At 72.3% G+C, this 57,305-nt stretch carries 51 protein-coding genes and 2 tRNA genes (2 of these 53 running past the window's edge); 20 read left to right on the forward strand and 33 right to left on the reverse strand.

The window, feature by feature from the left end:
- From EWH70_RS29460 to folC, 10 genes are all read right to left on the reverse strand, one after another.
- A protein-coding gene (locus tag EWH70_RS29460; RefSeq protein WP_130478815.1) for an ABC transporter permease crosses the window boundary here: on the reverse strand, positions 1–384 show its beginning. Its footprint begins 411 nt before the window's first position; only the first 384 of its 795 coding nucleotides appear in the window; the start codon lies at positions 382–384; the stop codon falls past the left edge of the window.
- Between the two features lie 2 nt (positions 385–386).
- Positions 387–1,184 carry an ABC transporter permease gene (locus EWH70_RS29465; protein WP_130478816.1) on the reverse strand — a complete coding sequence of 266 codons (798 nt, stop codon included), beginning with the start codon at positions 1,182–1,184 and terminating at the stop codon, positions 387–389.
- Entirely contained in the window at positions 1,184–2,140 is a 957-nt protein-coding gene (locus tag EWH70_RS29470) for an ABC transporter ATP-binding protein (protein WP_130478817.1), read from the reverse strand. Before EWH70_RS29470 ends, EWH70_RS29465 begins: the two co-directional genes overlap by 1 nt.
- Positions 2,141–2,163: 23 nt before the next feature.
- Positions 2,164–5,544, reverse strand: coding sequence for a phosphodiester glycosidase family protein (locus tag EWH70_RS29475; RefSeq protein WP_240687303.1), 3,381 nt, complete (start codon positions 5,542–5,544; stop codon positions 2,164–2,166).
- A 656-nt stretch (positions 5,545–6,200) separates the two neighbouring features.
- Positions 6,201–7,028, reverse strand: coding sequence for an NAD(P)H-binding protein (locus EWH70_RS29480; protein ID WP_130478818.1), 828 nt, complete (start codon positions 7,026–7,028; stop codon positions 6,201–6,203).
- The gene (locus EWH70_RS29485; protein WP_165436464.1) at positions 7,025–7,624 is read right to left on the reverse strand and encodes a TetR/AcrR family transcriptional regulator; all 600 of its coding nucleotides are present in this window, start codon (positions 7,622–7,624) and stop codon (positions 7,025–7,027) included. The genes EWH70_RS29480 and EWH70_RS29485 overlap by 4 nt, the downstream gene beginning before the upstream one ends.
- Positions 7,625–7,716: 92 nt before the next feature.
- A complete protein-coding gene (gene ndk, locus EWH70_RS29490) occupies positions 7,717–8,127 on the reverse strand; it encodes a nucleoside-diphosphate kinase (RefSeq protein ID WP_130478820.1) in 411 nt (136 codons plus the stop codon).
- A gap of 59 nt (positions 8,128–8,186) precedes the next feature.
- A complete protein-coding gene (locus EWH70_RS29495; protein ID WP_130478821.1) occupies positions 8,187–9,734 on the reverse strand; it encodes an alkaline phosphatase D family protein in 1,548 nt (515 codons plus the stop codon).
- A gap of 54 nt (positions 9,735–9,788) precedes the next feature.
- The gene (locus tag EWH70_RS29500) at positions 9,789–10,139 is read right to left on the reverse strand and encodes a DUF4233 domain-containing protein (RefSeq protein ID WP_130478871.1); all 351 of its coding nucleotides are present in this window, start codon (positions 10,137–10,139) and stop codon (positions 9,789–9,791) included.
- A gap of 29 nt (positions 10,140–10,168) precedes the next feature.
- Complete coding sequence (folC, locus tag EWH70_RS29505; protein ID WP_165436465.1) at positions 10,169–11,761, reverse strand: bifunctional tetrahydrofolate synthase/dihydrofolate synthase; 1,593 nt, start codon at positions 11,759–11,761, stop codon at positions 10,169–10,171.
- Between the two features lie 67 nt (positions 11,762–11,828).
- On the opposite strand from folC, the gene EWH70_RS29510 reads away from it, so the two are divergent.
- On the forward strand, positions 11,829–12,437 hold the full coding sequence (locus EWH70_RS29510; protein WP_130478823.1) for a class I SAM-dependent methyltransferase: 609 nt from the start codon (positions 11,829–11,831) through the stop codon (positions 12,435–12,437).
- 283 nt (positions 12,438–12,720) lie between these two features.
- Complete coding sequence (locus EWH70_RS29515; RefSeq protein WP_130478824.1) at positions 12,721–13,962, forward strand: cytochrome P450; 1,242 nt, start codon at positions 12,721–12,723, stop codon at positions 13,960–13,962.
- An 18-nt stretch (positions 13,963–13,980) separates the two neighbouring features.
- Here EWH70_RS29515 and EWH70_RS29520 read toward each other — a convergent pair whose 3' ends face one another.
- On the reverse strand, positions 13,981–14,349 hold the full coding sequence (locus tag EWH70_RS29520; RefSeq protein WP_130478825.1) for a hypothetical protein: 369 nt from the start codon (positions 14,347–14,349) through the stop codon (positions 13,981–13,983).
- Positions 14,350–14,400: 51 nt separating this feature from the next.
- Between EWH70_RS29520 and EWH70_RS29525 the strand changes: the two genes are divergently transcribed.
- Positions 14,401–15,639 (forward strand): cytochrome P450, encoded by a 1,239-nt coding sequence (locus tag EWH70_RS29525; RefSeq protein ID WP_130478826.1) that lies wholly within the window; start codon positions 14,401–14,403, stop codon positions 15,637–15,639.
- Between the two features lie 4 nt (positions 15,640–15,643).
- On the opposite strand, the gene EWH70_RS29530 is transcribed toward EWH70_RS29525, so the two are convergent.
- Positions 15,644–18,265 (reverse strand): valine--tRNA ligase, encoded by a 2,622-nt coding sequence (locus EWH70_RS29530; protein ID WP_130478827.1) that lies wholly within the window; start codon positions 18,263–18,265, stop codon positions 15,644–15,646.
- Between the two features lie 66 nt (positions 18,266–18,331).
- Entirely contained in the window at positions 18,332–18,976 is a 645-nt protein-coding gene (locus tag EWH70_RS29535) for a GOLPH3/VPS74 family protein (protein WP_130478828.1), read from the reverse strand.
- Between the two features lie 56 nt (positions 18,977–19,032).
- On the opposite strand from EWH70_RS29535, the gene EWH70_RS29540 reads away from it, so the two are divergent.
- Positions 19,033–21,345, forward strand: coding sequence for an FdhF/YdeP family oxidoreductase (locus EWH70_RS29540; RefSeq protein WP_130478829.1), 2,313 nt, complete (start codon positions 19,033–19,035; stop codon positions 21,343–21,345).
- Here EWH70_RS29540 and EWH70_RS29545 read toward each other — a convergent pair.
- Positions 21,334–21,729 carry an NUDIX hydrolase gene (locus EWH70_RS29545; RefSeq protein WP_130478830.1) on the reverse strand — a complete coding sequence of 132 codons (396 nt, stop codon included), beginning with the start codon at positions 21,727–21,729 and terminating at the stop codon, positions 21,334–21,336. The two genes, EWH70_RS29540 and EWH70_RS29545, sit on opposite strands and share 12 nt — an antisense overlap.
- Positions 21,730–22,504: 775 nt before the next feature.
- Between EWH70_RS29545 and EWH70_RS29550 the strand changes: the two genes are divergently transcribed.
- On the forward strand, positions 22,505–23,101 hold the full coding sequence (locus EWH70_RS29550; RefSeq protein ID WP_130478831.1) for a GNAT family N-acetyltransferase: 597 nt from the start codon (positions 22,505–22,507) through the stop codon (positions 23,099–23,101).
- Here EWH70_RS29550 and EWH70_RS29555 read toward each other — a convergent pair.
- Both EWH70_RS29555 and EWH70_RS29560 read right to left on the reverse strand, forming a co-directional pair.
- Positions 23,098–23,856, reverse strand: coding sequence for an SDR family NAD(P)-dependent oxidoreductase (locus tag EWH70_RS29555; RefSeq protein WP_130478832.1), 759 nt, complete (start codon positions 23,854–23,856; stop codon positions 23,098–23,100). The genes EWH70_RS29550 and EWH70_RS29555 overlap by 4 nt on opposite strands.
- A complete protein-coding gene (locus EWH70_RS29560; protein WP_130478833.1) occupies positions 23,853–26,366 on the reverse strand; it encodes a M14 family zinc carboxypeptidase in 2,514 nt (837 codons plus the stop codon). Before EWH70_RS29560 ends, EWH70_RS29555 begins: the two co-directional genes overlap by 4 nt.
- A gap of 150 nt (positions 26,367–26,516) precedes the next feature.
- Here EWH70_RS29560 and EWH70_RS29565 point away from each other — a divergent pair, with 150 nt between their 5' ends.
- Positions 26,517–26,936 (forward strand): hypothetical protein, encoded by a 420-nt coding sequence (locus EWH70_RS29565; RefSeq protein ID WP_130478834.1) that lies wholly within the window; start codon positions 26,517–26,519, stop codon positions 26,934–26,936.
- Between the two features lie 7 nt (positions 26,937–26,943).
- On the opposite strand, the gene EWH70_RS36530 is transcribed toward EWH70_RS29565, so the two are convergent.
- Complete coding sequence (locus tag EWH70_RS36530; protein WP_276320586.1) at positions 26,944–27,069, reverse strand: MFS transporter small subunit; 126 nt, start codon at positions 27,067–27,069, stop codon at positions 26,944–26,946.
- The gene (locus tag EWH70_RS29570; protein WP_130478872.1) at positions 27,066–28,427 is read right to left on the reverse strand and encodes an L-lactate MFS transporter; all 1,362 of its coding nucleotides are present in this window, start codon (positions 28,425–28,427) and stop codon (positions 27,066–27,068) included. The genes EWH70_RS36530 and EWH70_RS29570 overlap by 4 nt, the downstream gene beginning before the upstream one ends.
- Before the next feature lie 99 nt (positions 28,428–28,526).
- Here EWH70_RS29570 and fdhD point away from each other — a divergent pair, with 99 nt between their 5' ends.
- Positions 28,527–29,378 carry a formate dehydrogenase accessory sulfurtransferase FdhD gene (fdhD, locus tag EWH70_RS29575; protein ID WP_130478835.1) on the forward strand — a complete coding sequence of 284 codons (852 nt, stop codon included), beginning with the start codon at positions 28,527–28,529 and terminating at the stop codon, positions 29,376–29,378.
- A 69-nt stretch (positions 29,379–29,447) separates the two neighbouring features.
- A complete protein-coding gene (locus EWH70_RS29580; protein WP_130478836.1) occupies positions 29,448–30,119 on the forward strand; it encodes a TetR/AcrR family transcriptional regulator in 672 nt (223 codons plus the stop codon).
- On the opposite strand, the gene EWH70_RS29585 is transcribed toward EWH70_RS29580, so the two are convergent.
- From EWH70_RS29585 to tig, 6 genes are all read right to left on the reverse strand, one after another.
- Positions 30,104–31,042 (reverse strand): anti-sigma factor RsbA family regulatory protein, encoded by a 939-nt coding sequence (locus tag EWH70_RS29585; protein WP_420809105.1) that lies wholly within the window; start codon positions 31,040–31,042, stop codon positions 30,104–30,106. The genes EWH70_RS29580 and EWH70_RS29585 overlap by 16 nt on opposite strands.
- Before the next feature lie 52 nt (positions 31,043–31,094).
- Positions 31,095–31,442 carry a hypothetical protein gene (locus EWH70_RS29590; RefSeq protein ID WP_205669308.1) on the reverse strand — a complete coding sequence of 116 codons (348 nt, stop codon included), beginning with the start codon at positions 31,440–31,442 and terminating at the stop codon, positions 31,095–31,097.
- Positions 31,423–32,718 carry an ATP-dependent Clp protease ATP-binding subunit ClpX gene (gene clpX, locus EWH70_RS29595; protein WP_130478838.1) on the reverse strand — a complete coding sequence of 432 codons (1,296 nt, stop codon included), beginning with the start codon at positions 32,716–32,718 and terminating at the stop codon, positions 31,423–31,425. The genes EWH70_RS29590 and clpX overlap by 20 nt, the downstream gene beginning before the upstream one ends.
- A gap of 163 nt (positions 32,719–32,881) precedes the next feature.
- Positions 32,882–33,511: an ATP-dependent Clp protease proteolytic subunit gene (locus EWH70_RS29600; RefSeq protein ID WP_130478839.1), complete on the reverse strand. Its 630-nt coding sequence runs from the start codon at positions 33,509–33,511 to the stop codon at positions 32,882–32,884.
- 25 nt (positions 33,512–33,536) lie between these two features.
- Complete coding sequence (locus EWH70_RS29605) at positions 33,537–34,139, reverse strand: ClpP family protease (RefSeq protein WP_130478840.1); 603 nt, start codon at positions 34,137–34,139, stop codon at positions 33,537–33,539.
- Between the two features lie 149 nt (positions 34,140–34,288).
- Positions 34,289–35,668 (reverse strand): trigger factor, encoded by a 1,380-nt coding sequence (gene tig, locus EWH70_RS29610; RefSeq protein WP_130478841.1) that lies wholly within the window; start codon positions 35,666–35,668, stop codon positions 34,289–34,291.
- Between the two features lie 173 nt (positions 35,669–35,841).
- On the opposite strand from tig, the gene EWH70_RS29615 reads away from it, so the two are divergent.
- The 3 genes from EWH70_RS29615 (at position 35,842) to EWH70_RS29625 (ending at position 40,148) form a co-directional block, all read left to right on the forward strand.
- Positions 35,842–37,005 carry a hypothetical protein gene (locus tag EWH70_RS29615; protein WP_130478842.1) on the forward strand — a complete coding sequence of 388 codons (1,164 nt, stop codon included), beginning with the start codon at positions 35,842–35,844 and terminating at the stop codon, positions 37,003–37,005.
- A gap of 32 nt (positions 37,006–37,037) precedes the next feature.
- Positions 37,038–38,399: an FAD-binding protein gene (locus tag EWH70_RS29620; protein ID WP_130478843.1), complete on the forward strand. Its 1,362-nt coding sequence runs from the start codon at positions 37,038–37,040 to the stop codon at positions 38,397–38,399.
- A gap of 903 nt (positions 38,400–39,302) precedes the next feature.
- Positions 39,303–40,148, forward strand: a complete 846-nt coding sequence (locus EWH70_RS29625; RefSeq protein ID WP_130478844.1) for an SMP-30/gluconolactonase/LRE family protein — start codon at positions 39,303–39,305, stop codon at positions 40,146–40,148.
- A gap of 4 nt (positions 40,149–40,152) precedes the next feature.
- Here the strand turns inward: EWH70_RS29625 and EWH70_RS29630 are convergent, their stop codons facing one another.
- On the reverse strand, positions 40,153–41,100 hold the full coding sequence (locus EWH70_RS29630; RefSeq protein WP_130478845.1) for a helix-turn-helix transcriptional regulator: 948 nt from the start codon (positions 41,098–41,100) through the stop codon (positions 40,153–40,155).
- A gap of 56 nt (positions 41,101–41,156) precedes the next feature.
- Here EWH70_RS29630 and EWH70_RS29635 point away from each other — a divergent pair, with 56 nt between their 5' ends.
- Together EWH70_RS29635 and EWH70_RS29640 are read left to right on the forward strand one after the other, a co-directional pair.
- Positions 41,157–41,720 (forward strand): DinB family protein, encoded by a 564-nt coding sequence (locus tag EWH70_RS29635; protein ID WP_130478846.1) that lies wholly within the window; start codon positions 41,157–41,159, stop codon positions 41,718–41,720.
- Position 41,721: 1 nt separating this feature from the next.
- Positions 41,722–42,159, forward strand: a complete 438-nt coding sequence (locus EWH70_RS29640) for a VOC family protein (RefSeq protein WP_130478847.1) — start codon at positions 41,722–41,724, stop codon at positions 42,157–42,159.
- Position 42,160: 1 nt separating this feature from the next.
- Here EWH70_RS29640 and EWH70_RS29645 read toward each other — a convergent pair whose 3' ends face one another.
- Together EWH70_RS29645 and EWH70_RS29650 are read right to left on the reverse strand one after the other, a co-directional pair.
- Entirely contained in the window at positions 42,161–44,665 is a 2,505-nt protein-coding gene (locus tag EWH70_RS29645; RefSeq protein ID WP_240687297.1) for a helix-turn-helix domain-containing protein, read from the reverse strand.
- Positions 44,662–45,945: an Hsp70 family protein gene (locus tag EWH70_RS29650; RefSeq protein ID WP_130478848.1), complete on the reverse strand. Its 1,284-nt coding sequence runs from the start codon at positions 45,943–45,945 to the stop codon at positions 44,662–44,664. The genes EWH70_RS29645 and EWH70_RS29650 overlap by 4 nt, the downstream gene beginning before the upstream one ends.
- A gap of 361 nt (positions 45,946–46,306) precedes the next feature.
- Between EWH70_RS29650 and EWH70_RS29655 the strand changes: the two genes are divergently transcribed.
- The 3 genes from EWH70_RS29655 (at position 46,307) to EWH70_RS29665 (ending at position 50,438) form a co-directional block, all read left to right on the forward strand.
- Positions 46,307–47,056 (forward strand): IniB N-terminal domain-containing protein, encoded by a 750-nt coding sequence (locus EWH70_RS29655; protein ID WP_130478849.1) that lies wholly within the window; start codon positions 46,307–46,309, stop codon positions 47,054–47,056.
- A 170-nt stretch (positions 47,057–47,226) separates the two neighbouring features.
- The gene (locus EWH70_RS29660; RefSeq protein ID WP_240687298.1) at positions 47,227–49,038 is read left to right on the forward strand and encodes a dynamin family protein; all 1,812 of its coding nucleotides are present in this window, start codon (positions 47,227–47,229) and stop codon (positions 49,036–49,038) included.
- Positions 49,035–50,438, forward strand: coding sequence for a P-loop NTPase family protein (locus tag EWH70_RS29665; RefSeq protein WP_130478851.1), 1,404 nt, complete (start codon positions 49,035–49,037; stop codon positions 50,436–50,438). The genes EWH70_RS29660 and EWH70_RS29665 overlap by 4 nt, the downstream gene beginning before the upstream one ends.
- A gap of 5 nt (positions 50,439–50,443) precedes the next feature.
- Here the strand turns inward: EWH70_RS29665 and EWH70_RS29670 are convergent, their stop codons facing one another.
- Positions 50,444–51,457 (reverse strand): autoinducer 2 ABC transporter substrate-binding protein, encoded by a 1,014-nt coding sequence (locus EWH70_RS29670; RefSeq protein WP_130478852.1) that lies wholly within the window; start codon positions 51,455–51,457, stop codon positions 50,444–50,446.
- Positions 51,458–51,634: 177 nt separating this feature from the next.
- On the opposite strand from EWH70_RS29670, the gene EWH70_RS29675 reads away from it, so the two are divergent.
- Positions 51,635–52,273, forward strand: a complete 639-nt coding sequence (locus EWH70_RS29675) for a glycoside hydrolase family 25 protein (protein ID WP_130478853.1) — start codon at positions 51,635–51,637, stop codon at positions 52,271–52,273.
- Between the two features lie 5 nt (positions 52,274–52,278).
- Positions 52,279–53,142, forward strand: coding sequence for a peptidoglycan recognition protein family protein (locus EWH70_RS29680; RefSeq protein ID WP_130478854.1), 864 nt, complete (start codon positions 52,279–52,281; stop codon positions 53,140–53,142).
- Positions 53,143–53,184: 42 nt separating this feature from the next.
- Here the strand turns inward: EWH70_RS29680 and EWH70_RS29685 are convergent.
- Positions 53,185–53,258: transfer RNA gene (locus EWH70_RS29685), tRNA-Pro, on the reverse strand.
- An 82-nt stretch (positions 53,259–53,340) separates the two neighbouring features.
- Between EWH70_RS29685 and EWH70_RS29690 the strand changes: the two genes are divergently transcribed.
- Positions 53,341–53,414, forward strand: a tRNA-Gly gene (locus EWH70_RS29690).
- 4 nt (positions 53,415–53,418) lie between these two features.
- Here the strand turns inward: EWH70_RS29690 and EWH70_RS29695 are convergent.
- Together EWH70_RS29695 and EWH70_RS29700 are read right to left on the reverse strand one after the other, a co-directional pair.
- The gene (locus EWH70_RS29695) at positions 53,419–54,180 is read right to left on the reverse strand and encodes a GntR family transcriptional regulator (protein WP_130478855.1); all 762 of its coding nucleotides are present in this window, start codon (positions 54,178–54,180) and stop codon (positions 53,419–53,421) included.
- A 263-nt stretch (positions 54,181–54,443) separates the two neighbouring features.
- Entirely contained in the window at positions 54,444–54,809 is a 366-nt protein-coding gene (locus EWH70_RS29700; RefSeq protein ID WP_130478874.1) for a MerR family transcriptional regulator, read from the reverse strand.
- A gap of 101 nt (positions 54,810–54,910) precedes the next feature.
- On the opposite strand from EWH70_RS29700, the gene EWH70_RS29705 reads away from it, so the two are divergent.
- Positions 54,911–55,984 (forward strand): alkene reductase, encoded by a 1,074-nt coding sequence (locus tag EWH70_RS29705; protein ID WP_130478856.1) that lies wholly within the window; start codon positions 54,911–54,913, stop codon positions 55,982–55,984.
- A gap of 457 nt (positions 55,985–56,441) precedes the next feature.
- Here the strand turns inward: EWH70_RS29705 and EWH70_RS29710 are convergent, their stop codons facing one another.
- Positions 56,442–56,882, reverse strand: a complete 441-nt coding sequence (locus EWH70_RS29710) for a nuclear transport factor 2 family protein (protein WP_165436466.1) — start codon at positions 56,880–56,882, stop codon at positions 56,442–56,444.
- Positions 56,879–57,305 carry the 3' portion of a TIGR03619 family F420-dependent LLM class oxidoreductase gene (locus EWH70_RS29715; RefSeq protein WP_130478857.1) on the reverse strand. Its footprint extends 455 nt past the window's final position, so 427 of the gene's 882 nt are visible here — the last part of the coding sequence; the start codon falls outside the window, past its right edge — the gene reads right to left on this strand; it ends in the stop codon at positions 56,879–56,881. Before EWH70_RS29715 ends, EWH70_RS29710 begins: the two co-directional genes overlap by 4 nt.

Consider the following 57,305-nt stretch of genomic DNA (forward strand, 5'->3'; position numbering starts at 1 on the left):
GCCCCGCAGCACGGCCCAGCTGATCTCGCCGAGCGCGATGTCCAGTGGCCCGATCGGCGTGGCCAGCATCGCCTCGTACAGCCGCGACCAGCGGAACTTGAAGTACACCGCGAACGTGGCGTCGAAGACCGCGCCGTTCATCGCCGAGGCGACCAGCAGGGCGGGGGCGACGAACGCCACGTAGGTCATCGGCTGCCCGCCGGGCCCGATGACGTCGCCGACCAGGGCGCCGAACCCGATCTGGAAAGCCAGCAGGTACAGCAGCGGCTCGACGACACCGGACACGAACACCAGCCAGGCCCGCCGGTAGACCAGCGCGGAACGTTCGATGAGCCGGCTCACCCTGCCCGCGTACAGGCCGGGCGGCAGCATCCGCAGCAGCATGGTCACACCACCAGCCGCTTGTGGAACCAGTGCCGGGCGAGCAGGGTGCCCGCGGTGAACACCGCGGCCAGGTAGGCGAGGTGCCCGAGCGCGGGCAGCGCGTCGAGGGTGCCCAGCGTCGCTCCCCTGGCCAGTTCGTTTCCGTGCCACAGCGGGGAAATCCACGCCAGCGGCCGCAGCGGCGCGGGGATCTGCTCGATCGGGAAGAACGTGCCGGAGAACAACGTCATCGGCATCACGACGAACCGGAACACCGACGCGAACCGCTCCCCCTCGTCGTAGGTGGACGCGGCCAGCGCCATCACCGGGGTCGCGCAGGCCAGGCCGGTGCCGACGCCGACCAGCACCACCAGGATCACGCCGGCGTTGAGCCAGCCGCCGAACACCGCGGCCATCACGGCGTAGACCGACGCGGCCAGCGCCAGCCGCATTGCCGTCCACAGCAGCTGCCCGCCGAACACCTGGCCGGGCGTGATCGGTGTGGCGGTGACCGCGACGTAGTCCTTCTGCCACTTGAACCCGGACAGCACCGGGTAGCTGGACTCGCTGACCGCGTTCATGACCGCGCCGGAGCACAGCAGGGTCGGTGCGACGTAGTGCAGATAGGACAGTCCGCCGGTGGCCGCGCCCGGCTGCACCTGGGACCCGAAGCCCAGCCCCATGGCGGCGAGGAAGAACAGCGGCTGCAGGCCGGTGGAGTACAGGTTGGACGTCCAGTACCGCCGGTACCACATCCAGTGGCCCTCGACGCGCAGCCAGGCCGCGCGCCAGGAGCCGACGACGGTCGCCTGACTGCTCATCAGTCCACCAGCGTCCGGCCGGTCAGCGTGAGGAACACGTCCTCCAGCGTGCTGCGGCGCACCAGGCTGGACACCGGGCGCACGCCGCGCTGGTAGGCGGTCTCCAGCGCGGACTCGCCGTGCCGGGTGTAGAGCAGCAGCCGGTCGGGCAGCACCTCGACGCGCTCGGCGATGCCGTCGAGCGTGGTGGCGACGCCGTCCTGCTCACCGGGCGCGAACCGCAGCTCCAGCACCTCGCGGGTGGAGTAGCGGGCGATCAGCTCGGCCGGGGAGCCCTCGGCGGCGATGAGACCGCCGTCCATGACGACCAGCCGGTCGCACAGCTGCTCGGCCTCGTCCATGTAGTGGGTGGTGATGATCAGCGTGACGCCGCGGGACTTCAGCCGGAACAGCCGGTCCCACAGCAGGTGCCGGGCCTGCGGGTCCAGACCGGTGGTGGGTTCGTCGAGCAGCAGCAGCTCCGGGTCGTTGACCAGCGACCTGGCGATCGTCAGCCTGCGTTTCATGCCGCCGGACAGTGACTCGACCTCGTCGTTCTCACGGTCGCCGAGCTGGGCGAAGTCGAGCAACTCGGTGGCCTTGGCACGCACGTGCGCGCGGGACAGCCCGAAGTAGCGGCCGTAGACCTGCAGGTTCTGCCGGACGGTGAGCTCGCCGTCGAGGTTGTCCTGCTGCGGGACGACGCCGAGCCGGGCGCGGATGCGCGGGCCGTCGGTGTCCGGGTCGGCGCCGAGCACGGTCAGCTCGCCGTCCGAGCGTGGTGACACACAGCCGATCATCCGCATGGTCGACGACTTGCCCGCGCCGTTGGGCCCGAGGAAGCCGAACGCCTCGCCGCGGCGGACCTCGACGTCGACGCCGCGGACGGCCTCGGTGTCGCCGAACCGCTTGACCAGCGCCTTCGCCTGGACCATCAGCTGCGCGGACTCGTCCCCATGCTCACCCACGCCCCGCATGCTCCCACGGGGCACCGACAGAATCAGCCGGTTTTCACCGCCACGGTGCGGGCAGCGCCGTTCACCACCACCGTCAGCTCGGCGATGCCCGGCCGCAACGCGGTCAGCATCCCGGTCGCCGGATCGAACACCGCGACGTCGGCCGGTCCGGGCCTGCTCGGGCCGGACCGGGCCGGGGTGACGACGTGTGTGCCGCGGCCGCCGATCCAGTCGGCGCTGACCGGGTAGGCCACCGGCACCCGCCTGCCGCCCTGGGTGAGCACGGCCGTCACCGGCGCGGACTGCCCGGGCGCCAGCGTTGCCGGCCCGGTCGCCTCCAGCGTGTCGACGTGCGGGCGCACGTCCAGGCGCACCGGCTGCTCGCGGTCGGCGGGGTCGGCCCGCAGCAGCGTCCAGCCGGTGAACCCGCCGGCGTCCGGCGCCGCCGCCGGTGCCTTGCCGGAGTTGCCGTTGACCAGGTACGGCACACCGTCCACACGCGACACCGAGAACACCCCGGCGTGCGCGGCGACGGCACCGGCCTGCTTGCCGGACCGCTGCTCGAACTCGGTGAGCCAGCGGGTCAGCAGCTCGGCCTCCTTGCGGTCGGTCAGCTGCGAGTTGCCGGTCGGGCTGGGGTCGGCCACCGGGTGGTGCATGGCCACCAGGACACCGCGCACCAGTGGGTCGGCGGCGGCGCCGTCTAGTGCCTCGCGCAGCATCCGGACCTGGTCGAACCCGCCCGCGCGCAGCGTGCCGCGCGAGGAGTCCAGCAGCACCAGCCGGATCCCGCGCCAGTCCAGGACGCGGTGCGTGGGTCCGAACTCTGCGGTGAACTCAGCCAGGCCGCTGCCTGCCTCGGCCTCGTGGTTGCCGGGCAGGTAGAACCACGGCACCCGGCCGTCCAGCTCGTCGGTGAGCACGGCGCGGGCCAGGTCGAAGTCGGCCGCGGTGCCCCGGTCGACCAGATCGCCCGCGATCAGCACCAGGTCCGGCCGCGCGGCGACGGCCTCGCGCAGTGTCCGGCGCGCCTGCGTCACCAGCGGGCCGTTCGGGGCGTCGGCGGTGAACTGGGCGTCGCTGACCACGGCGACCCGCAGGCCCGGCGTCCCCGGCGCCGCGTTGGATCCGTCCAGCAGCACCGACGGGTCCCGCCCGGCGGGATCGGCGGGCACGTCGGCGGCAGGTGAGACGGCGACGCTGAGATCGTCGAACACCAGACGGCCGGAGTACTGCTGATCGGGGACGTTCTCCACGGCGTAGAACTTGGTCAGCCGCTGTCCCGACGGCAGCCCGGGCGGGACGGTGCCCTCGACGTAGCGCCAGCCGGTCCAGTCGACCGACAGCGCGAGGTCCACCAGCGACGGGACGTTCGCGGCGTCGCGAAGCTCGGCGCGCAGCCAGGCGCCCTTGCCGTCCCCGTTGACCCAGATGCCGACCCGCTGGGTGCCGGGCGGCAGCGGCAGCGGGGTGGCGGCGTTGACGTAGGCGGCGCGGGTCGCCGTGGTGCCGGTGAGCCGGTAGTCCAGCGCCAGGCCCAGGCTCGTGCCGCGGCCGGGGGCGTCGGAGATGGCGGCGCCGACGACGCCCGGGTACACGCTGGCGGTCCAGCCCCGTGCACCGTCCACAGGGGACAGAACGCGCAGCTCGGTGCCGATCGACGCGGCCAGGTGGGTCCGCAGGCCGCCGCCGGTGACGGTGATGCCGGTGGCGCCGGAGGGCTTGAGCGCGGTGACGGTGAACCGGTCCCCCGCCGGTTCGATCCGCACCACCGAGCGGTCGTAGTCCAGCGTGACGTCGCCGGGTTCCAGCCAGGTGCCGTAACCGTCCGCGTCGTAGCCGTAGACCTGGAACGAGCCCTTCGCCCCGGCGCCGGACAGGGCGACCTGCTCGGTGCTGGTGCCCAGCCGCGTCGCGGCGCCGAGCACGGTCAGCGTCACACTGCCGGTGGCCTGGCCGCTGGTGGCGGTGGCGCGGACGTCGGCACGGCGGGCGGGGTTCAGCCGGTCGGCGTGCCCGGTGAACACCGGGCCGTCCAGGGTGCCGCGGGTGACGTTGGAGGTCGACCACCGCGGCTGCGCGGCGACGGCGGCGCCGGTCTCATCGTGGCCGCCGGCGACGAGCCTGCGGGTGAAGCCGGACAGCACCCGCTCGCCCAGCCGCGCGGCCTGTTCGGGCCGGGGCGCGAAACCGGTCAGCCTGCCGCTGCCGGGGACCGTGGTGATGCCGAGGCCGTTGGGCACGATCCGCTCGCCGCCGTCGGACGGGCTGTTGCGCACCCCCGCCGCGGGAGCGCCCATCGGCCGGGCCAGCAGCGTCGACGAGCCGCCGCCGTCGAGGTTGATGGCGTCGTCGGCGCCCAGCGCCTTCATGTGCCTGGCCAGCTCCAGCTCGGTCATGCCACGGCTGTCGGCCTGCCGTCCGTCCACAGTGGCCAGCCACATCCGCTTGCCGTCGGCGGAGAAGCCGACCGCGGTACGCGGATGCGGCACGGTGTCGTCGACCGGTCGCACGACGCCGTCGGCCACCAGCACGCGGTTGCCGCCGACGGCGACGGCGATCTCGCCGGCGTCGCTGCGCGGGGCGTAGCTCACCGCGACCCGGTCGCCGGGTTTCAGGCCGGCGAGCCGGTCGGCCCCGGCCTCGCGGCCGGTCAGCACGAGGGTGCCCGCGGCGATCGGCCCGTCGGCGGGCTGGGTCCGGACCTGGGTGACGACACCGTCGCGCAGCTCCGCTTCGGCGACCCGGGCCGCGCCCGCGACGCTGGTGCGCCGGGATGTGGTGCCCCACAGCGGGGTGTAGACGCCGAGGCCGTCGCGGGGCAGGACGGCGCCGTTGAGGTTGGTCGCAGGCACGGGTCCGCCGGGCAGGGTCACGGTGGCGTCGAGGAACACCTCGGCCAGCCGGGCCCGGTTGTCGGCGGTGATCGACGCGGTCAGGTTGTGCCCGGTGGCCGGCGCGGTCTGCAGTTGCCGGTCGGCGATGCCGACGCCCAGGGGCGCGCCGGTGGCGTTGATGTCGAAGAAGTCGCCGTTCACCGCGGCGACCGCGCCGGTCCGGGCGGCCTGCTGGGACAGCGGCGTGCGGGCGGCGACGTTGCCGGGGCTGAGGTAGGCGGGTTTGAGCACCGGGGAGGACAGGTCGACGGTGAGCGTGTCGCCGCGGATCCAGCCCGCCGGGTCGAGCCGGTCGAACTCGGTGAGTTCCAGCCCGGGCGCGACCGGGGTGCTGGCGCTGGCGGTGACGAGGCCGTCGTCCGGGGTGTTCGTGGTGTAGCTGAGCGGGGCCTCGCGGGCCGAGGACGCGGCGGGAGCGGCTTCGGCGGGCGGTGGGCCGAGCGGGGCGGCGAGTGGATCGGCCAGCGCGGGCGCCGGGAGCGCCAGCACCACCCCCGTCACGGTCGCCAGGACGGCAGCGGGCAGCACTCTTCTCACGTGACGCTCCACGGGATCGGGGGGACCGGTTCGGGGAATTCAGCACAGCGCATCCGGCCTGCGGGCGGAAGGCCGCGGGGTGAACATCAGTCGAACCGCCCAAGGCGGCCGCACCAGCGTGGCGCACCTGCCCGGCCACGAACGAGAACGGTGGCCCGGTGCGCAGCGTGACCGGTGGCCGTCCGTCAAAGCACGTGAAGGCCACCTTCACCACGTCTGACGTCAGGGTCCCGGCAAAGTCCGGTGACCGCGGCCGCGGCGCTGTTGCGAAGGGCACCTTGGTTGCGAGATTCGCCAGGATGGTGCCGTTGGCTGCGAGTGTGGGGTCTCGTTCGTGTGACCGGCGGTGCCGTTGTGGTGGCCGGTCAGCTGGGTCGGTGTGAAGGCCGAGTTCCTGTCGTCTGACTTGATGAAGGTGGCCTTCATGCGCTTCCGGCCCGGGTCTCGCCGCCTCGGCGAGCACAACGTGCACAACAGGCACAACGGGCTCAGCAGTCCCACCGGCCACCACGAACGAGACCCTCGCGCGTCGGGCACAAGCACGTGAAGGCCACCTTCACCACATGAGACGTAATGAAGGGGGCCTTCACGAGCTTCGACCAGGACCGGCGTCGAGCCCGCTACCTCGCTCGTGGTGCCGCTGGCCGTCACCAGTCGTGGGCGGCGAACTCCGCGAACGTTCCCGGCCGCCTGCCGAGGAGGGCGGGCAGGTCCGCGGCGACCGCTTCCGCCGCACCCTCGCGGATGAACGCGAACAGCCCGCACAGCGTGTCGACGTAGTCGGCGGCCCAGCCCAGCGCCGCCGCGCCGGCCCGGAACTCCTCCTCGCCGACGGCGCGGTAGGCGCGGACCGGAAGACCGTGCGCGGCCCCGGTCGCGGCCAGGTCGGCGAACGTCAGGCTCTCCGGCCCGGTCAGCGTGTACTCCCGCCCGTCGTGCCCGCCGCGCAGGGTGACGGCGGCGGCCGCCGCGATGTCGCGGGCGTCGATGAAGCTCACCGCCGCCTGTCCCGCCGGCAGGCTCAGCGTCCCGCCGGAGGCCGCCGCCAGCACGGCCAGCGGGCCCTCGGTGACGTTCTGGTGGAACCAGTTGGGCCGCAGGATCGTCCAGCGCAGTCCACTCGCGGCCAGGTGCAGCTCGACCGCCCGCTGGTCGGTCTCCGGTGGCGCGTACTGCATGCCGAGCGCCGTCATCAGCACCACGCGCCGCACACCCGCCCGTTCGGCGGTGCCGAGGAACTCCACGACCCGCTCACCGAGTCCGGCCACCGACCGATGCCCGTCGTCGCCGCCGGGCAGCACCAGGAACACACTGTCCACATCGGACAGGGCGGCGGTCCAGCCGGCTGGCTCGAACCAGTCCAGCGGGACGGCCGACCGCCGCGAAGCCGGACGCGCCGCGACCCCGCGCTCCGCCAGCGCGGCCAGCACCCGGCTGCCCACCTTGCCGGTCGCGCCGGTCACCAGCACCGTCATCGGTCCACCTCCAGGGTCGCGGCGAGCATGTCGGTCAGCACGGCGGCGAACCCGCCGGGATCGGGCCGGTCGTGCCGCAGGACGGCCGGGAACAGCAGGCCGTCGAGCGCGGCGACGACGACGTCGGTCACCTCGTCCACCGAGCGGCGGGAACTGAACGCCCCGCTGTCCATGCCGTGCGCCAGCACGTCCAGGAACGGCGCGCGGTAGCGGGCCTGCAGCCGCAGGCTGTGCTCCCGCAGCTCCTCGTCGTGCGCGGCGGCGGCCCAGAACTCCATGAGCATCCGCCAGACCGGCACCGGCGTGGCGGCACCGCGGGCGATCAGCGCGCACAGGCGGTCCCACGGCCCGGTCAGCTCGGCGCCCACCTGCTCCATGGCGGCGACCTCGAGGTCGGTCGACCGGCGCAGGGCCTCGACCAGCATGTCGTCGCGGGTTCCGAAGTAGCCCTGCAGCGTTCCGACGGCCACGCCGCTGGCCCGCGCCACGTCGGAGAACCGGGTCGCGGCGTAGCCACGCTCGGCGAGCACCTCCGCGGCCACCGCCAGGATCTCGTCGCGCCTGCCACCACCGGCACGCCGTCGCCGCATCGTCATACGGCGAACCATATCACCGTACGTACGACGATATGCCAATGGTCGCGAAAACGCCCACGGCCGCGTGGGCCGTGGGCGTCGCCGAAAAGCGCTTAGAGCTCCGGGAACCAGAGCTTCAGCTCGCGCTCGGCGGACTCGGCCGAGTCCGAGCCGTGCACCAGGTTGAACTGCGTCTCCAGGCCGTAGTCGCCGCGGATGGTGCCCGGCGTGGCCTTCTCGACCGGGTCGGTGCCACCGGCCAGCTGCCGGAACGCCGAGATGGCGCGGACGCCCTCGACGGCGATGGCGACGACGGGGCCGGAGGTGATGAACTCCAGCAGCTCGCCGAAGAACGGCTTGTCCTTGTGCTCGGCGTAGTGCTCCTCGGCCACCGCGCGCTCGACGGTGCGCAGCTCCAGCGCGGCCAGCGTCAGGCCCTTGCGCTCGATGCGGGCGATGACCTCGCCGACCAGACCCCGCGAGACACCGTCGGGCTTGACCAGGACCAGCGTGCGCTCACTCACGGTGGTGTTTCTCCTTCATAGTTCACCCAGCTACTTGGGCGGGAGCCTAGTGGCGCCGGTCAGCGCCGCTGCGGGCGGAGGGTGGTCGACCACAGCGAGGCCCCGCGCGAGTCCCGCAGGTGCACGGTCAGCTCGCCGCTGCGGCCGTCCACGTCGACCTCGCCGAAATGCTGGAACCCGTCCAGCGGCGAGGTGTTCGCCGCCGGCGGGGCCTGCACGAACTCGGCCTTCGGGCCGAACGTCGGATCGAGCGTGTTGGGACCGAACGCGCCGGCGTGCAGCGGACCGGAGACGAACTCCCAGAACGGGTCGAAGTCGGCGAAGGCTGCCCGGTCCGGCGAGTAGTGGTGCGCGGCGGTGTAGTGGACGTCGGCGGTCAGCCAGACGACGTTGCGCACCCGCCGCCGCCGCAGTTCCCGCAGCACCCAGGCCAGCTCGTGCTCACGCCCGCCGGGCGCGCCGGGCAGGCCGTTGGCGACGCCCTCGATGCCGGCACCGTCCGGCACGGTGAGCCCGACCGGCAGGTCGGCGGCGATCAGCTTCCAGGTCGCCGTGCTGCGGTCCAGCGCCCGCACCAGCCAGCTCGCCTGCCGCTGTCCCAGCACGTGCCCCTGGCCGGTGCGGTCGGCGGTGTTGGCGTCCTTGTAGCTGCGCATGTCCAGGACGAACACCTCGACCCGGCTGCCGTAGCGGAAGCTGCGGTACACCCGGCCGTCGACGGCGGCGCGGACGTCGATCGGATGCCACTCGTGGAATGCCTGGAACGCCCGCCGCGCCAGCACGTCGACCCGCTTCTCGGTGTACTGCGGCAGGTCGAGGATCTCGCCGGGGTACCAGTTGTTGACCACCTCGTGGTCGTCCCACTGCACGACGCTGGGCACGGCGGCGGCGAACCGGCGCAGGTTGTCGTCGAGCAGGTTGTAGGCGAACTGCCCGCGGTACTCGTCCAGCGTCTCGGCGACCTTCGCCTTCTCCGGGGTGACGACGTTGCGCCAGATCCGGCCGTCGGGCAGCGTGACCCGCTCGGTGATCGGGTTGTCCGCGTAGACGGTGTCCCCGCTGTGCAGGAACAGGTGCGGCTCGCGGGCCGCCATCGCGGCGTAGATCGGCATGCCGCCGATGTCGGGGTTGATGCCCCAGCCCTGCCCCGCGACGTCGCCGCCCCACACCAGGCGGAGGTCACCCGCACCCAGCGGCGCCGTGCGCAGGCTGCCGGTGAGCGGTTCACCCGTGCCGCGGCCGTCGAGGTCCTCGGCGGTGACGCGGTAGTGCACCCGCGTGCCCGGCGGCAGCCAGTCCAGGCGCACCTTGCCGGTGCCGCCGGTGTGCGGGCCGACCACCGGACCGCGGATACGGCGGGCGCGGCGGAACGACGGGTCGCGGGACACCTCGACGAGCAGCCGGGACGGCTGGTCGGCGCGGCTCCAGACGATGGCGGAGTGCGCGGTCACGTCGCCGGACTGCACGCCGTGGGTGAGCACCGGCCGGTCGCGGCGGATCAGCGCGGCCGCGGGGAACGTGCCGAGCGTGCCGGCGGCGAGCACGCCCGCGCCGAAGGCACCGGCCCGCAGCACGGAGCGGCGTGGGTGGGAGGTCGGTTCGGTCATGCGCGGATTATTTGCGAGCCGCACGGACCGGCAAACCAACGACCGGTGAACTCCTCAGACCTGCTGGCTGGGCAGGCGGCCCTCGGCCATGCGGCGGGCGACGTCGCGCCGTAGCCAGAACAGCCACAGCCAGGTCGCCAGGAAGATCAGCCCGATGATGGCCACGGCGGGCAGCGCCACCACGAACGCGATCAGCGCGGCCTGCAACAGCAGGATCACCACGGTGATCCAGGACTGCCGCAACAGTCCACAGCAGACCAGCAGCGCGGCGGCGATGGCGATCACCGACCAGCCGGTGACGCTGCCGATTCCCGAGCCGAGCCAGGCGACCACCGGCAGCGCCAGCGCGACGACGATGGCCTCCAGCACCAGCATCCCGGCCATGACCCCGCGGAAGGACTTCATCGGATCCTTGGCCGGCGGGCGTACCTCGCTCACTCCGGCTCCTTCCCGAACAGCGTGCGGGCCTCGCCCGCGGTGACGACCGACCCGGTGATCAGCACCCCGCCGCCGGATAGCGGCTCCTCCGGGTCGTCGGAGGTCTCGACCAGCCCGACCGCGGTCTCCACGGCGGCGTCCAGCGTCGCGGCGGCGACGACGCGCTCCTCGCCGAACACCGACGTCGCCAGTTGCTCCAGCTCCAGCACCGGCAGCGCCCTCGGCGAGCGCGGCTGGGTGACGACGACCTCGGACACCACCGGCTCCAGCGCGTCGAGGATGCCACGGGCGTCCTTGTCGGTGAGCACCCCGACGACGGCGACGAGCTTGCGGAAGCTGAACTCCTCGGCCACGGTCGCGGCCAGCGCGCGGGCACCGTGCGGGTTGTGCGCGGCGTCGACCATGATCGCCGGCGCGGCCCGCAGCCGCTCCAGCCTGCCCGGGTTGTTCATCCCGGCGAACGCCTCCCGCACCGCCTCGACGACCAGCTGCCGGTCCTTGCCCGCACCGAAGAACGCCTCGACGGCGGCCAGCGCGAGCGCGGCGTTGTCGGCCTGGTGCTTGCCGTGCAGCGGCAGGAAGACGTCGTCGTAGACGCCGCCGAGGCCCTGCAGCGTGAGCAGCTGCCCGCCGACGGCGATCTCGCGGCGCAGCACGGCGAACTCGCTGCCCGCCCTGGCGACGACGGCGTCGACCTCGACGGCCCGTTCCAGCAGCACCCGCAGCGCGGCCGGGTCCTGCTCGGCCAGCACGGCGACGCTGCCGGGCTTGATGATCCCGGCCTTCTCACCGGCGATGCCGGCCAGGTCGCTGCCCAGATACTCGGTGTGGTCGACGTCGATCGGGGTGATGACGGCGACCTGCGCGTCGGCGACGTTGGTGGCGTCCCAGGTGCCGCCCAGCCCGGTCTCCAGCACGACGGCCTCGGCGGGGGCGTCAGCGAAGGCGGCGAACGCCATGCCGGTGAGCACTTCGAACTTGCTCATCGGGACCTCGCTCGCCCCGTCGACCATCGTGACGAACGGCTCGACGTCGCGGTAGGTCGCCACGTAGCGCGCGGCCGAGATGGGCATGCCGTCGACGGCGATGCGCTCGGTGACCAGCTGCAGGTGCGGGCTGGTGTAGCGGCCGGTGCGCACGCCCATGCGGGTGAGCAGGGCGTCGATCATCCGGGCCGTGGAGCCCTTGCCGTTGGTGCCGGCGACGTGCAGCACCGGGTAGGTGGTCTGCGGATCGCCGAGCAGGTTGCACAGCGTGCGGACGCGGTCCAGCGACGGTGCGATCTTGGTCTCCGGCCACCGCTGGTTCAGCTCGGCCTCGACGGCCCGCAGCTGCGCGCGGGCCTCCGGCCCGTTCTCCTCGGGCAGTTCGTCGGTGCCCTGGTCGTCCAGCTCGTGGGTGTCCTCACCGGCGGGTACGTCGGGCACCGGGCCCAGCGCGAGGTTGTCGCCGAGCTGGCCCACTCCCCCGACACCGGCGCCCGAACCGCCACCCGCGGTGTAGGCGGGGTCCTCGCCGTCGACGATCTCGTCGATGCCGGCGTAGCCGTCCAGGTGACCGGCCTCCGGCTCTTCCGCGTCTCGCGGCACACACACTCCCAAGTCTCGGACGGACCAGCCGAGTCTACGAGTGCCCGGATTCGGGCAGGGTGGTGACGTGCCCTTCAACCACAACGACCACTACCACCCGCTGCTGCTGCGCCACGTTCCGGCGGGGGCCCGCACGGCCTTGGACGTCGGCTGCGGCCTCGGCACGTTCGCGCGCAGGCTGGCCGCCACCGGGCTGGAGGTGACCGGGCTGGACGCGTCCAGGGAGATGGTGAGTGCCGCGCGGGCGCTCGGGCCGGATACCGTCACCTACCGGCACGCCGACGTGACGGCGGAGGACCTGCCTGCCGGCGGGTACGACTTCGTGTCCTGCCTGGCCGCCCTGCACCACATGCCGTTCGAGACGGTGGCGAAGCTGCGCGACGCGCTCGCGCCGGGTGGTGTGCTGGTCGTGCTGGGCATGGCCAGGGCCCGGAAGGTGCGGGAGTTCGCGGCCTGGACCGCCGCCGTCGCGCTGGACCAGCCGCCGAAGCTGGCGGTGCGGCTGGGTGAGCGGCTCAACGGCGGTGCCGCCCCGCTGCCGGTGATGCCGATGCGGGACCCGGACCAGACGATGACCCAGGTGCGCCGCGAGTCGGCCCGGCTGCTGCCCGGCAGCAGCGTGCGGGTGCTGCTGTTCTGGCGTTACCTGCTGACCTACCGCGCGCCGGTGGCATAGAAGAACCCACACCCCCGGGTCAGCGAGGGTGTGGGCCACAGCGAGGAGCGATCCGGCAATCACCCTCGCGCCTTCCGCGCCCGCCGGGGCAGGGGGCGCGAGCCGTGAATCCGGTTCGCGTCTCACCGGTGAGCGCTGATGCAGCGACTCTACGAAGTACTTCCGATTCAGACAAGCGAAAGACCGTTGCAGCTAACCGAAACGCGCCCGAAACACCCGAATGGAGTCCCCGACTTGACGAACACAAACGTTCATTTCTGACGGTTGCTGTACAGTCGCGGCCATGTCGATCCTCAACGACGTGAGCCGGGTCCTGAAGTACCGGGCCCGCAACGCCGCGGTCGCGATCATGGCCCGCACGGGCGACCCGCTGTGCCGGATCATGCACCGCCCGGCCGGGGAGCACACCGTCTACGCCGAGCTGCGTGCCCGCGGCCCGGTGCACCAGCCGAAGCAGGGACCGCCGCTGCTGCTGTCCCACCGCCTGTGCTCGGAGGTACTGCGGGACACGAGGATCGGCATGCGCCTGCCCGGCGGCCGGTCGGCGAGCCCGAACAACACCCTGTCCGGCACGTTCATCGAATACGACCCGCCGGACCACACGCGGCTGCGGCGGCTGGCGGCGCCGGCGTTCCGGCCCAGGCTGCTGCGCGACTACCGCACCAGGATCGAGAAGGTCACCCTGGACCTGCTGCACTCCGCCGTGCGCAAGGGCGAGTTCGACCTGGTCACCGACTTCGCCTCGCCGCTGCCCATCGCGGTCATCAGCGACCTGCTCGGCATCCCCGACGAGCACGCCGACCGGTTCGCCCGCAACGGCAGGCTGATGGCCGAGTCGCCCATGGGTACCAGCCGGCTCGGTCACCAGCGCGCGATCAACGCCGCGATCGCCGACCTCGGCCGGCTGTTCGCCGACCTGATGGAGCAGCGCCGGGCCGACCCGCGCGACGACGTCATCAGCCTGCTCACCGCCGCCGAGTCCGAGGACCGGATCACCGCGGACGAGCTGGTCAAGACATGCGGACTGCTGCTCATCGCCGGGTTCGAGACCACGGTCAACCTGATCGGCAACGCGACCAAGCTCCTGACCGACGACCACCCCGCGCAGTGGGCCCTGCTCAAGCAGGATCCGGACCTGGCGCCGCGTGCCGTGGAGGAGGTTCTGCGGTACGCGCCGCCGGTTCCGTTCGCCAGCAGGATCTGCCAGGAGACCGTCGACCTCGACGGGCGGTCCCTGCCGCCGAAGACCATGCTGATGCTGCTGTTCGCCGCCGCCAACCGCGACCCGGAGGCCTACGCCGAGCCGGACCAGTTCCTGCTGGAGCGCGCCGCCGGCGAGCCCGAGCACCTGTCGTTCTCCAGCGGCATCCACTACTGCCTCGGCGCGCCGCTGGCCCGCATGGAAGGCGAGGTCGCGCTGCGGGCGATGATCGAGCTGATGCCGAACCTGCGCGTCATCGGGGAGCCGACCCCGCGGCCGACCAACGTGCTCCGCGGCTACCTGCACCTGCCCGTCGCCGTCTGACCCGCGCCCGCGTGCGCGCTACAGGTCCGGCAGCGGGTCGGGCGGCGCGGCGTCGCGGCGGCGCAGGTCCGCGTCGGCGGCGTTGACGACGGCGACGTACTCGTCGTCCACCTCGTACTCCATACCGTTGAACTCGAACCACGGCGTCAGCGAACCGACCTCCACCGGCCCGATCCGCTGGTTACGCGGGTTGACCGCGAGCACCGACCTGGGTTTACGCCGGCTCCAGAGCCCGGTGGACAGCACGGTGATCGACCGGTCGGTCACCACGAAGAGCACGCTGGGCGTGACAGAACCACGTAGATCGGCCGGGAAGACGTACTGGATCTCGTCGCCGGGGTCGAGGAATGCGCGGATCTTCCTGCGGATCGCCGAGGTCACGGGCATGCCCCAAACTACCGCGTGAACATCAACGTTCATTTCCGTATATTCGTGTACATGACACTTCTCAGGGACACCGGAAAGGTCATCCGCTCCTGGACCGACAGGGCCGCGCTCGCGGCCCTGGCCGCCGCGGGCAACCCGCTGGCCGGCGTGCTGCGCGACCCGGCCGGCGAGCACGCCGTCTACGCGAAGCTGCGGGCCCGCGGCCCGGTGCATCGGCCCATGCTGGGGCCGCCGCTGGTGCTGTCCCACCGGGTATGCGGCGAAGTCCTGCGGGACAACAGGTTCGGCCTGCGCCGGGCCGACGGCGGTTCGGCCAACGGGGAGAACTTCTTCTCCGACACCTTCATCGAGCAGGACCCGCCCGACCACACCCGGCTGCGCCGCCTGGCCGCACCGGCGTTCCGCCCCAAGCTCCTGCGCGACTACCGCGACCGCATCGAGAAGATCACCCGCGAACTCCTGCACACCGCCGTCGCCAAGGGCGAGTTCGACCTCGTCACCGACTTCGCCTCACCCCTGCCCATCGCCGTCATCAGCGACCTGCTCGGCATCCCCGACGAGCACGCCGGCCGCTTCGCCCGCTACGGGGTGGTCGTCGCCCGGTCGCTCAACGGCGTGCGCACGCTGGCCCAGCAGCGCGAGCTGGACGCCGCCGTCGCCGACCTCGGCGAGCTGTTCGCGGACCTGATGCGGCAGCGGCAGGCCGACCCGCGCGACGACGTGATCAGCCTGCTCGCCACCGCACAGGCACAGGACAAGCTGAGCGCCGGCGAGGTCGTGACCACCTGCAGGCTGCTGCTCATCGCCGGGTTCGAGACCACGGTCAACCTGATCGGCACCGCGGCGAAGCTGCTGACCGACCACCCCGAGCAGTGGGCCCTGCTCAAGCAGGATCCGGACCTGGCGCCGCGTGCGGTGGAGGAGGTCCTGCGGTACTCACCGCCGGTACCCATCGGCGCCAGGATCAGCCAACAGCCCGCCGAACTCGACGGCGAACCCGTCCAGCCGCAGACGCTGGTGGTCCTGCTGTTCGCCGCGGCCAATCGCGACCCCGGACGCTACGCCGAGCCGGACCGGTTCCTGCTCACCCGGTCCCGCGACGAGCCCGAGCACCTGTCGTTCTCCCAGGGCATCCACTACTGCCTCGGCGCGCCACTGTCCCGTGTGGAGGGTGACGTCGCCTTGCGGGCCATGGCCGAGCTGACGCCGGGCCTGCGGGTCACCGGCGAGCCGGTGACCCGGCCGTCGTCGGTGATCCGCGGCCTGCTGCACCTGCCGGTCGCCGTCTGAGCACTCAGGCCGAGGGCAGCGCCGCCAGGCGCGCGGTGATGCGCTCGATGTCACCGGCCGCGGCGTCGCGGCGCAGCCGGATCTTCTCGACCACCTGCTCGGGCGCCTTGTCCAGGAACGCCTGGTTGCCGAGCTTGCCCTCGGTCTGCTTCAGCTCCTTCTGTGCCACGCCCAGGTCCTTCTCCAGCCGCTTGCGCTCGGCCACCACGTCGACCGCGCCGGACAGGTCCAGCTCGACGGTCGCGGCGCCACCGGAGAGCGTGACCTCCAGCGACACCGTGGCCGCGAACCCGTCGCCGGGCTCGGTCAGCCTGCCCAGCGTGGCCACCGCGGCGGCGTGGGCCGCCAGCTCGTCGAACCCGGGGCCGGTCACCCTGGCGGCGACCCGCTGGCCGGGCTTGAGGCCCTGCTCGGACCGGAACCGGCGCACCTCGGTGACCAGCTTCTGCAGGTCGGCCACCCGCCGGTCGGCCTCGGCGTCGGCGAACCGGGCGTCCGCCTCCGGCCAGTCGGCCACGACCAGCGACTGGCCACCGGTCAGCGCGGTCCACAGCTTCTCGGTGATGAACGGCATGAGCGGGTGCAGCAGCCGCAGCACGGTGTCCAGCACGTGACCGAGCACCGCGCGGGTACCTTCGGCGGACTCGCCGGCGAACTGGACCTTGGCCAGCTCCAGGTACCAGTCACACAGCTCGCCCCACACGAAGTGGTAGAGCACGTCGGACAGCTTGGCGAACTGGAAACCCTCGAACAGGGCGTCCACTTCGGACACCACGGCGGCCAGCCTGCCCAGGATCCACCGGTCGGCCTCGGTGAGCCGCTCCGGCGCCGGGAGTTCACTGTGGACGGTGGCGCCGTTCATCATCGCCAGCCTGGTGGCGTTCCACAGCTTCGTGCCGAAGTTGCGCGAGCCGGCCGCCCAGTCCTCGGCGATGGCCATGTCGTTGCCCGGGTTGGCGCCGCGGGCCAGCGTGAACCGGGTGGCGTCGGCGCCGAACTTCTCCAGCCAGTCCAGCGGGTCGATGACGTTGCCGCGTGCCTTCGACATCTTCTTGCCCTGCTCGTCGCGGATGAGCCCGTGCAGGAAGACGTGGTCGAACGGCTGCTTGCCGTCCATCACGTACAGCCCGAACATCATCATCCGGGCCACCCAGAAGAACAGGATGTCGTAGCCGGTGACCAGCACGCTGGTCGGATAGAACTTGTCCAGCTCGGCCGTGGAGTCCGGCCAGCCCAGCGTCGACATCGGCCACAGACCCGAGGAGAACCAGGTGTCCAGGACGTCGGGATCCTGGGTCCAGCCCTCCCCCGACGGCGGCTCCTCGTCCGGGCCGACGCAGACCACCTTGTCGTTCGGGCCGTACCAGACCGGGATGCGATGCCCCCACCACAGCTGGCGGGAAATCGTCCAGTCGTGCATGTTGTCGACCCAGTCGAAGTAACGCTTGGCCAGCTCCGGCGGGTGAATCGTGGTGCGGCCGTCGCGGACGGCGTCGCCGGCGGCCTTGGCCAGCGGAGCGACCCGCACCCACCACTGCATGGACAGCCGCGGCTCGACGACCGTGTCACACCGCGAGCAGTGCCCGACGGCATGCAGGTAGGGCCGCTTCTCCGCGACGATCCGGCCCTGCTCGCGCAGGGCGGCCACCACGGCGGGTCGGGCCTCGAACCGGTCGAGCCCCTCGAACGGCCCGGGCACGGTGATGGCCGCGCGCTCGTCCATGATCGTCAGCATCGGCAGCTCGTGCCGCCTGCCGATCTCGAAGTCGTTCGGGTCGTGCGCCGGCGTCACCTTGACCGCACCGGTGCCGAACTCGGGGTCGACGTGCTCGTCGGCGACGATCGGGATCATCCGCCCGGTCAGCGGCAGCTCGATCTCGGTGCCGACCAGGTGCCGGTAGCGCTCGTCGTCGGGGTGCACGGCGACGGCGGTGTCCCCGAGCATCGTCTCGGCCCGGGTGGTGGCCACGACGATCGCGCCGTCCCCGTCGCCGTAGCGGATCGAGACGAGCTCGCCCTCGTCCTCGGAGTGCTCGACCTCGATGTCGGACAGCGCGGTGTGGCAGCGCGGGCACCAGTTGATGATGCGCTCGGCGCGGTAGATCAGGCCGTCCTCGAACATCTTCTTGAACACCGTGTGCACCGCGCGGGACAGCCGGGCGTCCATGGTGAAGCGCTCACGGGTCCAGTCCACGCCGTCGCCCAGGCGGCGCATCTGGCCGAGGATCTTGCCGCCGTACTCCTCTTTCCACTGCCAGACGCGCTCGACGAAGCGCTCGCGGCCGAGGTCGTGCCGGGACACGCCCTCCTTGCCCAGCTCCCGCTCGACGACGTTCTGCGTGGCGATGCCCGCGTGGTCCATGCCGGGCAGCCACAGCGCCTCGTAACCCTGCATGCGCCGGCGCCGGGTCAGCGCGTCCATCAGGGTGTGGTCGAGCGCGTGGCCCATGTGCAGGCTGCCGGTGACGTTGGGCGGCGGCAGCACGATGGTGAACGGCGGCTTGTCCGATTTCGGGTCCGCCTCGAAGTAGCCCGCGTCTACCCAGCCCTGGTAGAGCGCGGCCTCTTCGGCGCCCGGGTTCCAGGAGCTGGGAAGTTCGGTCTGCTGCGAAGCGTTCTCGGTCACAGCCGGTAAGTCTACGAACCGCTCCGCGGCGCTCGCACGCGCATTCCTACTCGGCCCTGCCCGGCCCTACATCGGCGGCAGCATGGCTCCTTCGAGGCCGCTGCCCGGCCAGCCCGCGCGGCCGGCGAACACGGCGACGTCGGCGGCCTCCCAGACCGCCTCCGAGATGTGGTTGGCCCGCTTGCGGGCACCGGCCGGGTACTTCAGCGGCACCACCTTGGGCAGCAGCCCGAAGCTGGCGAGCACGGCGATGATCGCCTTGTCGTGCTCGTCCGGGGCGGCGTCGTTGTCCTCCAGGGCCGAGGCCAGCCGCCGCTGCAGCTCGGTGCGGTGGGTCGTGTCGGCGGCGGGCCACGTGGTCACCTGCTTGCGCAGCAGGCCCTTGCGGCCGCGCACCTCGGTGACCATCCCGGCCTCGGCGAGCCCGGCGCCCAGCGTGTCACGCAGGCCCGGCAGCAGGCTGCCCGACATCTCGTCCGGCCTGCCGCCCTGCTCGGCGTCCAGGATCGCCAGCAGGCGGTCCAGCGTCGGGTGACCGGGCGGCGTGGCGTCGGTCACCCACACCCGCACCGGCGGGCCTTCCTCGACCTCCAGCCGGTCGGCCAGTTCCAGCATGATCGCCGAGGACAGCGCGCCGTCGACGGTCACGATGGGCAGCACCTTCCCCTCGTCGTCGAGCAGCAGGAGGAAGACGTCTTCGGCGATCAGCACGGCTCACACCGTACCCGGGATTCGCGTCCCGGCCGCACGGGGCGCACGATGGGGAGGTGACACAGCAGCCCCCCAAGCACGACATCGACGAGAGCCGGCTCGAGGTCGGCAAGCCCAAGGACTGGGCGGCCGGGGTCACCGGCGTCCTGGTGTCGCTGCAGCGCGGTTACCAGCAGATGGGTGCCGGGCGGACCGTCCGCGCGCTGCGCGTGCTCAACCAGCGCGACGGGTTCGACTGTCCCGGCTGTGCCTGGCCGGAGCCGCGTGAGATCGACGGGCAGAAGCGCAAGCTGGCCGAGTTCTGCGAGAACGGCGCGAAGGCCGTGGCCGAGGAGGCCACCAAACGCCGCGCCGGGCCGGAGTTCTTCGCCGAGCACTCCGTCGAGGAACTGAGCCGGCACACCGACTACTGGCTGGGCCAGCAGGGCAGGCTCACCCACCCCATGGTGCTGCGTGAGGGCGGCACCCACTACGAGCCCATCTCGTGGGAGGCGGCCTTCGACCTGATCGCCGACACCCTGCGTGGCCTGGACGACCCGAACGAGGCGGTCTTCTACACGTCCGGGCGGACCAGCAACGAGGCGGCCTACGTCTACCAGCTGCTGGTACGCAGCTTCGGGACCAACAACCTGCCCGACTGCTCCAACATGTGCCACGAGTCGTCCGGCGCGGCGCTGGCCGCCTCGACCGGCATCGGCAAGGGCTCGGTGACGCTGGCCGACTTCAACCGTTCCGACCTGATCGTCGTCGTCGGGCAGAACCCGGGCACCAACCACCCGCGGATGCTGTCCGCGCTGGAGGAGGCCAAGGAGCGGGGCGCGAAGATCGTCGCGGTCAACCCCCTGCCCGAGGCCGGGCTGATGCGGTTCAAGAACCCGCAGAACGTCCGCGGCGTGGTCGGCAAGGGCACGCCGCTGGCCGACGAGTTCGTCCAGGTGCGCCTGGGCGGTGACCTGGCGCTGTTCCAGGCCGTCGGGCACCTGCTGCTGTCCTGGGAGGAGGCCGCGCCGGGCACGGTGCTCGACCGCGAGTTCATCGACGCCCACACCGACGCGTTCGACGCCTGGGCCGCCGGTGTCCGGGATCTGGACTGGGACCGGGTGGACGAGGCGACCGGCCTGGACCGGCAGCAGATCGTCCGGCTGGCGCGGATGATCGCCGAGTCGCGGCGCACCATCTACTGCTGGGCGATGGGGCTGACCCAGCACAAGCACGCCGTGCCGACCATCGCCGAGATCGCCAACGTCGCGCTGGCCAGGGGCATGATCGGCAAGCCGGGCGCGGGCCTGTGCCCGGTGCGTGGCCACTCCAACGTCCAGGGTGACCGGACGATGGGCATCTGGGAGAAGATGCCCGCGTCGTTCCTGGACGCGCTGGACGAGGAGTTCGGCATCCGGGTCCCGCGCGAGGAGGGCTTCGACACCGTGCACGCCATCCGGGCGCTGCGCGACGGCACGGCGTCGGTGTTCGTGGCCATGGGCGGCAACTTCGCCGCCGCCACCCCGGACAGCGAGCTGACCGAGCGGGCGCTGCGGTCGTGCCGGCTGACCGTGCAGGTGTCCACGAAACTGAACCGCTCGCACGTCGTGCCCGGGCGCACGGCGCTGATCCTGCCGACGCTGGGCCGCACCGAACGGGACATGCAGGCCGGCGGGGAGCAGGTGGTCAGCGTCGAGGACTCGATGTCGGTCGTGCACACCTCGCGCGGCAGGCTCGCGCCGGCCAGCGAGCACCTGCTGTCCGAGGTCGCCATCGTGTGCCGGATGGCCCGTTCGCTGCTCGGCGCGGACCACCCGGTGCCGTGGGCGGAGTTCGAGGCGGACTACGACACGATCCGCGACAGCATCGCCCGGGTCGTCCCGGGCTGCCACGACTACAACAAGCGGGTGCGCGACCCGGACGGGTTCGTGCTGCCGCACGCGCCGCGCGACGCGCGGGAGTTCACCGGCACGAAGACCGGTAAGGCCGAGTTCACGGTGAGCCCGCTGGAGTACCCGCACGTGCCCGAGGGCAGGCTGCTGCTGCAGACGTTGCGCAGTCACGACCAGTACAACACCACGATCTACGGGCTGTCCGACCGCTACCGCGGCGTGGAGGACGGTCGCCGGGTGGTGTTCGCGCATCCCGAGGACCTGGCGGAGCTGGGGTTCGCCGACGGGCAGCTGGTCGACCTGGTGTCGGAGTGGAACGGCACCGAGCGCAGGGCCGCCGCCTTCCGCACGGTGGCCTACCCGTGTGCCCGCGGCTGCGCGGCGGCCTACTTCCCGGAGGCGAACTCGTTGGTGGCGCTGGATTCCGTGGCCGACGTGTCGAACACGCCGGTGTCGAAGTCCATTGTGGTCCGGCTGGAGCGTGCCTCAGCCGAGTAGTCCGGCGCTGTGCAGGTGGTCGGCGACGAGGCGGCCCATCACGGAGAACCGGTCCCGGTCGGCGTAGGACAGCCAGGCCAGTTCCTCGATCTCGGCGCTGGCGCGCGGGGTTCCCCGGTGATCCGCGGTGTAGCACGCCATCCGGACGGTGACGCCCGGCTTGCCGTGTGCCGGGGCCTCGAACGTGCCCGCGTGGCGGGCGGTGCCCGGGTCGACGGCGACGTCGAGTTCCTCGGCGACCTCGCGGACGAGGGTGTCGAGGTCGCTCTCCCCCGGCTCGCGTTTGCCGCCGGGCAGGTAGAAGGCGTCGCTGCCCCGCGAGCGCGCACCCAGGACCTTGCCGCCTGCCAGGCACAGCCAGGCGATCTTGTCGATGACTGTCACGCCCCGAGGCTGTCATACTCCCGGCCCCAAGCACGTGAAGGCCACCTTCACCACGTCTGACGGCAGGGCCCCGGCAAAGTCCGGCCGCGGACAGGTGACGTGGCTGGGTCTCGAGCGTGGAACTCGCGTGCCGGAACGTAGAACTCGCGTGCGTGAGCGCAGAACTCACCATGTGGATCGGGGTTCTCACCTCGTGCCGGTCGCCCCGCGTGAACGGGCCGCTCGCGCGAGTCCTCCGTTCCCGACCCGCGAGTCGACCGTTCCGGAGCCGCGAGTTGCACGTTCCCGCCCACCTGGTCCCACCGCCCGGCACGCCGATTCCAGATCGCGGGACGAACCCGTCTTCGCCTGGCCGAACGGGCCGCTCGCGCGGCCCTGCCGGGCCGGAACGCGTGTTTCGCGTTCCTGAAGACGTCATTCGCGTTCCCGAACACGACACTCACCATCCGGACCCGCGAGTCCCACCGTCGTGCACGCGAGTCCCACGCTCCGGCACGCGAACTCCACGCTCCCGCACCACCACGACTCGCGGGTCCGGAACGGACGAATCGCGGGAACGGACGGGTCACGCGGGCGACCGGCACCGCGGGAGAACCCGATCTACATCGTGAGTTCTGCGCTCCGGCCCGTGAGTTCTGCGTTCGAACGCACAGGGCCCCGACTTTGCCGCGGCCCTGGCACCAGGCGCCGTGAGTGCCCCGTGGCCTTCGGCCTAGGGGAGAATTCAGGGTCAACCCCGGGGCGGCGGCCACGGTGCGTGGCTAATGTCGGATTCATGCCGATCGAGAACATCACCGTGCGCCGGGCCCTGGAGCCCGAAGCCGCAGAGGTCAGCGCCGCCATGGCGGCCAACTTCATGGACGAGACGGTCTGCACCTACGTCTTCACCGACGAGACGGCCCGCCGCGAGGTCTACCCGCAGTTCCTGGCCGGGCAGATCAGCGAGTCGCTGGCCGGCGGGGAGGTCCTGATCACCGAGGACCTCGCGGCGGTGTCGATCTGGTCGTACCGCAAGAAGGACGAGGAACACGAGGCGCCCTCGCTCGACACCCTGCCGCCGGACGCGCCGGAGTACGCCCGGCGCGGCATCACGGTGCTGTCGATGATCGAGCAGCGGCACCCGCGCCACGCCGACCACCTCTACCTGGTGGCACTGGGCGTACACCCCGACCACCGCGGCCGCGGCCTCGGCGGCGCCGTGCTGCGGCACCGGCTGGCCGAGGCCGACTCCCGGGGCGAGCCGGTGTACCTGGAGGCCAGCTCCACCAGGAACCGTCCGCTGTACGAGCGGCACGGATTCGTGCAGACCGGCGACCCCATCCAGTTCCCGGACGGCCCGGAGATCTACCCGATGTGGCGGGATCCGCGCTAACGCAGGTGGGAGGCGCCGTTGAGGTCGAGCACCGCGCCGGAGGCCCACTCGGCAGGCCCGGACGCCAGGTACACCACGGCCGCCGCCACCTCGGCGGGGGTGCCGACTCTGCCGAACGGGCTCTGCGACCGCAGCCCGGCACCAGACTCGCCGCTCAGCCTGCCGGACACCCGCTCGGTCTCGGTGAAGCCGGGCGCCACCGACGCGACCGCGATCCCGTACGGGGCAAGGGAAACGGCGAGCGACTGACCCAATGCGTGCAACGCGGCCTTGCTCGCACCGTACGCGGGGTGGTCCGGTTCGCCCCGGTAGGCACCGCGGGAGCCGATGTTGACCACCCTGCCGCCGGTGCCGCGCTCGATCATCCGCCGGGTCACCAGGTACGTCAGGTTCGCCGCACCCAGCAGGTTCACCCGCAGGGTCCGCTCCCAGGCCGCCTGCCAGTCCACATAGGACACGCCGGGCACGCCGTGGCCGTCGGCCGTCGTCGCCACGGCCGCGTTGTTCACCAGCACGTCGACACCGCCGAGGCCACGCCACGCGGCCCCGGCGATGTCCTCGGTGGCCGCCGGGTCGGCCAGGTCCCCGGAGATCAGCAGGTGACCCGAGCCGGACAGCGCGGCGAGCGTCGCCTCGGCGTCGGCGGACCGGCTGCCGTAGTGCACGGCGACCCGGTCCCCCAGTTCGGCGAACGCGACGGCGACGGCACGGCCGATGCCGCGGGAGGCACCGGTCACCAGCACCCCACGGCTCACGGCGCCGCCCAGAACACGGCCCGCGCCACCTGCGCGTAGAGCCCCTTGGTGTGGTCGCGGAACATCGGCTCGGTGCCGAACAGCACCGCCCGGCCGCCCAGCGCGGTCGTCCCCGACACCACCGCGGCCTGCCCGGCGGCGTCCCGCTGCCCGCCGGTGCCGTCGGGCCGCGCGATCCAGTGGCCGGCCACGAGCGGGGTGGCGGCGTAGCGCTGGTCGGCGGTGACACCGGAGCCGAGATCGGTGAACCACAGTGGCGCGTAGACGAACGAGTGCGGCAGGGCACCGGTACCGGTCGGCCCGGTACCGCCCTCGATCCCGACGACGCCGTTGGCACTCTCCCAGCCTGCGACCGCCCGGGCGGGCAGCAGTCCCGCGTCGGCGTTGAACTTCGCCCCGGTCGCGCCGCGGGTCACCACGCCGCCGCGGGCGAGGAACGTCCGCAGTCGGTCGCGGGCGGCCGGTGTCAGCTGGTCGTGCCGCAGCCCAGCACCGACCACCAGCAGGTCGACGCCCGCCCAGTCGAACCCGGCGTTGAGCACGCCGGTCGACACCGGACGGACCTCGAAACCCATGTCCCGCAGCACCTTCAGCTCGTCCGGGCCGACGGCGGCCGCCAGCGTCGGCCGGTGCAGCGGCTGCGAGGCCGCACCACCGGCCTCGGTGAACCGGACGCCGTGCCGCTGCGCGGCCTCGGTCGCCGCCGGGCGCGCGGCGGCCGGGACGACGACCGTGCCGTCGGCCTGCCTGCGCAGCTCGACCCCGCGGCCCAGCAGGTCGTTGACGGCCGCGACGTCCCGGCCGTCGGCCAGGGTCAGCGCCAGATCCCGGCCCGGTGCGGCGTCCACGCCGCCGGACGGCACGGCGCCGGTGACGTCGCGGCCACGCACGTCGAGCCTGCCGTCGCGGACGATGTCCACCGACGCGCCCCAGAGCAGCCGGTGGCTCCAGCCGGAGATGTCGTACATGACCGGCACCTTGTCGGAGATGTCGCGGCCGGCCTCCAGCATCACGTTGGCCAGCGCCCGCTTGGGCTGGTGCATGTCCACCACGTACGACCCGGCCGGGTACTCACGGCCGGCCAGCCGGAAGGGCCGGTCGGCGCGGCGCACCCGCAGGTCGTTGGCCACCAGGTGGTCGACCAGCCGGGCCGCCGCGGGAGCCGACCGCTGCCCGGCGCCGGCCGGGATGACGTAGGCGCGCGGGAACTCGGTGCGGTAGCGGTCTTCCGGGCCGAACCCGGGCACGAAGCCGTCCGGGATCTCGCGCTGCGGCTCGCCCGCCGCGCCGCGGCGGAACATCTCGATCTGGTTGGCGAGCAGATCGGCGCGGTTGGCATGGAGGTAGCTCACCATCGAGCGGATGGTCGCCTCGGCGACGTCGGTGTTGATCTTCGCCCGGCGGCGTAGTTCCGGAACCGGCAGCGTGTCGTAGGCTGCGTTGTTGACCCGCTGCGGGATCTCGATCGTGTAGGACACCGCGCCGTGGTACATCGAGTACTGCGCGGTGAAGACCGGCGCCCAGCCGTCCCACACTCCCGGTTCGTAGTCGCGGAACGGGATCTCCGGCTTGGCCGCCTCCGGGTGCCCCAGTGCCTTGACGGCCTTCTCCATCGCCAGCCCGCCCGCGTAGCCGTGCTTGATGTAGAGGTCGAAGTCGTAGTTCTGGCCGTGTGGCGGCGTGGTCGGCTCGATCAGCGTGTTCTCCACGTAACCGTGCTCGTCCAGCATCACCAGCGGCTGCAGCCGCTGCACCAGCGACCGCATGGCCCGCGCCTCCGGCTGCGAGGCGGTCACGAAGTCCCGGTTGAGGTCGAACCCGCTGCCGTTGGCGCGAGTTCCGGCGACACGCCCGTCCGGGTTGGCGGTGACGTTGACGTAGACACGGCTGCGGCGCAGCAGGTCGACGGCGGCGCGGTCGCGGGTGGTGGCGAGGTACTCGATCACCCGCAGCGCCGCGTCGGTGCCCTCCCACTCGTTGCCGTGGATGTTGGCGTTGATCCACAGCGGCGCCTTGTAGCCGTGCCGCAGGAACGGATCCCACGCGGCGTGCCGGGAGTCGTTCTCGATCCGGTCACGCCAGTGTTCCTGCAGCCGCGCCTGCGCCGGGCTCTCCGGCGCGGTCAGCGTCACCAGGTACATGTCCCTGCCCATGCCGGACTGCCCGTGCACCTCGACCGAGAGCCGGTCGCTGCGGGCCTGCAGTTCGTTGAGGCGGGGCGCGATCGCGTGGTACGGCGTCAGCCCCAGCTTGATCGACTTGTCCGCCGGGTCCTCCGGGAACACCCGCAGGTCGGTCCGGCGCGGGTAACCCGCCTGGTCACCGTGGTGCCGGTTCGCCCCCAGCGCCGCGGCGAGCGCCGGCGGATCGGTGGCGGCGACCTCGTTGCGCTCCGGGCCGTTGCCGGGTTCCCGGTGCGGTGGGGCCTGCTGGGCCGCTGCCGGCAGGGTGCCGCCCAGCAGAAGCAACGCGGACAGGACGGCAAGCGACAGGCGTCGGGCAGCACGCACGGCGGACCTCCAGCGGCAACGGTCCGCACAGTGTTTCGGGTCGCTAAGGAGTTTGCAAGAACCGATACTGTTGCCGGTAGTCTTCCGGTTACCGACCGCCTCCGGGCGCCGGTGACCTCAAACGGGCCACGACGCGGGAGGGTTCTGGCGATGACAGCCCAGTTCCAGCATGAACCGGCGCCGCCGTCGGGTCCGGTCAAGCCCCGTCCCCGCAGCATGTGGGACATCGAACGCGGCCCGGCGGAACGACAGCAGGAACAGACCCGGGTGCAGCGTGACCGCGCCATGGACGACAAGTGGTTCGCTCAGTACCAGCATCTGGACCGGGCCCGCAGCGACGCCTACGAGGCCGTCACCCTGTGCCAGCCGGGGCAGCGGCTCAACGAGTGGGCCACGCTGTCCTCCCGCTGGCGTGCCCTCGTCGAGTTCTGGACGCAGGTACGCGACGACTCCGCGACCACGTACCTGATGCGCGTGGCCGCGGAGCAGGCCCGCAAGCACGCGGCGCAGCGCGCCGACGTCGCCGCCCGCAACGCGGTCAACGAACGCGACCCCGCCGCGGAGCACTAGGACACTCCTAGCCGCCGAACAGCTGCGCCACCTTCAGCACCAGCTGGTACACGCCGTACAGGAACGGCACGCCGACCCACACCCAGGCCAGCAGGAGCAGACCGGTGCGGCGGTTCGGCTTCGTCTCAGTCACGCCGACGCCTCCTCCTTCGTCTGCCGGCTCTCGCCGGGCTCGTGGTACTTCGGGTCGACCGGCCGGACCAGCTCGTTGGCGACGAACCCGAGCACCAGCAGGCCGATCATGATGTACAGCGACGTCGAATACAGCGCCGGACCCTGCCTGCCCGCCGCCGTCCCGGCGTCGGCGATGGCGTTGACGATCAGCGGCCCCAGCACGCCCGCCGTGGACCACGCGGTGAGCAGCCTGCCGTGGATGGCGCCGACCTCGTAGGTGCCGAACAGATCCTTCAGGTACGCCGGCACGGTGGCGAACCCGCCGCCGTAGAACGACAGGATCACCAGTGCGCAAATCACGAACACCAGCTTCGAACTGTTGGTGGTCAACGCGATCACCAGGTACATCAGCGCGCCGACACCGAGGTAGAGCCGGTAGATGTTGCGGCGGCCCACCAGGTCCGATGTGGACGACCAGACGAACCGGCCCAGCATGTTCGTCAGCGACAGCAGGGCGACGAACCCGGCGGCGGCCGCGGCGCCGACCGGCGTGGCGGTCTCCCGGAAGAAGTCACTGATCATCGGCGAGGCCTTCTCCAGGATGCCGATGCCCGCGGTGACGTTGAAGCAGAGAATGATCCACAGCAGCCAGAACTGCGGTGTGCGGATGGCGTTGCGGGCCGAGACGTTGGCGGTGGTGATCATCCGGTTGCCGTTGGGTTTCGGCGGCTTCCACCCGGCGGGCTTCCAGTCGTCGGCAGGCACCCGCACCAGCAGCACGCCCAGCGTCATGAACACCGCGTAGACCACGCCGTGCACGGCGAACGTGGTGGCGATGCCGCCGGTGGTGACGCCGAACGCCTCCAGCATCTCGTTCGACCACGGTGACGCGATCAGGGCACCGCCGCCGAACCCCATGATGGCGATGCCGGTCGCCATGCCCGGCCGGTCGGGGAACCACTTGATCAGTGTCGATACCGGCGAGATGTAGCCGATGCCCAGCCCGACACCGCCGACCAGGCCGTAGCCGAGCACGACCAGCCAGAACTGCTCGGTCGCCACGCCCAGCGCGGAGATGAAGAAGCCGGTGGAGAAACAGGTCATCGACACGAACATCGCCCAGCGCGGGCCGTTGCGCTCCACCAGCGTGCCGCCGAACGCGGCGGACAGGCCCAGCATGACGATGGCGAGCTGGAACGGCAGCGCGCTCTGCCACCCGGCCAGCCCGAGCGTCTTCTCCAGCGGCGGTTTGAACACGCTCCACGCGTAGGCCTGCCCGATCGACAGGTGGACCGACAGGGCCGCGGGAGGAATCAGCCAGCGGCTCCAGCCGGGCGGCGCGACGGTGCGGGAACGAGCGAGGAAGCCGACGGCCATCGTGGGCGCCTTACGTACGCTGGACATGGTCAACAGGACATTAGGCCCGAGGTGGCGTTCGCGCAGCTGTCGATGTGCGGCGTTCGCAGGAGGTGAGAAATGGGTCGGATCACTGTGCGCCGCCCGGTTCGGACGATCACCGTGAACGCGGACGGACCGGACACCACCCGCCGCCGGCCGGACGCGCTGGCCGTCGAGGAGCCGATGGAACTGCGGGTCGGCGCCGCCCCGCTGACCGTCACCATGCGCACGCCCGGCCACGACGTAGAGCTGGCCCACGGGTTCCTGCTGTCCGAGGGTGTCATCGGCGCGCCGTCCGACGTGCACTCGGCCCGCTACTGCGACGGTGTGGACGACGAGGGCCGCAACACCTACAACGTGCTGGACATCACCCTGGCCGACGGCGTCCCACCCCCCGAGACGGGCGTGGAGCGCAACTTCTACACCACCTCCTCCTGCGGCGTGTGCGGCAAGGCGGCGCTGGACGCGGTGAAGCTGTCCACCCGGTTCGGCACCCGCGACTCGGCGTTCGCCGTCACCCCGGCCGTGCTGGCTGCCCTGCCCGACCGGCTGCGGGCCCGCCAGCGGGTCTTCGAGAGCACCGGCGGGCTGCACGCGGCGGCGCTGTTCGACGAGCGGGGCGAGCTGCTGGTGGTCCGCGAGGACGTCGGCAGGCACAACGCCGTCGACAAGGTGCTGGGGTGGGCGCTGCTCAACGGCCACGTGCCGCTGGCAGGCGCCGGGCTGCTGGTGTCCGGCCGGGCGTCGTTCGAACTGGTGCAGAAGGCCGCCATGGCGGGGATCCCGCTGCTCGCCGCGGTGTCCGCGCCGTCGTCGCTGGCGGTGGAGCTGGCCGCCGAGCACGACATCACGCTGGTCGGGTTCCTGCGCGGCGCCAGCATGAACGTCTACACCGGCGAGCGGGTCCAGGTGCTGGCACCCGCGCGGTAGGCGCCTTCACGGCATACTCGCGGCGGGTCCGGGCCATCGGACGTGACCTTCGGTCGTCATACTGAGGGTATGAGCACGGACAGCGACACGACCCCGCGGCGGCGGCTGGTCGAGGCCGCGGTCCGGCTGCTCGCCGACGGCGGACCGGAAACCGTGCAGGCACGCAGGCTCGCCGCCGAGATCGGCGCCTCCACGATGGCGGTCTACACGCACTTCGGCGGCATGGGCGCGCTGGTGGAGGCCGTGCGCGAGGAGGGTTTCCGCCGCATCGCCGACGCCGTGACGGCGGCGCCGGTGACCGGCGACCCCGTCGCCGACCTGCTGCGCACCGACCTCGCCTACCAGGACGTCGCCAGGGACAACCCGAACCTGTACGCGGTCACCTTCGGCCAGGCCGTCCTCGGCGGGCGCCGGATCACCACCCGTGAGCGGGTGCATCCGGTCGACACCCCCTCGGCCGAGGGGCAACGCGCGTTCGGCGTGCTGATGTCCGGCGTCGAACGGGCCGTCGCGGCGGGCAGGCTGCGTGCCGGGAGCACATCGGGAATCGCCGGGCAACTGTGGAGCTCGCTGCACGGCTACCTGAGCCTGGAGCTCACCGGCTACCTCGGCCCGCGGGAGACGGCCGTGCGCGGCGTCTTCCTGCCGCTGCACCGCACGCTGATGGTCGGCCTCGGCGACACACCGGAAGCCGTTGCCCGGTCCCACGCCGCCGTCGTCGGGGATCAGGGCGCGAACTGACGCCGCAGGTAGACCCGCACGACGTTGTCACCGGGAGCGGTCCGGGTCCGCACCAGATCGGCCAGCCAGTGCACCATCAGCAGGCCCCGGCCGCCCGGGTTGGTCGCCGGCACCGGCACGCGGCCGGCCAGCGGATCGGTCATCGTGCCTGCGTCGGTCACCTCGCAGGCCACCAGATCGCCGTCGGCCCACATGCGCAGCCGCCCCCGCCCGCCACCGTGGCGCACGCTGTTGGTGCACAGCTCGTCAGCGATCAGCTGCAGATCAGCCCCGCGGTCGACCGACAGGCCCAGCTCCCCACCCACCGCCGCCGCGGCCCGCCGGGTGGTCACCAGGCCGTCCTCGCCGAAGCCGGTGTCCAGCACGACCGGCCCTCCCGGCTCGGCCAGCGGCCCGTTGTGGCCGGCGACGACGGCGTCCGGCGCGTAGCGGTCGCTGCCCCACCGGCGGCCCCCGGCGGTCAGCTCGGGATGGGTGGCGGCGGACTCGGCAATCCACTCCCTGGGCAGGCCGGCGGTGTCGTAGAGACACAGGATCGCGGCGGGCAGGCCGGCGAAGGCGGTGTTGACCAGGGCTTCGTGCTGCGCGCACGCCGGGTACTCCAGGTCCGTCCGGCCGGGCCATACCGTTTCGTCGACGATCCGGACCGGGCCGGGGTTGGCGTCGGCGAAGGCCAGCAGCACCTCGGGCAGGATGCGGCCGGGGTTGGCGCCCACCTCCGCCAGGTCGATCCAGGTCACCGCCTCGGCGGACCGTTCCAGCGCCGTCCGGAGCAGCTTCAGCCTGCTCCCGGGCACGGCGACCGCCACCGGCGTCCCGGCATCGAGCCCGTCCAGTACGAACGGCACCGCGCCCGCCACGTAGTCGCGGTCGTCCGCGTACAGCAGGGCCCGGTGCTCGAACCTGGAGGGAACTGGTGCCACGGTTGCCATGTCCGCGGCGAGATACCCGCGGCGCTCCGCCGGTAAACCGGGCCTACCAGGCCATCTCGTCCAGCAGCTTGGCGACCCCGGACATGGCCCAGAACCCCGAACCGCCCGCGAGGACGAGCAGCACCGACCAGCCCAGCACCGGCCGGGGGCCGCCCGCCCGGTGCAGCCGCCACAGGGCGAGGCCCGCGATCACGAACAGCGGAAGGGGCAGCAGCGGCAGCGCCGACCCGCGGGTCAGCACCGCGACGAGGGACAGCACCGTGAACAGGCCCAGCAGGATCGCGGCCCAGCGGTGCAGCCGCGGATTGGCCAGGTACGCCGGTGTGGCGAAGCGCTCGGCCAGCTCCAGCAGCCCGGACGGCGCGTCCGGCTCAGGCCGACTTCTCGCCACGTTCGCTGCGCTGCCTGCGCGACGGCTGCCGCGACACGATCGTCGGGTTCACGTTCTCCCGCACCGTCTGCTCGGTGATGACCACCTTGGCGACGTCGTCGCGGCTGGGGATGTCGTACATCACCGGCTGGAGGACCTCCTCCATGATGGCCCGCAGGCCACGGGCGCCGGTGCCACGCAGCATGGCCTGGTCGGCGATCGCCTCCAGTGCCGTCTTGGTGAACTCCAGCTCGACGTTGTCCATCTCGAAGAGCTTCTTGTACTGCTTCACCAGGGCGTTGCGTGGCTTGGTGAGGATCGACACCAGGGACGGCTTGTCCAGGTTGGTGACGCTGGCGACCACCGGAAGCCGGCCGATGAACTCCGGGATCAGGCCGAACTTGATCAGGTCCTCCGGCATGGTGTCGGAGAAGATGTCGCTGTTGTCGATCTCGGCCTTGGTGCGGATCTCGGCACCGAAGCCCAGGCCGCGCTTGCCGACCCGCTCGTTGATGATCTTCTCCAGGCCCGCGAACGCACCGGCCACGATGAACAGCACGTTCGTCGTGTCGATCTGGATGAACTCCTGGTGCGGGTGCTTGCGGCCACCCTGCGGCGGTACCGAGGCCGTGGTGCCCTCGAGGATCTTCAGCAGGGCCTGCTGGACGCCCTCGCCGGACACGTCGCGGGTGATCGACGGGTTCTCCGACTTGCGGGCGATCTTGTCGACCTCGTCGATGTAGATGATGCCGGTCTCGGCCCGCTTGACGTCGTAGTCGGCGGCCTGGATCAGCTTGAGCAGGATGTTCTCGACGTCCTCGCCGACGTAGCCCGCCTCGGTGAGCGCGGTGGCGTCGGCGATGGCGAACGGGACATTGAGCAGTTTCGCGAGGGTCTGGGCGAGGTAGGTCTTGCCGCAGCCGGTGGGCCCGAGCATCAGGATGTTGGACTTGGCCAGCTCGACCGGCTCGTCCTTGGAGTCCTTCGGGCCGGTCTTGTCGTCGGCCTGGATGCGCTTGTAGTGGTTGTAGACCGCCACCGCCAGCGTCCGCTTGGCCTCGTCCTGGCCGATGATGTACTGCTCGAGGAAGTCCCGGATGTCAGCCGGTTTGGGCAGCTCGTCGAGCTTGACGTCGCCGGCCTCGGCCAGCTCCTCCTCGATGATCTCGTTGCACAGGTCGATGCACTCGTCGCAGATGTACACGCCTGGCCCGGCGATGAGCTTCTTCACCTGCTTCTGGCTCTTCCCGCAGAAAGAACACTTCAACAGGTCCCCGCCGTCGCCGATCCGTGCCATGACCGTTGACCTCGTCCCCTCCGGCGCGCGATGCGCACCTGACTTGCCTGGGCTGCTCCCGTCGCAGCGGGAACCTTACGCATTGCCACTGACGGTACCCGCCCGACGCGCCCAGCTCTATCTTTTGATTGGTCCGCGTTCACGCGTCGGGCGGATCCGGAGGTCAGTTCTCCGCGGAGGCCTTGCGGTAGGGCAGCACCTGGTCGATGATGCCGTACTCCTTGGCCTGCTCGGCGGTGAGGATCTTGTCGCGCTCGACGTCGCGGCGGACCTCCTCCTCCGGCTTGCCGGTGTGCTTGGCCAGCGTGGACTCCATCAGGCGCCGGACCCGCTGGATCTCGGCGGCCTGGATCTGCAGGTCGGAGACCTGCCCGTAGGTGCCCTCGGTGGCCGGCTGGTGGATCAGCACCCGCGAGTTCGGCAGCGAGAACCGCTTGCCCGGGGTACCGGCCGCCAGCAGCACGGCGGCGGCCGACGCGGCCTGGCCGATGCACATCGTGACAATGTCCGGACGGACGTACTGCATGGTGTCGTAGATCGCCATCAGCGCGGTGAACGAGCCACCGGGCGAGTTGATGTAGATCGTGATGTCGCGGTCCGGGTCCTCGTGCTCGAGGTGCAGCAGCTGGACCATGACGTCGTTGGCGGAGGCGTCGTCCACCTGCACGCCGAGCATGATCTGCCGCTCTTCGTACAGCTTGTTGTACGGGTTGGACTCCTTGACGCCGTAGCTGGTGCGCTCGACGTAGGACGGCAGCACGTACCGGGACTGCGGAAGGTGAAGGTTGCTCATGGAGATCTCCTCTGGATACGCCCGGTCAGCTGTTCGGCAGCCGCGTCTCGCGGGTCAGGACGTGGTCGACGAAGCCGTAGTCCTTGGCCTCCGACGCGGTGAACCAGCGGTCACGGTCGGCGTCCTCGGTGATCTGCTCCACCGTCTGGCCGGTCTGCTCGGCGGTGATGGTGGCCATCTCCAGCTTCCACTTGCCGAACACCTCGGCCTGGATGGCGATGTCGGAGGCGGTACCACCGACACCGGCCGACGGCTGGTGCATCATGATCCGCGCGTGCGGCAGCGCGAAGCGCTTGCCAGGGGTCCCGGAGGAGAGCAGGAACTGACCCATCGACGCGGCCATGCCCATGGCGTAGGTCTGCACGTCGGGGTCGATCAGCTGCATGGTGTCGTAGATGGCGAACCCGGAGGTGACCGAGCCGCCGGGCGAGTTGATGTAGAAGCGGATGTCGGTCTCGGAGTCCTCGGCCGACAGCAGCAGCAGCTGCGCGGTGATCCGGTTGGCGACCTCGTCGTTCACCTCGGAACCGAGCACGACGATGCGCTCCTGGAGCAGCCGCTCGTACACCGAGTCGGTGAGGTTGAGCCCCGCGGTGGAGGTCCGCGCCTCGGGGATGTGCTTGGTCACGTCTGCCTGCCTTTTCGCCGCTGTGGGCCCCTGAGCAGGGGCTCCACTGTGGACTGGTAGTTCAAACAAGATCTGCTACCGACCCTAACGAACTCGGGCGGTGCCGAATGCCGCGCACCGCCCGAGTTCGCTCAGAGCGTCAATCAACGTCACTGACCTGCGGGAGCGTCCGCCTTCTCAGTGACCTGCGTCTCGGCCGAGTCGTCTTCCTCGTTGCCGAACAGCTCGGTGAGGTCGACGGCCTGGCCTGCCGAGTCGGTGACGGCGGCCTTGCGGACCACACCGGCCAGCGCCTTGCCCCGGCGCACGTCGGCGAAGATCGCGCCGAGCTGGCCGGACTGCTGGGCCCGCTGGACGTACTCGTCGGGGCTCACGCCGAACCGCTGCGCCTGGTAGATGATGCGCTCGGTCAGCTCGGCGTCGTTGACCTCGACGTTCTCCTTCTCGGCGATGGTGTCCAACAGCAGCTGGGTCCGCACCGACTTCTCCGCCTCGGTCCGCGACTCCGCCTCGAACTCCTCCAGCGTCCGGCCCTGCTCCTCCAGCGACTTCGCGAAGGCGTCCTCGTCGTGGTCGAACGGGTGGATGGCGTCGTGCTTGCGGTTCTCCAGCTCGGCCTCGAGGACCTTCTCCGGAATCGGCACCTCGGTGCCCTCCAGCAGGTGGTCCAGCACCTTGTCGCGAGCCTGGACGCCCTGCTGCATGGTCTTCATCCGGCGCAGCCGGGTCCGCAGGTCCTCCTTCAGCTCGTCCAGCGTGTCGAACTCGCTGGCCAGCTGGGCGAACTCGTCGTCGGCCTCGGGCAGCTCGCGCACCTTGACCGACTGCACGGTCACCGAGACCTCGGCGTCCTTGCCGGCGTGCTCACCGGCGACCAGCTTCGTGGTGAACGTCTTGGTCTCGCCCGCGTTCGCGCCGATGATGGCCTCGTCGATGCCGTCGACGAGCTGGCCGGAGCCGATCTCGTAGGACAGCCCGGTGGTGGCCGCGTCGGGCACGTCCTCGCCGTCGACGGTGGCCGACAGGTCGATGGAGACGAAGTCGCCGTTCTCGGCGGGACGCTCCACGCCGGCCAGCGTGCCGAAGCGGGCCCGCAGGTTCTCCAGCTCGGTGTCGACCTCGGCCTCGTCCAGCTCGACGTCGTCCACGGTCACCTCGATGCCCTCGAGGTCGGGAAGCTCGATGTCCGGGCGCACGTCCACCTCGGCGGTGAACTCCAGGACGTCGCGGTCCTCGAGCTTGGTCACCTCGAAGTCGGGCTGGCCCAGGGTGCGGACCTCACCGGCGCGCACGGCCTCCATGTACTTGGCCGGGATGGCCTCGTTGACCACCTCGTCGAGCACCGGAGCACGGCCGATCCGGCTCTCCAGGACCCGGGCGGGCACCTTGCCCGGCCGGAAGCCGGGGATGCGCACCTGCTGCGCGATCTTGCGGTAGGCGCGGTCGAAGTTCGGTTTGAGCTCGTCGAACGGCACCTCGACATTGATCTTCACGCGCGTCGGGCTGAGCTGCTCGACGGTGCTCTTCAACGTTGTCTCCTCGAGCGATGACTGGATGTGTACGGATGGCCGGATGACAGGCCGAGTCCCGAGTCTAAGCCAGTCTTCTCGCAGCTCGGGGGCCACCCCGTCTCACCCCGTTTACAAGCCGGTCGGCGTTGTCTAGGTTCGCAGGGCCACTCGCCCGATCGCGGAGACCGCCGATGGCCGTTGTCGATGCTCGTCCCCTGCTCGGCGGCCACCGCCGGCCGGTGGCGCGGACGCTTCCGCCCGCGGTTCCCGCGCTCGCCGCGGCCGTGCCGCTGTGGGCGTGTGCCACCTGGCTCGTGCTCGCCGGAGCGCCGGCCTGGCTCACCCTGCCCGCGCACGTGCTGGCCGCCCTGCTGCTGCACGTGGTGGTCCAGGAGGCCGCCCACCACGCGGTGAGCAGGCGGACGTGGGTCAACGAACTGGCCGGCCGGGTGGCCGCACCGCTGCACTGCGTCCAGGCGGCGTTCCCGTTGCTGAAGCACGTCCACCTGCGCAGGCACCGCGGCGGCGACGATCCGCTGGCCGACCCCGGCCGGTGGACCGCGACCGGCCCGCGCTGGCTGCTGCCGCTGCGCTGGCTGACCGTCGACCTGTGGATGGGCGTGCACTACCTGCGCCGGGCCGGGCGCAGGCCGCTGGCCGAGTCCGGTGAGGGGACGCTGGTGTTCGCGCTGGTGCTGGCCGGCAGCGGGCTGGCGGTGGTGTCCGGCTTCGGCGCCGAGCTGGCGCTGGCCGTGCTGCTGCCGCAGCGGATCGCGCTGGCGGTGCTGGCCTCGGGCAGTCCCCGGGCGCTGTCCCCGGCGGGCTGCCGCTTCTACCGCACCCCGGAGAGCGCGGCGTTCGGGCCGTGGCGCCGCTACGCCGTGGTGGCCGCGGGCGCGGGCATCGTGCCGGTGCTGCCCGCGCTGGAGCGGATGCTGGCCGGCGGCTGCCGGATCACGCTGCTCAACGCCAACACCTCGGGCGCCACCGCGCCGCTGGCCGGGCGGCTGTCCGAGCTTGCCCTGCGGCACGACGGCAGGCTGCGGGTCCTGCACTACCGCAGCGACGAGCAGGACCCCGACCTGCACGCCCACCAGAGGGCGCGGCCGGCCGACGTGTTCGGCGCGGCCGTCGGCCTGCGGGACACGCCGGTCGAGCGGTACCTGCCGGGCAGGCTGACGGCGGGGCGGCTGGCGACGTTGCTGGCCGGGCGGCTGCACCCGGCGAAGGTCGACGCCTGGCTGGTGTGCGCTCCGCCCGGGCTGGCGGCGACGGTGCGCGCGGTGCTCGTCGAGCGCGGAGTGGCGGCTGGCACGATCCATGGGGACGCAGAACAGTTCGCCCGCGGCCGGTGAGCGCACCCCGGCCCAGACCGAGGACGGCCCGTTTGACCCGACCGACATTCGATCCAGCCGAGCTGCCGCCCGTCGCGGGCACCGTCAGCACCGCGGAGGCCGACCTGGCGCTGGCCGCCAGGGACTGGGGTGGCCTGGTGTCGCTGCGCCCCCGCGTGGTGGTGCGCCCGCGGACGACCGCCGACGTGGCCGCGGTCGTCGGATTCGCCGCGGGCCGGTCGATCCCGGTGGCGGTGCGCGGTGCCGGGCACTCGGCGTACGGGCAGGCGCAGACGCCGGGCGGGATCGTGCTGGACCTCACCGGGCTGGACACCGTGCACGAGGTGACCGCGGGCGGTGCCGTGGTGGGGGCGGGTGCCCGCTGGCGGCAGGTGCTGGAGGCGACGCTGGGTTACGGGCTGGCCCCGGCGGTGCTGGCCGACTACCTGGAGCTGACCGTGGGCGGGACGCTGGCCGTCGGGGGGCTGGGCGGCGCCAGCCACCGGCACGGCGCGCAGACCGACCTGGTGACCGAACTGGAGGTGGTCACCGGGACCGGTGAGGTGCTGACCTGCTCGGCGCGGGAGAACGCCGGGCTGTTCGACGCCATGCGGGCCGGGCTGGGCCACTGCGGGGTGATCACCGGGGCGAGCGTCGCGCTGCGGACGGCACACCGCCGGGTCCGCCGGTGGACGCTGTACTACGACACCCTGCCGCGGCTGCTGGAGGACCAGCGGCTGGCCGTCGGCGAGGAACGGTTCGACCACGTACAGGGCCAGCTGGAGCTGGAGGCCGACGGCCAGTGGGCCTGGCGGCTGGACGTGGCGGGCTACTTCTCGCCGCCCTGGGAACCGGACGCGGACACCCTGCTGGACGGCCTGGGCTTCGACCCCGAGCGCACCGTCGTCGAGGACTTCGGCTACCTGGACTTCCTCGGGCGGATGGCCGAGGGCGAGGCGCTGCTGCGGGAGGAGGGCAGCTGGTTCCACCCGCACCCGTGGCTCAACGTGCTGCTGCCCGACGAGGCGGTGCAGGAGGTCGTGTCGGAGACCGTCGCCGAGACCGGCAGGGCGGAACTCGGCGCCGCCGGCCTGGTCCTGCTGTACCCGGTGCCCGCCGCACGGCTGACCACCCCGCTGCTGCGGCGGCCCGACGGCGAGCTGGTGTGGCTGTTCGCGCTGCTGCGCACCGGCTCACCGGACGACCCGCGGCACAACGCCAGGCTGCTGGACCTCAACCGCACGGCCTACGAACGCGCGCTCGCCGCGGGCGGGTTCACCTATCCGATCAACGCGCTGCCGATGACCGGCGCCGACTGGCGGGAGCACTACGGCGACGCGTGGGACACCGTCGCCGAGGCGAAGTCCCGCTGGGACCCGAAGAACGTCCTGGGCGGGACGCTGCGGCTCACCTGAGCCCCCCGCCGGCCAAGCAAGGCACGTGAAGGCCCCCTTCATTACGTCTCACGTCAGGGCCCCGGCAAAGGCGTGGGCAGCGACGGCCTGGGGCCGTCGGCAGGGGCGCTGTGGTTGCGTCTCGCGCAAGTACGGTGCCGTTGCTGGCGGCGCGGTGCCGGGGGCGTTGTCTCGTTCGTGGCGACGGGTGGGGTGGGTGCGCTGGCCGGTGCCGGTGTGACAGGTGCGCCCGCGTGACGGGTTCGCCCCCGGTACGTGAAGGCCACCTTCACCACGCCTGGCGACAGGAACTCGGCCTTCACGCGATCCCAGGCGTCCCGCTGGCATCGCAGGCCACGGCAGCCCCACCAGCCACACCCGTAAGACAGCAAGGGAGCTTTACTACCCTTCTTCGCCAGTAAAACTCCCTTGCTCACGCCCGGCGCCCGACTTCGCCGGGACCCTGACGTGAGACGTGGTGAAGGTGGCCTTCACGAGCTTTACCCAGGCCTGTTGTCTCCTGATCTGGAACCGACGTGCCGGACAGTGGGACCAGGTGGGCGGGAACGTGCAACTCGCGGGTCCGGAACGGACGACTCGCGCCCCAGAACGTACGACTCGCGCGTGAGAACGTACGACTCGCGCGTACGGGCCGTTCACGCGGGCGACCGGCGCCACGTGAGAACCGGCGTCCACATCGTGAGTTCTGCGCTCACGCACGCGAGTTCTGCGTTCCGGACCGCGAGTTCTGCGCTCGAGCCGCCGACCTTGCCCTGCCGTACCCGGACTTTGCCGGGGCCCTGACCTCTGACGTAGTGAAGGTGGCCTTCACGTGCTTTCGCGGCCATCTTCACCGCAAGTCGGGGTGTCGATCCGGCGGGGTGCCGTTCGTGTAGGGACCACACACGAGACGAGGAGGCACCGATGCCCGAGCCGAAGGTCCTGCTGCGCGGTCTGGGAATTCCCGAGTCACCCCGCTGGCACGAGGGCAGGCTGTGGTTCTGCAACTGGATCGGCCAGCAGGTCGTGGCGCTGACGCCCGACGGCCACGCCGAGTTCATCCCCGTGGACCCCGGCCGGCTGATGGGCTGGTCCATCGACTGGCTGCCCGGCGGCAGCCTGCTGGTCACCGGCGACGCGCTGCGGCGCCGGGAACCCGGCGGCTCGCTGGTCACCCACGCCCGGCAGGGAGCGAACGAGATCGTCGTGGACGGCCGCGGCCACATCTACCTCAACGGCGCCGACTTCGACTTCGCCGGCGGCGAGGCACCCAAGCCCGGCTACATCAAGCTGGTCACCCCGGACGGCGGCGTGCGCGAGGTCGCAGGTGACATCCAGTTCCCCAACGGCATGGTCGTCACGCCGGACGACCGGACGCTGATCGTCGCCGAGTCGTTCGCCGGCCGGCTCACCGCGTTCGACATCGAGCCCGACGGCGGGCTGTCCGGCCGGCGGGTGTTCGCCGACGGCCTCGGCCCGGACGGCATCTGCCTCGACGCCGAGGGCGCGGTCTGGACCTCCACCGGCGGCAACTCCGTCGTCCGCGTCGCCGAGGGCGGCGAGGTGCTGCAGCGGGTCGAGACCGGCGAGAACCGCGCGCCGTTCGCGCTGATGCTCGGCGGCGCGGACCGGCGCACGCTGTTCATCCTGACCGCCGAGTGGCGGGCCACCGACGGCATCACCGACAACCTCGGCAGGCTGACCGGCGGGCCGCGCACCGGGGAGGTGCTGGCGCTGCCCGTGTCCGTGCCGGGGGCGGGCCGGCCCTGACCGGTCAGCCTGCCAGCGCGTCGAGCCGGCGGGCGAGGCGGGCCGCGGCCTCCCGCAGACCCGGCGGCTCCAGTACCTCGGCCTCGACGCCGAGGCTGGCGATGTGCAGGGCGAGCCAGTCCAGCTCGACGCCGCCGACGACGAGCAGGCACCACCCGTCCCGGTCCTCCTCGACGCGGCCCACCTGCGGCGGCACCCGCTGCCGTATCTCGTCGGCCGGGGCCCGCAGCCGCACCCTGGCCCGGTGCCGGTACGGCGCCTCGGTCACCGAGCGCTGGACGTAGGCGACGGGGTCGGGGTGGTCCCGTGGCCGGAACCGCCAGGTCGTCGCCCGCACCTCGCGCATGCGGTCCAGCCGGAAGGTGCGCCAGTCGTCGCGGTCGAGGTCGAACGCCATCAGGTACCAGCGGCGGCCGGTGGCGACCAGGCGCACCGGCTCGGCCGTGCGCTCGCTCTCGCCGCCGTCGGCGCGCGCGTAGCCGAACCGCACCCGCACGGCGTCGCGGCAGGCACGCGCGAGCGTCACCAGCACCTCGGCGTCGATCTCGACCCCGGGGCCGACGAGCGTGTCGGTGGCGCCGTGGACGGCCCGCACCTCCGCACGCAGCCGCGGCGGCATCACCTGGTCCAGCTTCGCCAGTGCCCGCACCGCCGCCTCACCGGCCCCGGCGACCGTCCCGCCCGACGCCATCCGCAGCGACACGGCGGTCGCGATGGCCTCCTCGTCGTCGAACAGCAGCGGCGGCAGCCGGGTGCCGGCGCCGAGCTGGTAGCCGCCGCCGACGCCGGCCGTCGCCTGCACCGGGTAGCCCAGGGCACGCAGGCGCTCGACGTCGCGGCGCACCGAGCGGTCGGTGACCCCCAGCTCGGCGGCCAGCTCGACCGCGGTCCAGGACGGCCGCCGCTGCAGCAGCGCGAGCAGCCGCAGCACCCGTTCGACACTCACCGGCACATCGTGGCACGAAATCGCGGACCGATCCTGTCCGCTATCCGCGAGACGCTGTCGCCATGACCTGGAATCCACTACTGCGCGAGCAACTCGACTGGCACTGGACGCGGCAGTTGCGCCGCCGCATCGACGGGCTCACCGACGACGAGTACTTCTGGGAACCGGCGCCCGGCTGCTGGAGCGTGCGGCCACGCGGTACCGGTACCGCCCCGGTGCAGGCCGGTGCCGGCGCGATGACCATCGACTTCGCCTCCCCCGAACCCGACCCGCCCCCGTTCACCACGATCGCCTGGCGGCTCGGGCACGTGATCGTCGGCGTGCTCGCCATGCGCAACGCAGCGCACTTCGGCCGCGCGGCCACCGACTACTTCTCGTTCCCCTACGCCGCGACCGCGGCGCAGGCACTGGACCAGCTCGACGCGGAGTACGCGACGTGGCTGGCCGGGGTCGAGTCCCTCGGCGAGGAGGGCCTGGCCCGCCCGGCGGGCGAGGCCGAGGGCGAGCACGCGCATCGCTCGATGGCGGTGCTGGTCCTGCACATCAACCGCGAGATGATCCACCATCTGTCCGAGATCTGCCTGCTGCGTGACCTCTACCTGCACACCCGACGGGAGGCGAGCTGACATGGCCCGCGACGTCCAGATCACCTTCGACTGCGCCGATCCGGCCGCACTGTCCGCGTTCTGGGCCGAGGTGCTCGGCTACCGGCTGGCCGCCCCGCCGCCCGGCTTCGACACCTGGGACGCGGCGCTGGACGCGCTGGGCGTCCCGCCCGAGCGGCGCAACGACGCCTCGGCGATCGTCGACCCGGACGGCGCCGGGCCGCGCGTGTTCTTCCAGCGGGTCCCGGAGGGCAAGTCCGCCAAGAACCGGGTGCACCTCGACGTCCGTGCCGCCCCCGGCCTGGAGGGCGACGAGCGGATGGCGGCCTTCGAGGCCGAGTGCGAGCGGCTGGTCGCCCTCGGCGCCACCCGGCTGGAGCGGCACGAGCCCGCTCCCCCGCTCAGCGGCGGCTTCATCGTCATGGCCGACCCGGAGGGCAACGAGTTCTGCCTGGACTGAGTCAGCCGCCGAGCGCCTGGCGCAGCTGGGTGAGCAGCTCGGCGCGGCTGGTCGCGCCGAGGCGGTGCCGCATCCGGGCCATGTGGTGCTCGACCGTCTTGGCCGAGATGAACAGCCGCGCCCCCACCTGCTTGTAGGTCAGGCCCTCCAGGACCAGCCTGGCCACCTGCAGCTCCCGCTCGCTCAGCCGCGCGCCCGGCCCGGCCGCCGGCACCGGGGCGCCGCCCGGCGCGGTCGGCCCCGCCGGGACGGCGGCCGGGGCGGGATCGGCCGACTGACCCTGCAGCAGCCGGGCGCAGTCCAGCAGCGCGAGCATGGCCTTGCGGTCCGCGGTGCGGATGGCGGCCTGCCCGGCCAGCCGGGCGCCGTCCCACCACAGCCCGGCGTCACGCAGGCCGTAGGCGGCGGCCTCCACCTCGGCCGGTTCGACGTCACCGGCGAGCACCTTGAGCCACGACTGCGCGGCCGCCGACATCGCCGCGTAGAACGGCCCGCGCCCGGCGCTGGCGGCCAGCGCGGCGGCGGCCCGCTCGGCGTCGGCGGGACGTTCGGCCAGCACCGCGGCGTGCAGCCCGCTCCAGTGCAGCGGCGTCGACCACAGCGGCGGGTCGCCGAGCGCGGCGAGCAATTCAGCTGCCCGGGCGAGATGCGGTGCCAGCCGGTCGCCGTCGCCGAGCCGGGCCGCGGCGATGGCCAGCTCACCGAACGGCAGCAGGGTGAACAGGTCGACGGGGTGACGCACCACCGCCTCACCGGCCCTGGCCCAGCCCGCCCGCAGCGCGGGCAGGTCACTGGCCCGGCGGGCCAGCCCCACCTCCAGCGCCACGGCGAACAGCCAGTCCCTGGGCGAGGACACCTCACCGGCCTCGGCGGCCCGTTCGGAGGCCAGCGCGATGTCGCCGCGCAGCATGGCCACCCACGCGTGCAGCAGCCGGTGCCGGGCGGCCAGCGGCGGACCGCCGGTGCCCGCCGCCAGCGCCCGCTCCAGCAACGGTTCGGCGATGGTCAGTTCACCGCAGTGGAGGGCGACCAGCGCGCCCAGCGCGGCGGGGCTGTCCGGCAGCACCACCGAGCGGCTCAGCGGTTCGAGGATCTCCGCGGAACCGACCAGGCCGGACAACGCCGCCGTCGCGGTCGCGGTGACCGACTCGACCATGCCGCGGGCCACCGACGTCAGCGCGCCGGACAGCAGCGTCGGCGGCTGCCCGCCGGCGTCCGGCCGGTCCAGGCCGGCCAGGGCCTGCTGGGCCTGTTCCAGCCTGCCGACGCCGAGCAGCGCGATCGGCGCGAACGTCGCCGCCGGGTGCTCCCCCGCCCAGCGCAGCAGGTCCGCGCTGCGGGCCAGGTGCCCGCGGTGGGCCAGTGCCGCGGCGGCGACGGCCGCGCCCTGCGCGCGGTCCGCGGGCGCCCCGCCGGCGACGACCTCGTCGGCCAGCCGCAGCGCGGTGTCCATGTCCCCGGCCAGCGCGACGGCCTCGGCCCGGCGAGCGCCCAGCGCGGCGGCGGGCAGCCCGGCGGCGACCGCCGCCTCCAGCAGGCGCGCGGCCAGGGCCGGGTCGGTGTCCAGCGCCTCGGCCGCGGCCGCCTCGAACGCCCTGGCCACACCGGGCACGACCGGATCGGCCAGCCACGGCCGGACGACCTCGAGCACCGGCAGGCCACGGTCGAGCAGCAACCCGGCCAGCCGCTGGCGGACCTCGGCGTGCTGCTCGGGGGGAACGTGCGCGGCCAACGTCGCCCGGGTGAGCGGCAGCAGGACGCCGTCCACACCGAACAGCCCGGTGGCCCGCGCCGTGTCGACGACGGCGGTGACCTCGGCGGTGTCCAGGCCGAGCAGGGCGCCCAGCAGCTCCAGGTCGGGTGCCGCGCCCGCGGCCACGGCCAGCAGCAGCCGCAGGACGTCCGGCGGGACGCCGTCGATCACGTGCCGGACGGCGGCCAGCGCACCCGCCGGCACGGCGTCAGGCGTCAGGTCCGGCGCGGTGGCCAGGCGGTGCACCAGTCCCGGTACGCCGCCGGTCTGCTCCAGGACGAAGTCCGGCAGTCCCTGCCCGACGGTGCCCAGCCGGGCGGCCAGGTGGGTGGCGACCTGGGCGCGGTCGAACGGCCGCAGCACGATCTGCCCGCGCAGCCTGGACAGGACGGCGGCCAGCCCGGCGGGCCGCGGCCGGGGCCGGGCCGCCACGACCAGGCCGGTGCGCTCGTCGGCGGCCAGGGCGGCCAGCCGGTCCAGTGCGGCGTCGTCGTAGGTGTGCACGTCGTCGGCGAGCACCAGGGCCGCCTCGCCGAGGAGGCCCGGCTCGCTGCCGGGCCCGACCCGGACCACGGCGACGCCGGTCGCGGTGCACAGCCGGTCGAGGTGGTCCAGCAACGCGGTCTTGCCGTACTCGCCGGGTGCCACGACGGCCAGCCTGGTCACCCCGGGCGGGCCCGCCGCGATGCCCTCGCACAGGCGCCGGGTCGGGGCGTCCAGCACCGGTTCGCCGGTGAGCACGTGCTCGGTCACGACCGGTCCCCCTTCCGGGCGGCCACGGCCTGCTTGCGCCACGGCGGGGTGAACCGCGGCGGCGCCTCCAGCGGCGTGATCTCCACCGGCGGGCGTTCCGGTGCGACGCCGACGCCCAGGTCGTCGGCGGAGTCGGACACCGGGTCGAGCGTGCGCGGGATCAGCGTGGTGGACGCGACCTGCTCGGGCTCGTGTCCACTCAGGACGATGCCGCGCGAGCCGGGCCGGACGACGGCGGCCGCGCCGCGGGCCAGCGCGCTGCCCGGGTCCGGGTCGACGACGACGGGCACGTCGAACGCCTCCTCGGCCAGCGCCGTCAGCAGTGGCACGCGGGCGGTGCCGCCGGCCAACAGCACCGCGCTCAGCTCGCCCGCCGGGACCGGCGCGGCGATGCGGGCACAGCGGGCCACCGCCGCCCGCAGCACGGGCGCGGCCAGGTGGTCGAAGTCGGAGCGGGTGATCCGGGCCTGCTGACCGGTGCCGTCGGGCAGCTCGACGGTCGCGTCCGGGGCGACCGACAGCCGTTCCTTGGCCCGCGTGCAGGAGGCACGCAGCAGGGCCATCGCGGCCCGCGAGTCCGGGTCGTCGGGGTCGGGCGGCGCCGCGTCGATACCGGCCAGCACGTGCGCCGCCAGCAGGTCGTCCAGCCGCGAGCCCGCCATGCCGCCGGCGTCCCTGGCGTGGGCGAGCAGGTCGAAGCCGGCCGCTGTCCGCCGGACGACGGCGGTGTCGACGTAGCACCCGCCGATCCGGCAGACCACCAGCACCTCACCCGGCTCACCCGGGTTGTCGACGTCGTGTGCCTCGGCGGCGGCCACCGGCGCGGGCAGCAGCAGGACGCCGGGCAGGCCGGCGGCCTCCAGCGCCCCGTGCAGGGCGCGCCTGCGGTGCGGGCCCCAGCCGGGCGGGCAGGTGAGCACGACCTTCTCGGCGGGGCCGCCGAGGGTGGCGGCGACCTGGTCGGCCACCCAGCCGGCCAGCGTCGCGGTGAGGACCTCGCCGGTGTAGGCGGTGTCGCCGAGCAGCAGCGGCACCGGGTCGCCGACCCGGTCGGTGAAGCCGCGGCCCGCCCACTCGGGTTCGAGCGCGGCCTGCCGGGCGGCCTGCCTGCCGAGTACGACCGAGCCGTCACCGGCCAGGTGCAGCACGGTCTCGACCCAGCGTGCGTCGCCGTCGAGCGGCGCGACCCGCGGGGCGCTCCATGACGCGCGCCCGGTCCGCCCGCACACGGCGGCGGTCGTACGGGTGCTCCCGAGGTCGATCCCCAGGACGTGAGTCATGCGGTTTCCCTCGCGGTCGCGTTCCGTGCACGAATCCGTACGGACGATAGCTGTTCCCGCCAATGGCGGACCCCGGAAGGGTGGTCGGACGGGCATTGTCCCGCAAGCCCCAGGGGGTGCCTGACGGGTGGGTCCGTCGCGAGCGTGGATCAGCGTGGTGATCGCCAAGGCGGAGGCAGGCCCTCGTACTGGCCGTACTCGGGCCTGCCGACAACGCAGGCGATCGCCGCGCTGGCCGCGCGTAGCAGGGGCCATCCGTCAGGCACCCCCTAATCCCCTAACCGGGCGGGCGGACAGTGGCGTCGCGATTAGGGACAGGGCCCCGATGTCGCGCGGGGTGAAAATGCCTACGCTGGAACCCGTGGCCGACCAGACACTGCACGACTTCGTGCTCACCCTGCTGACCGACGCCGGTGCGCGGTCGGCATTCCTGGCCGACCCGGAGACCGCGCTGGCCGCGGCGGGCCTGCCCGACGTCACCGCGCAGGACGTCCAGGAGGTCGTCCCGCTGGTGCTGGACTACGCCCCGGTCGACGGCCTGGGCTCGCTGGAGCCCGACCTGACGTCGCTGCCGACCGCGCCGGACGCCATCGAGCAGCTGCAGGCGCTGGCAGGCGTCGCCGGGTCCGAGCCGCTGGACGCCAAGGCCGTCCCCGAGGTGTCCGCGGGCACCCTGGCCGGCTTCGCCTCGTCCGGCGGCGACTGGCTGGCGCCCGGCGCCCAGCCCGGCGGCACGACGCTGGACGGCTACCTGACCGGCGTGCCGGCCGCGCCGGCGATCGACGTCCCGGCCGCGGTGCCCGAACCGGTCGTCCCGGAGCCCGCGCCGCTGCCCGAGCCGCTGGAACCGCCCGCCGAGCTGCCCCAGCTGCCCTCCGACGTCCCCACGCCGAACGAGCTCCCGGCCGACGTCCCGGACCTGCCGGTGAAGCTGCCGGTCGACCTGCCGGAACTGCCGGTGCTCAACCCGCTGCCCGACTCCGGCGACGCGCCGTCGCTGCCGGGCAACCCGCTGGGCGACGTCATCGACAAGAGCCCGCTGGGCGGCCTGCTGCCGGACAAGCCGGGGCTGCCGGATCTCGGCGACACCCTCGGCGGGCTGCTGCACTGACCGTCACCACCGCCCTCGACCGAGTTTCACCTGGTCAGGCCCCACAACCACGTTAGCCGCGCCACGAAGGGTGGACTGGTCGGTCCTGAGATGCCGACCAGTCCACCTTTCGATATCGACTCGGACACGGCACACTCCACCGGGTGATGGCTCCGCCCTGGCTAACGCTGATGGACGACACCATCCGGGTCTGCTCGGCACACGGCACCCCGGATCTTGTCCAGCGGCTGCGCGAGCGAAGAGCACAGCTGCTGGATCCGAAGCTGCGTGTCCTGGTCATCGGCGAGCAGGGCCAGGGCAAGAGCCAGCTGGTGAACGCGCTGGTCAACGCGCCGGTCTGCGCCGTCGGTGACGACACGACCACCACCGTCCCCGCCGTCCTGGAGTACACGAAGACGCCGACGGCCGCGGTGCTCACCGCCGCCCCGGACGCCGGACGCCGCGAACTCACCCAGGCCCCGCACCGCCAGCCGGTGGCGGTGGAGAAGGTGACCGCGACCGCCAACCAGGAGGCCGCGCGCCCGGGCGGGGAGATGGTCCGCGCGCAGGTCGGGCTGCCCAGCCCGCTGCTGTCCGCGGGCCTGGTCCTGGTGGACACCCCGGCGTCGGGCGCCGCCCGGCCGGGCAAGGCGACTTTCACCGAGATCCTGCGGGCCGACGCCGTGCTGCTCGCCTCCGACGCGACCAGCGAGTTCTCCGCGAGCGAGCTGGACCTGCTCGGTCAGGTGAGCAGAGTGTGCCCGACGGTGATGGTGGCGCTGACCAAGATCGACATCGTGCCCGGCTGGCGGGCGGTGGCCGAGCGCAACCGGGCCTACCTGGCCAGGGCGGGCGTCGGCGCGCCGGTGGTCCCGGTGTCGGCGACGCTGCGGCTGGCCGCCGCGAAGGCAGGCGACCGCGAGCTCAACGCCGAATCGGGCTTCGAGGAACTGCTGCGCCGGGTCAAGCACGACTGGCTCGACCAGGCCGACGTGCTCAACCGGCGGTCGGTGGCGGCGCTGGCCGGGATGGCCGTCGAGCAGCTGGCCGGTCCCCTGCAGGAGGAGCTGGCGGCGGCGTCGGCCGAGAAGCCGAAGGGCGACTCGGTGGCGCGCTGGCACACGGCAGGCCGCAAGCTGGAGCAGTTGCAGCGCGACTCGGCCCGCTGGCAGACCATGCTGTCCGACGAGGTGTCCGACCTCATCGCCGACCTGGAGTTCGACCTGCGCGACCGGACCAGGCGCATCCTGCGGGAGGTCGACGAGTACTTCGAGGCCGCCGACCCCAACCGGACCTGGGGCGAGTTCGAGGACTGGCTGCGGGACAACCTGGCGACGGTCGCGGAGACCAACTTCACCTGGCTGCTGGAGCGGTTCGACTGGATCGCCCGCAAGATCGCCAGGCAGATCGCGCCCGACCACAAGGACCTGCTGCCCGACCTGCTGGTGGCCGACGCGCCGGACGACCACGCGTCCGGGATCCGCACGCCGAAGGTGGAGCGGTTCACCATCGGGCAGAAGCTTTTCGTCGGCATGCGCGGGTCCTACACCGGCCTGCTGATGTTCGGTCTGGCCACAACGGTGGCGGGCATGCCGCTGATCAACCCGATCTCGCTGGGCGCCGGTGTGGCGTTCGGCGCCAAGAGCGTGTTCGAGGAACGCGGCAACCGGCTCAAGCGCAGGCAGGCCACGGCCAAGACCGCGGCGCAGCGGCACGTCGACGACTTCTTCCTCGCCTACGGCAAGGAGAGCAAGGACGCGGCCCGGCTGCTGCAGCGGGCCGTCCGGGACCGCTTCGCCGCCTACGCCGAGCAGCAGCGGGCCGAGATCACCGCGTCGGCCAAGGCGATCAAGCAGGTGATCGACGCCGAGGCGGCCGAGCGGACACGGCGGACCCAGGCGGTCCGGACCGGCATCGCCGAGCTGGCGGCCATCCGGCAGCGGGTGCAGGCAATGGCGGCCGTGCGGCTGCCCGAGCAGCGCACCCGCGGGCTGATCGCTTGACGCCGCCGACCACCGCGGAGCAGACACTGGCGCTGTACGACCGGGCGCTGGAGCTGTACCGGGACAATCCGAGGGCGACGGCGTGGCTGCACCGCCAGCTGGCCCGGTTCTCCGAGCCGCTGCGGCTGGCCGTCGCCGGCGCGGCCGGGGTGGGCAGGTCGACGCTGGTGAACGCGCTGGCCGGGGACGAAGTCGCGCCGCTGGAGGTCGGCGGCAGGCAGGTGCCGGTCAGCTACCGCGGCGGCACCGAGCCCAGGGCACTGGCCCACGGGGCGGGTCCGCTGCCCGCCGAGCGGGCAGGCAGGCGGCTGCGGGTCGACACGACCGGGCTCCCGGCCGAGCAGGTGGAGCGGATCGAGGTGGACTGGCCCAGCCGGTCGCTGCGTGATCTGGTCGTGCTGGACACGCCGCCGCTGCCTGCCGACGTCACCCCGCGTGCCGCCCAGGGGATGCTGACCGACGCCGACGCGGTGGTGTACCTGGTGCGCCGCCCCGCCGACGCCGACCTGGCGCCGTTGCGGGCACTGCACACGCACACCCTGGGCGGCGGGCTGCCGGTGCACACGCTGGTCGCCCTGGCCAGAGCCGACGAGCTGGGTGCGGGCCGGGTGGACGCACTGATCTCGGCACGGCAGATCGCCCGCAGGCGGCGGCGGGAGCCGTCGCTGTCCGAGCTGGGGCAGGACGTCCTGCCGGTGGCCGGGCTGCTGGCGGCCGCGGGCCGGACGCTGACCGAGCCGGAGCACGCCGCGCTGGTCGCGCTGGCCAGGGTCGACCGTCCGACGCTGGAGGCGCAGCTGCTGTCGGCCGACCGGTTCACCAGGGCGGAGTCGCCGCTGCCGCTGGACGCCGGTGCGCGGGCGCACCTGCTGGGCCGGTTCGGGTTGTTCGGCCTGCGCCTGGCGACGACGCTGGTCCGGCGCGGCGCGGCCACCCAGCCCGCGCTGGCCGCCGAGCTGGTGCAGCGCAGCGGGCTCGGTGAGCTGCGCGAGGCGATCTCGCTGCACTTCATCGAGCGGGAGGACGTGCTCAAGGCGCGGGCGGCGCTGCTCGGGCTGGACGTCGTGCTGCGGGGCGAGCCCGTGCCCGGCGCCGAGCTGCTGGCCGTCGAGCTGGAGGCGGTGCTGGCCGGTGCGCACGAGCTGCGGGAGCTACGGTTGCTGTCGGCGCTGCGGACCGGGCGCAGCACACTGCCGGAGACGCTGCGCGAGGAGGCGGTCCGGCTCGCCGGCGGCGACGGGGCCGACCCGGTGGCGCGCCTGGGCGAGGACTGGCCCGCGCAGGCGCAGGAGGCGCTGTGGCGGTGGCGTTCCCTCGCGGAGAACCCGGTGCTGGACGCCGCGGCCCGGCAGGACGCCGCCGTGCTGGCCCGCACCTGCGAAGGCTTGTTCGCCCAGTAGCCCACTCAGTACGGGAATTGATCGACGTTGTCGTTGGTGATCAGCAACGGCTCGCCGAGCAGCAGGGTGCGGTTGATCGCGGTGTACCGCACGGCGGGCAGCTCCGCGCTGACCCGGTTCATCGGCTCCAGCGGCCTGCCCTCGGCGACCTCGTTGGCCGCCCAGGCGGTCAGGTAGCCGAGGTTCTCGACGTCCCACAGCACGGCCGCCGCGGCGGAACCGTCGCGCAGGTAGGGCTTCATCGTCTGCGGCGTGCCGACGCCGACGGTGAACACCTTGCCGATGTTGCCGGTGTCCCGCACGGCCTGCGCGACCCCGGGCGCGGACGTCGTGCACTCGCCGACCAGGCCGGTGAGATCCGGGTGGGCGGCCATCAGTTCCTTCGCCTTGGCGGTCGCGGCCCGCTGGTCCTCACCGACGTAGGACACGTCGACGATCTGCGCGTTCGGGTAGGTGCGGGCGGTGTAGGCGCGCTGCACGGCGATCCACGCGTTGAGGTTGGCCGCCGTCGGTCCACATGAGACGATCGCGTACTTGCCGGTGCCGCCGGTCTTGTTCATCAGCGCGTCGGTCAGCGTGTGCCCGACACCCTCCGGGCTGGCCTGGTTGACGAACAGTTCACGGACCGAGTTGGGTGCGTCGGTGTCGGTGGTGAGCACCTTGATGCCCTGGCCGCTGGCCTCGGCCAGGACGGTGTCGATGGCGGCGGGGTCGTTGGGGGCGACCACGATGACGTCGACGCGTTCCTGGATCAGCGAGCGGACCACCTGAACCTGCGCGGGCGGGTCGACTGTGGACGGTCCGCGGTAGATCCACTCCGCACCGAGGGTTTCGGCCGCCTGCCTGCCGCCGACGTCCATGGCCTTGAAGTACGGGATCTCCGCGACCTTGGGCACGAACGCGATCCGCACCCTCGGCGAGTCGTTGCCCGGAGCCGGTTCGCCACCCGCGTCGCAACCGGCCACGGCGAGCACCGCGGCCAGGAGCAGAGACGGCAACCGGCAGGACAACAACCGCATTTCGAGCCACCCAGCTTGTGTCTAACACCACGACCGGTCGGGGTTCCGGTGTGCGTGTGCGGAGCCAAGGTAGACCACCGGGGTGAACGACGGGCGACCACCGTCCGCATTCGTCCGGGTACCCACCCGGCGCGGTGAGGTGACGGTGCGGTGACGGCCGGTCCCGACGATGACGCCATGACGTTCACGCCACTGGATCTGCTCGACGTGTCCAGCCTTCAGGGGACAATCGACTGGGCCGCTGTGCGCCGCGGCGGATACCGGGGCGCCTACATCCGGCTCACCCGCGGCCTGGAGGAGGTCGACGCGCTCGCCGCCGACAACCTGGCCGGCTGCCTGCGCAACGGCCTGCTGCCGGGGTTCTACCACCGGGCCTTCCACGAACTGGGCAAACCGGACGTACAGGCACTGCATTTCGCCATGCACCTGCAGCGGGTCGCCGGGCCGGTGCGGATGCTCCCGCCGGTGCTCGACTACGAGGACCAGGCGCCGGGCAAGGAGTTCTGCCAGACGTTCCTCGCCGCGGTCCGTGGCTACACCGGGCGGCGCACGCAGGTGATCTACACGTCGGGGTCGTTCGTGGACCAGTGGGTCGGCGGCGAGTCGTGGATGGATCCGGACATCTGGCTGTGGATCGCCGACTCCGGCAAGTACACCGGCGCCACGCCGGGCAAGCCGAAGTACCTGACGACGCGGGTGGTGCTGCACCAGCACTCCGGCCCGCAGCCGAACGTCCCGGGCATTCCGGCGGATGCCCCCAACCCGTTGTGTGACGTCAACCGGTCCACCGGTGACCTGTCCCAGATTGTGAGGTGAGTGGCATGCCTGGATCCGTGGCCGCCGTGGTGGCCGAGCTGCGCCGGCGCGGGATGACGGTGCACGAGTGGCCGGGCTGGCAGAACCGCGGTAACGGGGATTCCGCGGACTGGTGCGGCGGGCTGGTGCACCACACCGGCGGTTCGTACAGCATGGCCTACGCGCTGCTGGCCGACGGCCGTGGCGGGCGCGATCCGCTGGCCGGCCCGCTGTGCAACTTCGCGGGCAACGTCGACGGAACGCTCACGGTCATCGCGGCCGGGGTCGCCAACCACGCCGGGGCGTCCGGCGGCAAGTCGATGGGCCCGCTGCCCGTCACCGGGAGGTTCAACCGCAGGGTGATGGGCCTGGAGATCTGCTACCCCGGCGATGCCCCGATGCGGGACGCGCAGTACCGCGCCGCGCTGGTGTGGGCGCGGGTGGTCGCCGACGTCTGCGGCGGCGGCGACATCCAGCGGGTCCGGGCCCATGCCGAGACCAGCGTGAAAGGCAAGTGGGACCCCGGCTACGCCGAGGGCAAGACCATCGACATGAACAAGTTCCGCGCCGAGGCCGCGGTGGCAGAAGGAGGAGACGACATGGCTCTGGACGATGTGCTGGGCAAGCGGCCCGACGGCGTGCCGTTCACGGTGCGGGACGCGCTGGCCAACCTGTACCTGGGCGCGTTCTACGGCGGCGGCGACTCGGGTGCGCGCCCGGTCTACAAGACCGTCAACGCCATCAACGACGACCTGGGCAAGGCACACGCCCAGACCGGCAAGACCAACGGGCAGCTGCAGGTCGAGCAGCAGAAGATGCTGGAGAACCTGCAGAAGGCCGTCGGCGATCTGCAGACGTCGGTGGCGTCGCTGGCCGAGAAGCTGAAGTAACGCGTGAAGGCCCCTTCGACGAGTCGAAGGGGCCTTCTCCGGTCGGGACGACAGGATTTGAACCTGCGACCCTCCGCTCCCAAAGCGGATGCGCTACCAAGCTGCGCCACGTCCCGGAACCACGCCACCCGACGGGTGGGTGTGACCCACTCTATCGGCAGCCGCTAAGCTACCTGCGCGCCGGTCCGGCCGGTGCATGCGGGCGTAGCTCAATGGTAGAGCCCCAGTCTTCCAAACTGGTGGTGCGGGTTCGATTCCCGTCGCCCGCTCCACAAATCACTCGGCGGGCCACTCGTAGGACAACTCGTACCGGTCCGCGGGCAACACCATGTCGTTCATCTCCAGCGGTGTGCCGTCCTCGCCGTAGGCGACGCGGGTAACGGTCACCACGGGCACGCCCTGGTCGATCTGAAGAGCCGACGCCTCCTCCGGTGACGGCATCCGGGCGCCGACATGCTCGACGAAGTGGCCGATGGCGTACCCGGCCTCCTCCAGTCGCGCGTAGGTGCCACCAGGGCCGGTGTCGACCTCCTCGACGGCGGTGCCGCGGGTGAACTCCCGTCGCAGCCGCGACACGGCCAGCTGGACGATCAGTCCGTTGGCCCGCATAACCCGGTCCCGCACCGTGACTTCGGTGCCAACGTCGACTGCGAGCGTCTCCGCGACGCGGTCGTCGGCAGACTCGAAGCGGACCTTGACCGACGACGAGGCGGTGAAGCCTTTCGCGGCGGCGTCGGCGAGAAACGCGCCCTGGTCGCGTTCCCGGGCAGCACGGGACAGCCGTGACCGCGACAGGCGCTGGATCATGGCCGGAGGGCGGACGAACACGCCGCGACCGTGCTCGGCGGTCACGAGGCCCTCGGACCGCAGCACGTTCACGGCGTCGCGGATGGTCGGCCGGGACACGCCGTAGGCCTCGACCAGTTCACGCTCACTGGGCAGCTTCGTCCCCGGCGCGTACTCGCCGGCTTCGATACGGCCCCGCAGATCAGCGGCCACCTGCCGGAAGGCTGGGACTCCGCTCGTTTTGTCCACCATCGGGCCAATTCTCCACACGTCCGGTCGTCTTGACCAGTTACCCGCCATGAGGTCAACTGGTAAGGACATGTTGGCCAGTTGACGAGGAGCTCACGATGGCGAAGACGGCTGAACCCGCGCCTCGTCGCCGCCCGGCAAGGCGTCCACCCCGACCGTCATCGAACGAACCGCCGGTGCGACCGGCCATCGTGTGCTTGTACGACGATCACTTCATCCACCGCACCTGCCCGTGCTTCGAGGGCAGGCAACGGTGAGAGACCCCTTCAGCTGGCCAGTTCCTCGCGGTGCGCGCGGTTGGCCCTGATGAGGCCGTCGAGCGAGTCCCGGGTCCGGATGAGGTCGGCGATGTGCTCGGACAGCCGCTCCCGTTCCTGGACCATCCGTTCCAGCGCGGCGTCGGAGTTCTCCTCGCTGGGCGAGTCGACGCACGGCAGGAGTTCGGCGATGGTGCGGCTGGACAGGCCGGCGGCGTACATCCGCTGGATGAACTCCACCCGCGCCACCTCCTTGGCCGTGTAGTGGCGCTGGCCGCTGGCGCTGCGGGTGCTGTTCAGCAGGCCCTGTTCCTCGTAGTAGCGCAGGGACCGGACACTGACCCCGGTTCGTGCCGCCACCTCCCCGATGCGCAATCCGTCCTCCCCGCTGTGACCCGCGGCACAGAGCTTTGCCTCTGACATCGATGTGAGCTTCTAGCGTAGCCGCAGTACCCCACTACGCGAAGGAGCCTGACGTGACAACGCTTTTCGACGGCTACCGGCTCGGCGACCTGCGCCTGCCCAACCGGGTGGTGATGGCACCGATGACGCGGGTGCGGGCCGCGGCCGGTGGCCTCGCGACGCCGTCGATGGCGGCCCACTACGCCCAGCGGGCGACGGCCGGGCTGCTGGTGAGCGAGGGCGTCCAGCCGAGCCTGATCGGCCAGTCCAACCCGGGCACCCCGGGTCTGCACACCGAGGAGCAGATCGCCGCCTGGCGACCGGTGACCGCGGCCGTGCACACCAACGGCGGGCGCATCTTCGCGCAGATCATGCACGGCGGACGGGTGTCCCACCCCGACACCACCGGGCTGCAGCCAGTCGGTCCCTCGGCCGTGCCCGCCGTCGGCAACGTGTTCACCCCGAACGGGCCCCAGCCCGCGCCGATGCCTCGCGCGCTGGACACCGCCGAGATCCCCGAGCACGCCCACTCCTACGCCGCGGCCGCCCGAGCCGCCATCGACGCCGGCTTCGACGGCGTGGAACTGCACGGCGCCAACGGTTACCTGATCTCGCAGTTCCTGTCCTCGAACGCGAACCTGCGCACGGACCGCTACGGCGGCCCGGTGGCCAACCGGATCCGGTTCGCCGTCGAGGCGGTGTCCGCGACCGTGGACGCCGTCGGCGCGGACCGGACCGGCATCCGCCTCTCGCCGGGCGGAACCTTCTGGGGCGTCGAGGAAACCGAGGTCCCCGAGCTGTACGCCGCGCTGCTGCACGAGCTGGCCCGCCTCCAGGTCGCCTACGTCCACCTGGAGGCCACCGCGGACGAGGAGGTGCTGGTGGGCCTTCGCCGCGCCTGGCCGGGCACGCTCATCATGAACCCGGTCGTCCCGATGGGACCGAAGCAGGCCGACCGGGCCGCGGCCGACCACTGGCTCGGGCTGGGTGCCGACCTCATCAGCTTCGGCCGCGCCTTCATCGCCAACCCCGACCTCGTCGAGCGGCTGCGCAACGCGCTGCCGCTCGCGCCGGTCGACGAGGCCACGTTCTACGAGGGCGGCGACGCCGGTTACCTGACCTATCCGGCGTACCAGTACCCGGCCTGACGAGCCGCCACGAGCACGTGAAGGCCACCTTCACCACGTGAGACGTCAGGGTCCCGGCAAAGTCCGGGGTGCGGCAGGGCGAGGCGGGTGGTCCCGAGCGCAGAATTCGCGGGCCGCAATGCAGAACTCGCGGTCGTGAGCGCAGAACTCACGATGTGGACGCCGGTTCCAGATCGCGAGACGTGGCCCGGCCCAGGCTCGTGAAGGCCACCTTCATTACGTGTGACGTAATGAAGGTGGCCTTCACGTACTTGACGCTTGCTGGGTTGTCTCGTTCGTGGTGACTGGTGGGGTGGTTGTGGTGTGCGAGGCCGGTGGGGCGGGTGCGCCGGGGTGAGGGCGGATGTGGTGGCGTCAGATGCCGTGAAAGGGGCCCTCACGGCAATCGCGCCGGGCCTCGACTTTGCCGGGGCCCTGACGCGAACGTAATGAAGGTGGCCTTCACGTGCTTCGGCCGCTACACCTGACGGGCCGTCGCCATGGCGCGGTCGACCTCCCAGAAGGCCCGCATCGAGCGGATCAGGCCGTCCGGGCCGACGCGGTAGACGAACACGCCGTCGGTGTCCACCACGTACCCGCCGGGCAGGTGGCTGGTGATCGTGCCGACGTTGGCCACCTCGTCGCCGGCCGCGTGCGAGTCCCGCATGGTGAACTCGAAACGCTCCACCTGCGCGATCGCCTTGTCCCAGAAGGCCGCGATCCCGTCGCGGCCGTGGTGGCCGGTGCCCTCGGGGTCGAAGCCGGACGGGCCGACCGGGTCCTCGACAACGCCGTCCTGCGCGAACAGCGCCAGCCATTCCTCCTTGTTCCCGGCCGAGACGGCGTTCATCGAGCGCCAGGCCGCGACCCGGGCAGGCGGCTGTTCCTCGTCGGGGTTCCACGGCACGGTGACGGTCACGGACGGCCTCCCAGCGGGGCGATGATCTCCTCGGCGAACTTCTTCATCGACGCCTTCTTCGCCTCGACGTCGGCGTCGAACCCGAGGCCGTCGAAGACCCACGGCATGGTGATCGCGTCGGTCACCCCGGCCTCGGCCTGCTCGCGGTAGCCGTCGAGGCCGAACCGGTCGACGCAGACCGCCTGGTACTCGAACGGCACGTCGGCGCGGCCGTACTCGGCCAGCAGCGTGCGCAGCCGCCCGATGGTCTCGCGCAGCTCGTCCAGCGTCATCATCGCCGACGACCAGCCGTCGCCGACCCGCGCGGCGCGGCGCAGCGCGACCTCGGTGTGCCCACCGACGTAGAACGGCACCCGCCGCGCCGGCGCCGGGCTCATCCGCAGCCTGCCGAAGTCGAAGAACTCGCCGTGGTACTCGACCATC

The sequence above is a fragment of the Amycolatopsis suaedae genome, from assembly GCF_004214935.1.
GTDB lineage: Bacteria > Actinomycetota > Actinomycetes > Mycobacteriales > Pseudonocardiaceae > Amycolatopsis > Amycolatopsis suaedae.

What these genes read in the sequence shown, in the direction of transcription:
- EWH70_RS29465 (WP_130478816.1), bottom strand. Translation starts at nt 1,184, where the DNA reads ATGAGCAGTCAGGCGACCGTCGTCGGCTCCTGGCGCGCGGCCTGGCTG.
- EWH70_RS29470 (WP_130478817.1), bottom strand. Translation starts at nt 2,140, where the DNA reads ATGCGGGGCGTGGGTGAGCATGGGGACGAGTCCGCGCAGCTGATGGTC.
- EWH70_RS29480 (WP_130478818.1), bottom strand. Translation starts at nt 7,028, where the DNA reads ATGACGGTGCTGGTGACCGGCGCGACCGGCAAGGTGGGCAGCCGGGTG.
- EWH70_RS29485 (WP_165436464.1), bottom strand. Translation starts at nt 7,624, where the DNA reads ATGACGATGCGGCGACGGCGTGCCGGTGGTGGCAGGCGCGACGAGATC.
- EWH70_RS29495 (WP_130478821.1), bottom strand. Translation starts at nt 9,734, where the DNA reads ATGACCGAACCGACCTCCCACCCACGCCGCTCCGTGCTGCGGGCCGGT.
- EWH70_RS29500 (WP_130478871.1), bottom strand. Translation starts at nt 10,139, where the DNA reads ATGAAGTCCTTCCGCGGGGTCATGGCCGGGATGCTGGTGCTGGAGGCC.
- EWH70_RS29515 (WP_130478824.1), top strand. Translation starts at nt 12,721, where the DNA reads ATGTCGATCCTCAACGACGTGAGCCGGGTCCTGAAGTACCGGGCCCGC.
- EWH70_RS29520 (WP_130478825.1), bottom strand. Translation starts at nt 14,349, where the DNA reads ATGCCCGTGACCTCGGCGATCCGCAGGAAGATCCGCGCATTCCTCGAC.
- EWH70_RS29525 (WP_130478826.1), top strand. Translation starts at nt 14,401, where the DNA reads ATGACACTTCTCAGGGACACCGGAAAGGTCATCCGCTCCTGGACCGAC.
- EWH70_RS29550 (WP_130478831.1), top strand. Translation starts at nt 22,505, where the DNA reads ATGCCGATCGAGAACATCACCGTGCGCCGGGCCCTGGAGCCCGAAGCC.
- EWH70_RS29565 (WP_130478834.1), top strand. Translation starts at nt 26,517, where the DNA reads ATGACAGCCCAGTTCCAGCATGAACCGGCGCCGCCGTCGGGTCCGGTC.
- EWH70_RS29570 (WP_130478872.1), bottom strand. Translation starts at nt 28,427, where the DNA reads ATGGCCGTCGGCTTCCTCGCTCGTTCCCGCACCGTCGCGCCGCCCGGC.
- fdhD (WP_130478835.1), top strand. Translation starts at nt 28,527, where the DNA reads ATGGGTCGGATCACTGTGCGCCGCCCGGTTCGGACGATCACCGTGAAC.
- EWH70_RS29580 (WP_130478836.1), top strand. Translation starts at nt 29,448, where the DNA reads ATGAGCACGGACAGCGACACGACCCCGCGGCGGCGGCTGGTCGAGGCC.
- clpX (WP_130478838.1), bottom strand. Translation starts at nt 32,718, where the DNA reads ATGGCACGGATCGGCGACGGCGGGGACCTGTTGAAGTGTTCTTTCTGC.
- EWH70_RS29600 (WP_130478839.1), bottom strand. Translation starts at nt 33,511, where the DNA reads ATGAGCAACCTTCACCTTCCGCAGTCCCGGTACGTGCTGCCGTCCTAC.
- EWH70_RS29615 (WP_130478842.1), top strand. Translation starts at nt 35,842, where the DNA reads ATGGCCGTTGTCGATGCTCGTCCCCTGCTCGGCGGCCACCGCCGGCCG.
- EWH70_RS29625 (WP_130478844.1), top strand. Translation starts at nt 39,303, where the DNA reads ATGCCCGAGCCGAAGGTCCTGCTGCGCGGTCTGGGAATTCCCGAGTCA.
- EWH70_RS29635 (WP_130478846.1), top strand. Translation starts at nt 41,157, where the DNA reads ATGACCTGGAATCCACTACTGCGCGAGCAACTCGACTGGCACTGGACG.
- EWH70_RS29640 (WP_130478847.1), top strand. Translation starts at nt 41,722, where the DNA reads ATGGCCCGCGACGTCCAGATCACCTTCGACTGCGCCGATCCGGCCGCA.
- EWH70_RS29650 (WP_130478848.1), bottom strand. Translation starts at nt 45,945, where the DNA reads ATGACTCACGTCCTGGGGATCGACCTCGGGAGCACCCGTACGACCGCC.
- EWH70_RS29660 (WP_240687298.1), top strand. Translation starts at nt 47,227, where the DNA reads ATGGACGACACCATCCGGGTCTGCTCGGCACACGGCACCCCGGATCTT.
- EWH70_RS29670 (WP_130478852.1), bottom strand. Translation starts at nt 51,457, where the DNA reads ATGCGGTTGTTGTCCTGCCGGTTGCCGTCTCTGCTCCTGGCCGCGGTG.
- EWH70_RS29675 (WP_130478853.1), top strand. Translation starts at nt 51,635, where the DNA reads ATGACGTTCACGCCACTGGATCTGCTCGACGTGTCCAGCCTTCAGGGG.
- EWH70_RS29680 (WP_130478854.1), top strand. Translation starts at nt 52,279, where the DNA reads ATGCCTGGATCCGTGGCCGCCGTGGTGGCCGAGCTGCGCCGGCGCGGG.
- EWH70_RS29695 (WP_130478855.1), bottom strand. Translation starts at nt 54,180, where the DNA reads ATGGTGGACAAAACGAGCGGAGTCCCAGCCTTCCGGCAGGTGGCCGCT.